Source organism: Pontibacter sp. FD36 (assembly GCF_015686655.1).
In the GTDB taxonomy this organism is placed as follows: domain Bacteria; phylum Bacteroidota; class Bacteroidia; order Cytophagales; family Hymenobacteraceae; genus Pontibacter.
Map to the genome: position 1 here is coordinate 1 of NZ_JADPMP010000010.1, position 57,671 is coordinate 57,671.

The following is a 57,671-nucleotide window of genomic DNA, read 5'->3' on the forward strand; positions in this document are numbered from 1 at the left end:
CCTTAAGGTATAAAAGCTCTACTCTTATACCTGGTAAAAGGGTGCTGCAAGTATTAGAAAAATAATATCGACTAAATCTAAAGGTTGGCAGTAAGTATAACTAAGAATACAAACGTAAAATGAACAGAATCAAAATAGGTGTTCTCATAAGCCTTTTGCTCCTCACTCTTTATTCCTGTAAGACAGCACAGACAAGTATGATTATAGCTGATAGCTATGACGAGAATAAAAACCAAACCACATTGTCTTTAATCCCAAATGGCAACATTGTAATACCAGGTAAGTGGACTAAAACAGAATATCTTCAAGCAAGCAGGCAACATTTCTTTAAAAACGGTGACTCAACTACAGTTGCAGTAACAAAGAACCCTAAGCAGAAATACCCATTTTTCAAAGCAGAACAAACAGACAAAGAATTTGTAGCAGATTTTGTGAAGTGGGATTCTGAATACTGGGCTAAGCAAGGAATTTCCACAAAAACGTTAGCTGACCAATCAAACAATGGTTACATATTATGGCAAGCTGTGAGCGAAGAAAAAAATGTAAATACAATATTTCTATTTGGCTCAAAAGATGGATTTGCCTACAACTTTTCCGGTACTTCAAAAAAATGGACTGTAGAGGAAATTCAGGACTTCTTAGTAAAATTGTTTAACGAAAACTAATCAATTAAAAATAAAAATGCCTTCTGCCAACAAGGTTTATACCCAATGCTTCGGCTGATAGCCTCGCACAAGGTATACACGAGACGTTCATATAAATTAATGAAAATCATCTTCAGCATAATATTGGTCTTCTTTTTTGTTGATGCTTGGGCAACCGACCAAGACCCTGACGTTTTGTATTACCAAGGGAGTAAATATTATCTGTATAGCAGCACAGTTGATTCCCCGCTTGAGTCTTTTACCCAACTTAAAGAGAAGTTGCAGAGTGTTAATAAGGATTGGATGGATAGCGGTTGCTGGAGGAATTTTACGGCAGAATGGACTATAGAAGGCGGGCAGTTGTACTTAACAAAAGTTAAAAACTGCAAGGATGGCAAGGAAATCAACTCATTGGTTGAGAAGACCATCAGCAAGAAGTTCGTTGACGGAAAAATGAAGGCTGACTGGGTTAACGGAGTTTATTGGGTAGGAAGCGGGGAGAGATACTGGAATGCCTTTGAAAATGAAATAAAATTCACGTTTGAAAATGGAGCCTTGGTAAGGACCAAACATTACGCCTCACCAAACTGCTCATATAACAATAGGGATACATTAGAAAACTTCATTTACTCTAACATAAATTGGGAAGAATTACCGAATAAGAGAGAGGATGTGTCCATAGATTTTGAAACGGACAGTGATGGAAAGTTAGTGCAGGCAAAAGTTCGGCACAGCGTTAGCAAAGAATTTGAAAAAGAAGCTTTGAGGGTGTTACGAAATGTACCATGTTGGAAGGTATTTACACATTTTGGAAAAGTCTTTGGGTGGCGGGATATTGATATTATATTCAGCCAAGAAAACAGAAAAAAATATGTCCGCTAACCCTGCACATAAGCTAAGCTTCGGCTACGCCTCACCCACATCATGCACGAAACGATAACAGGCATTCAGCCAATATGAAACCATACAAAACAGTAAGACTTATATGGACTTTCTACAGGAGCTTTGTGCTGGTTTCGATGGTGATTACCATTTGCAGTATCAAGCTACTCTGGGATTACGATTTCATGATATTCGGCATGCTGTTTTGGTTTAAAGTGGCCACCCTGGGTCTTGTATTCTACTTTATTAACAGCTATAAGAGCAACCACTACTATTACTATCAGAACCTGGGCGTGTCAAGGGCTATGCTCTGGGCAGCTACCTTGGGATTCGACCTTTTCCTGTTTATATTTCTCACCGTTCTTGCCTACAAAATCAGATGACCCACAAACTGGAAGCAGACAGTATACAATTGGAGTTTGATGGCAGAAGGATACTTTCCGACGTCTATGTGAAGTGCGAAACAGGGGGAATAACTGGTCTGCTAGGCAGGAACGGGCAAGGTAAATCCTGCCTGATGAAAATCATATACGGCAGTCTAAGGTGTGACAAGTCCATCAGGTTCGATAATAAGATTCAGTTTGAAGCTTTCAAGCGCCCCGACTTACTTCTTTACCTTCCCCAGTTCAACTTTATACCGCCACATATAAGTCTGAAAAGGATATTCAGTGACTTTGAAATGGACTATTCATCATTTGCGCATCGATTTCCGGAATTCATGAAAAAGTATAAGTCTTCTATCGGTAATCTGTCAGGTGGTGAGCGTAGGTTAGTGGAAATCTATTCAGTTGTGAAATCAGCCTCTCAGTTTGCTATGCTTGATGAGCCTTTTACGCATCTGAATCCGATACAGATTGATAAGGTAAAGGACTTCCTAGTCGAGGAAAAGCAAAACAAAGGGCTCATCATAACCGATCACATGTTTAGGCATGTCTTAGATATTTGTGATACTTTATACCTGTTAACGAATGGTAAGACCCACTTGGTAAGTACAACTGAAGAAATAGAGGAACTTGGTTATGCAAGGGTATAAGGCATGATAAAAACTTAGAGCACTCTTATCCAAGCCTTAGTTAAGCACGTTATCAGAATATAAAACTGTAAAACAACCCTTGTCAATCACATGGAAAACGAAAAGGCATTTGTAAGGCATTTTTTCCAGGTAGGGGTTCCCCAATCTGAGAAACTGGATATCATTGCCCAGCACTTTCATGAGAAGCTGATTGACAAACACGACCACCTCCTGAACGAAGGTAAGATCAGTCAGGAATACTTGCTGCTCGAAAGTGGATTTATGCGTGCCTATTCGCTCGATACAGAAGGCAACGAAGTAACCACCGCCTTCTATGGTGCGGGGCAACCTGTGTTTGATGTGGCTTCCTTTTTTATGCGCACGCCTGCCAAAGAGAGTATTCAGGCCCTGGCCCCCTGTAGCGGCTGGGTCATTTCTTTTGAAGAACTGAACAAGCTCTTTCATAGCATACCTGAGTTCAGAGAAGTTGGCAGAGGAATTTTAGTAAAAGGATACGCTTCCCTTAAACTGCGTATGCAATCCATGATTACGGAGACGGCCGAAACACGCTATGCCATGCTGCTGCAGACGAACCCCGAAATATTCAGGCAGGCCCCTCTCAAACACATCGCCTCTTACCTGGGCATCACCGACAGCTCGCTTAGCCGCATCCGGCGGGAGATCAGCAGGCAGCACAAGTAGAATTTTGGTGGCCTGCAGCACTTCTTGCCAAATGACAAGTGGATTAGTGTGCCTGTGCGTTTACTTTGAATTGTAATTCATTAAACGCATGGCATTATGGAAACATTACCGCTTTACATCTATGGCACCTTTGTACCCACGGTACTTGCTGCCGCTTACTTTTTTTCGAAAGCCTCCCATACCCGCTGGCTCTTTTATGTCCTGCTCGGTTGGATGGCACTGACAGCTGCATTGGCTTGGGCTGGCTTCTTTAAGGTGACAGACACCTTGCCGCCCCGCTTTCTGGTTGCCGTGGTGCCCCCACTCCTGGGTCTTATTGCCGCTTTTTGTTCACCTAAGGCAAGGGCCTGGCTCGATGCTTTCGACCTGAAAACCCTTACGCTCCTGCAGGTCATGCGCATACCTGTTGAACTGGTCCTGTTCTGGCTCTTCCTGCACCAACTCACACCCGAACTTATGACCTTTCAGGGAAGGAACCTGGATATTGTATCCGGTATCACGGCCCCGCTGGTATACTATCTGGCCTTCGTGCGGAACAAGTGGCGAGCCAAACTGCTGATAGGATGGAATATAATCGCACTCGGCCTGCTGATCTTCACGGTAAGCCATGGTGTGCTCTCTGCCCCCTCCCCGTTTCAGCAGTTTGCCTTTGAGCAACCCAATGTAGCCGTACTGCTCTTTCCTTTTATCTGGCTGCCTGCTGTAGTAGTGCCCATCGCTTATTCCGCCCATATTATCTCCATCAGACAACTGTGGAAAGCATATAGTAAGAATAGGAAATTTATATATAATTTAGGGTCAGTTAAGCAAATTTAAAAGCCACTACATGCACCCACAAGTAAACGACTACATCAACTCATCCGAAAAGCACAAGGAAACCCTTGAGGCTCTACGTCAGCTGGTACACGACACTGTATCTGGCGTAACAGAGGAGTTCAAGTGGAGCCGCCCTGTTTTCCGCTCCGACAAAGACTTTGCTTACCTTAAAACAGCCAAAGCCTATGTCACACTCGGCTTTTTCCAGTTCGATAAACTCAACGATCCAAACGGCTTGCTGGAAGGAACGGGCAAAGACATGCGCCACATTAAAATCAAAAGTGTGCAGGATATCGATCGCGAACTCCTGACTGGGTGGTTTAGAGCCGCAGCGGTATAGCTAAACCAGTCCGCTTACGTATACCCGCCTATGAAAACCGAGAAAGAGAAAATGCTGGCGGGGGGATTGTACGACCCGCTGGACAAGCAGATTTCGGACGAGCGCCTGCAGGCGCGGCTGCTCCTGAAAGAGCTCAACGACAGTCGTGAGGACCAGGTAGAAGAGCGCAGCCGCATCCTGAAAGCGCTGATCCCGCATGCAGGTAAAGGGCTTTGGCTGCAACCTCCCTTCTACTGCGATTATGGCTACAACATGATCGTGGGCGAACGGGTGTTCTTCAATTTCAACTGTGTGGTGCTCGATGTCGCAGAAGTACGCATTGGAAGTCGCACCCTGTTCGGTCCCAATGTGCAGGTATACACGGCCACCCACCCGATGGACCATCGGGAACGTGCCTCGGGCCTGGAATATGCTAAGCCCATTACCATAGGCGAAGACGTCTGGATAGGCGGAAGTGCTGTGATCTGCCCTGGCGTGACGATCGGAGACCGCAGCGTGATAGGGGCAGGCAGTGTGGTGACAAAAAACATACCTGCTGATGTGTTTGCGGCGGGCAATCCGTGCCGAGTTATAAGAAAGCTGTAGGAGGTATAACGCGACTAATCAGGTATAGCATCTCTACAATCACAAAGGGCCTCTCCGTTTCCGAAGAGGCCCTTTGCTTTGTCTATTTAAAATTACTTATACCAGTATTCTCACCGGATTCTCAAGTAGGTTCTTGAAGGTCTGCAGGAAGGCAGAGCCAACGGCGCCGTCTACTACACGGTGGTCACAACTTAGCGTCACTTTCATCACGTTACCAATTTTGATCTGACCGTCGCGCACAACCGGAGTCTGCTTAATGCCACCCACGGCCATGATGCAGGCATCCGGCGGGTTAATGATGGCAGTGAATTCTTCGATGCCGAACATACCCAGGTTGGAGATTGTGAAGGTGTTGCCTTCCCAGTCTGACGGCTGCAGCTTCTTGCTCTTCGCCTTACCGCCCAGGTCCTTCACTTCAGCAGCGATGGTTGAGAGCGACTTGTAGTCGGCGTTGCGTACTACTGGTACCAGCAGGCCTTCTTCTACCGCCACAGCCACACCAATGTTGATGTGCTTGTTGTAACGGATCTTGTCGCCCAGCCACGATGAGTTCACGGCAGGGTGCAGACGAAGTGCCGCAGCGGCCGCCTTGATCACCAGATCGTTGAACGATACTTTCACCGGAGACACCTCGTTGATCGACACACGGGCCTCCATGGCCTTGTCCATGTCGATTTCCATGGTCAGGTAGAAGTGCGGTGCAGAGAACTTGCTTTCAGCCAGACGACGGGCAATTACTTTGCGCATTTGCGACACGTTCACTTCTTCGTATGAATCGGCCGGAGCGCCAGGTATAGCTTGTGCAGCTGGTGCAGCAGCAGGAGCCTTGGCGGCTTCTTTCTGCGGAGCAGCTTCAGATGGCTTGAAGTTCTCTACGTCGCGCAGCACGATACGGCCACCTTCGCCTGATCCTTTGATCTGGCCGAGGTTAAAGCCTTTCTCTTTGGCTACTTTCTTGGCAAGCGGAGAAGCCTTGATACGGCCGTTTCCTTCAGCAGCTACTTGTTCTGTCTCACCGGCAGGTACTTTCGTATCCTGTACTTTATCTTCAGTAGTCTCTTCAGTGCGAGCTTCTATGTTTTCGTCAGACTTGGCGTTTTCTTCGCGTGAGCGTTCTTCCGTACCACCTTCTGCATCAAGTAGGGCCTGGTAGTCAGCACCTTTCTCACCAATGATCGCGATTACCGCATCGATCGCCACGGAGTCACCTTCGTTCACGCCTGTGTAAAGCAGCGTACCGTCTTCGTAAGACTCCAGCTCCATGGTCGCCTTGTCGGTTTCCACTTCGGCCAGTACATCGCCTGCACTCACTTTGTCGCCTACTTTCTTCAGCCACGATACCAGCACACCTTCTGTCATGGTGTCGCTCATCTTCGGCATGCGGATCACATTGGCCTTGATGTTGGACGTATCCACGGAGGTTTTAGCGGCAGGTGCTTCGGCTTTGGCAGGAGCGGCCTCTTTCTTTTCTTCTTTCTTCTCGGCCTTCGGCTCTTCTTTAGGCTCATCCTTCGCTGCTGGCTTCTCACCGTTTCCGGCGCCGCTCAGCAGGTCAGCGATATCTTCGCCCTCTTTGCCGATGATCGCTATTACAGCATCAACAGGTACAGAATCGCCCTTCTGCGGACCAATGTGCAACAGGGTGCCATCTTCGTAGGACTCCAGCTCCATGGTCGCCTTGTCGGTTTCCACTTCGGCCAGAATATCGCCGGCGCTTACCTTGTCACCTACTTTCTTAAGCCAAGATGCAATCACCCCCTCCGTCATCGTGTCGCTCATCTTAGGCATTCGTATCACTTCAGCCATAATTTATTGTCTTGTTTGTTCGCCTATTTCGTCTAATCAATAAGTCCCAAAATTAGACCTAAAAATATTTTATTCAAACTATACTCTCTATTTTGTTCAGGACCTGAAATTATACCTGCACATCCTGCAAATGGGCCACGTCACAGTACTTCTTCACAGTGAACATACTACCTGTGAAGTCGAGCTGGTAAAGGCACAGGTTCTGGTGCTCGAACTGGTCCATGCAACGTAGCGGGTATCGCAGCAGCTGACTCAGCAAAATGCGCATGGCACGGCCGTGCATGCAGATCAGCACGTTTTCTTCTTCCGGTCTGCTCAGGATCAGGTCTACCACAGGCTTTTGCCGGGCGGCTACCAGATCGGGGCTCTCCCCTCCTTCTATGCACAGACTGGTTTCGCCTTCGGTCCAGGTCTGCAGCATGCGGTGGTAGTAGGCATCCTCCTCCGGCGTGATGCGGGTGCCTTCGCGGGTGCCCCAGTTAATTTCGTTCAGCCCGGCATGGCGCTCGTGCGGTATACCTTTATCGATAAAGCCCTGCACCGACTGCACGGCACGCTGCAGCGTGGAGGTGTATACCTTGTCGAACGGAATGTGCTGGTACTTTTCAAAAAATGCGGCTGCCTGTTTGCGACCCAGCTCGTTGAGCGACGCATCCACGCCACTGCCTTGTACAATGCCCTGCAGGTTAAAATCGGTCTGCCCGTGGCGGATCAGGTATATTTTCTTAATACTCAAAATTGACTTACTTTTGCCTCTTTACAGATACGAGAATGCGAAGTTAGCATTCAAAGCCTATACAAAATGGATTCTACGTTAGAAAAGCTGCAAGAGTGGAGTAAAAACACGATGGTGGAGCACCTCGGCATCGAATTAACCTCTTATAAGGATGGTGTTCTGATCGCAAAGATGCCGGTTGACAAGCGCACCCACCAGCCGATGGGTCTGCTGCACGGCGGCGCTTCCGTGGCTTTGGCCGAAACGCTGGGCAGCATCGGGGCCGCACTTACAGTGGATCTTAGCAAGAAAGCCTGCGTGGGACTGGAGATAAATGCCAACCACATCCGCAGCGTGCGCGAAGGTTGGGTATACGGCGAGGCCAAAGCCCTGCACCAGGGCCGCAGCACACAGGTATGGGAAATTAAGATCACCTCCGAAGCTGGCGATCTGGTATGCCTTAGCCGCATGACCGTAGCCATAATCGATAAGAAATAAAAGATGGAGCAGGCAGCTGGTATGGGAGAGGAAAATAAGCAACATTATACCCTGGAACAGGTACTCTCGGCGGCGCTCGCGCAGCAGCAGGCGATTGCCGTCTGGCGCCTCCCCTTGCAGACCGAAGTGCAGGCCTGCATCTCTTTTGGCACGCAAACTACCTCTGCTATACCTGACCTGGAGCCTAGCCCGGCGGGCTTTCTGTTCTGCCCCTTTGTGACAGAGGGTGCGCATAGCCACATATTCCTGAAAGCCGACATCAGTTACAGCTCGCTCTCCAAGCAGCTTCGCACGGCCCCTGATGCGCCCGCTGCGCAGGTGAATTTATTTAAAGAAGCACTGACTCAGGCTGAAAACGGGCATCCAGCGAAATGGCCTATACCTGCCAGTCCGCCCCGCCACTCCGACCGCAACGAAGAAACCTTTAAAGCAGCCGTGAGCCTTGCCGTGGATGTGATCCGGGCGGAGGCGATGGAGAAGGTAGTGCTCTCGAGAAGCAGCTCCTCCCCCCTTCCTGAGGCTTTTAGTCTGCACAAGGCCTTTGAGAAAATGACTTCGGCCTATCCCAATGCCTTTGTGTCGCTGGTGGCTATACCTGGTGTGGGCACCTGGCTGGGCGCCTCTCCCGAGATACTGGTGAGCGTGGACCAGCGGCAGCTGTTCAAAACGGTGGCATTGGCTGGTACGCAGCCCCTCTGCGAAGACGGCTCCACGGCCAACGCCATCTGGCGACAAAAGGAGATCGAAGAGCAGGGTATGGTGGAGCGCTACATTCTGAGCTGTTTCAAAAAGCTGCGCCTGCGCGAATATAACGAAGTGGGCCCCCGCACGGTGATAGCTGGTAACCTGATGCACCTGCGCACCGATTTCAAGGTGGATCTGAAGGAAGTAGACTTTCCCACCCTCGGAACTGATATGCTGCGCCTGCTGCACCCAACCTCCGCTGTCTGCGGTCTGCCAAAAGAGCCAGCCTTGCGTTTTATACAGGATCACGAAGGATACGACCGCAGCTATTACAGCGGCTTTTTAGGCCCCGTGAACAGCGAAGCCGGCACGCACCTGTTCGTGAACCTCCGCTGCATGCAGCTATTGCAGCAGGAAGCCGTACTATACGCTGGAGCCGGCATCACCGGAGAGTCTTCCCCCGAAAAAGAATGGCATGAAACACAGCACAAAATGCAGACGATGTTTAAGATTCTGGCTGAGTTTTAAACATCGTCTGCATTTTGAATGAGTGAGTTAGCGATTGAGTGATTAAATAAAATTAAAAACTCGGTTTACATTCTGCTCAGCTGCAGCTACTCCCAGGCTAAATTAGATAAATTAACCACTACCAAAATCACTGACTCACTCTTTCACTCAATCACTAACTCACTGAATCAAAAATGATCCAAGCGCCTGTTGTCAATATAGCCGAGATATGTGCCCGCAAGGGGGTGGAAAATGTGGTATTGTCGCCGGGGTCGCGCTGTGCGCCGCTCACGATCGCTTTTGCCCGCCACCCGAAGCTGACAGTGCGCACCGTGAGTGATGAACGGGCAGCGGCCTTTATCGCCCTCGGCATGGCGCAGACAACAGGCAGACCGACGGTACTCATTTGTACTTCAGGTACTGCAGCATTGAACTACGCGCCCGCTGTAGCGGAAGCCTTCTTTCTGCAGGTGCCGCTGCTAGTTCTCACCGCCGACCGTCCGCCGGAGTGGATCGATCAGCTGGACGGGCAGACCATTCGCCAGCAACAGGTATACGGCCAGCACATCAAGCGCAGCTTTGATTTTCCGGTAGCCCTGGAGCACCCGGATGCGGTATGGCACACGGAGCGCATGGTGTCAGAGGCGCTGAACGAAGCTGTGGCTTATCCCGCTGGTCCGGTGCACATCAATGTACCGCTGCGGGAGCCCTTTTACCCGGCTGAAGGTGGAAAAATAGTGTTTGACGAGCAGGTGAAGGTGATCGAGGAAGATCACAACGCTTTCGATCTCAACCCGATGCAGGCCCTCAGACTGGAGCAGGAACTGCTTTATTTCAAGCGGGTGCTGATCGTAGCCGGCCAGGAGAGCCAGGATGCGAAGCTGTTGCATGCGCTCCAGACATTTATGAGCTCCACAGGTGCCGTAACAGTAGGCGATATCATCAGCAACACGCAGCAACTAGCTGGTGTTGTGCGCCATCACGACGCAGTGCTGGCTTGTCCTGATCCGGAGAAAATGCAGGCACTGCAACCGGACTTACTGATTACCTTCGGCAAGTCGGTTATCTCCAAAAGCCTGAAGCTATACCTGCGCCAGTACAAACCAAAGGCGCACTGGCACATACAACCGGCCGGACAAGTAGCCGACACTTTTCAGTCGCTTACCAAGATTATCCGCTGCACACCGGGCAGCTTTTTCCGGAGCATGGCCGGCAGCACCCGCGAAGACGCTGGCTACATTAAATCATGGGCAGGTATAGAGGGCCAGGCTGCTCAGTTCCTGAAGGATTTTACCGCAACTGCGCCCTACAGTGAGCTGACCGCCATCAGCCGCGTGCTTAACAGTCTGCCGCAGCAGAGCAACTTGCACCTCGCCAACAGCATGGCCGTGCGCTATGCCAACATACTGGCCCTGCAGCCAGAGCAGGAAGTGCAGGTATACGCCAACCGCGGCACGAGTGGCATCGACGGCAGCACCAGTACCACCGTCGGCTGTGCCCTCAGCAGCAAGCGCATCACCACGCTCCTCACCGGCGACATGGCTTTCTTCTACGACCGCAACGGACTATGGCACAACTACCTGCCAGCCAACCTACGCATTGTTATCATCAATAACCACGCTGGCGGCATATTCAGACTGATCGACGGACCGCGAAGACAGCCGGAGTTAGAAGAGTTTTTCGAAACAAGGCAACAGCTCGACGCCCGCAATACCGCTCAGGATTTCGGTTTGAGCTATACTGCCTGCGCTTCGCTGGAAGAGTTGGAGCTGGCACTTCCAGCATTTTTTGCCCGTGATGCCGGCGCAGGTATACTGGAGATCTTCACCGACAGCAAATCAAACGCAGCTGAGTTTGCCACCTATAAGCAGGCGCTGCTGAAGGCTTTGTAAGATAAGGGCAGGTATAGCTTTTTTGGCTTGTCCCCCCCCTGCCTCCTAATTTCTGAATCAGAATTGTTGCAAATGCCGGGTCAAGCTATCTCCTTGTGAAAGGCACCCCCATACGATATATCCCCTATTAGATTGTCCGTTTCGCTGTATAATTCGTTTAAATAATTGTATACCAATTTCTTAAACCTAAATTTATACAGCCATGAACTTAACGCAAGACATGCACCGGATCGAGCACTGGGCAGATGCACACCATCCGGTTTGGGTAGACTTCGTGCGCATGGCGCTGGGTATCTTTTTATTCGTGAAGGGTGTCATGTTTATTCAGGATACGGCAGCTCTGCAGAGCATCATGCGCAACAGCCAGTTTCAGTGGGTGTCGTTTGGGATGGCCCACTACGTGGCCTTCGCACACCTGGTAGGCGGACTGCTTATCGCCATGGGCCTGATCACGCGCATCGCTATTCTCTTTCAGATTCCCATTCTGCTGGGTGCTGTGTTCTTTATTAATCCGCAGCGGGGCTTTTACTCCGAAAACACTGAACTCTGGTCATCTCTTATTGTCCTGATCCTGCTCATAGTCTTTCTGGTTTTGGGCTCAGGCCGTCTATCGGTAGACAACCTGATACGCCGACCGGAAAGGGATGTGCTTTATTAAGCCTTCTAAGACTGACTTTGAGACAAACCTGTCCATTGCCCACGCCTACATAAACTGCCAACTCTAAGTGAATCGGCGTCCGGCAGCCTGAAATCAATTTATGATGAGCTCCCGCTATCCTTTCTGAGGAGAGTGGGAGCACTTTATCTTTACAAACCTGGTTGCAAAAGGTCTGGTGCCTGAGCAAAGGGCATCTTTACCAAAATTATACCCAGGCTTAGTTAGGTCTTATACCTGAATATCGTAATTTTGGGGGGCTATACCAAAGCAGTAAGTAGTAGGGTAGCCGGGCAGCACCTGGGCTATACCTGGCAGGCTTTGAAAACAAAACGATTGAACATGCGGCGAGGCATTCCTAAGGTTTTCCTTGCTTCTAACACTGAGACACCCCATGACGCAAAGGTTCCTGACCCTGAACGGTAACAAGTTCTATTACGACGAGATAGCGGCCTACTCTTTTCGCAACAGCGTACCGCTCAACGGCTACGAAGCTAAAACCCTCGAGTTTTGCCGTGACTGGCTCAATGGAGTGCAGGAATTTCCGATTCATACTTCCGGCTCAACGGGTACTCCTAAGCTGATCACACTCTCCCGCCTGCAAATGGAGATCAGCGCACGCCGCACTGTCAAGTTACTCGGTCTGAAAGCCGAAGAGCACATGCTCGTGTGCCTCAACACAGAGTACATTGCCGGCATGATGATGCTGGTGCGCGGGCTGCTGACAGATATGCAAATGACCATCGTAGAACCTGTCGGAAATCCGCTTACGCTGGCTCCTGCTGACGAAGTGTACCATTTCGCCTCTTTTGTGCCTATGCAGCTGCAGACCATTCTGCAGGAAAACCATGGTGCGACAGAGCGACTGGACAAAATGAAGGCTATCCTGGTGGGGGGTGCCCCGGTAAATTTTTCGCTGCAGCGTGAGCTTCAGCAACTGCAGGTACCGGTATACCACACGTATGGCATGACTGAAACAGCCTCGCACATTGCCCTGCGCCTGCTCAACGGACCCGATGCTGCCGATTATTACGAAACCCTTGAGGGAGTTACCATCGGACAGGACAACCGGGGCTGCCTAACCATAACGGCCGATCTGACTGAAAACGAAACGCTGGTGACCAATGACATTGTGGAGATTCTGACCCCTACCCGCTTCCGCTGGATTGGTCGCGCTGATAATACCATCAATACAGGTGGTGTGAAGGTGCAGACCGAAGTGGTGGAGGTAGCCGTGTCAGAAGCACTGGCGGAGTTAGAACAGGCGCCACGTTTCTTTGTGGCCTCACAGCCCGACGAACTGCTGGGTGAAAAAGTAATTCTGGTGCTGGAAGGCAGACAACTCACTGATGAGGAAGAGCAGCGGGTAATGGATAAAATGCGAAGCATTTTGCGCAAGTTTGAAATGCCGAAAGACATTTACTACAGCCCTGCATTCTCTGAAACACCTACCGGCAAGGTGTCCCGTTTGCGCACCATGCAGAAGCTCGGGCTCGAGACAGATTAAAACAGGCAGGGCGCTAACGCGTAGTAAGGTAAAACAACAGACCTTACTATGCGACCAATATCTTTCCTAAGCCTTCTCATACTGACTGCACTTACCCTGCAAGGCTGCAGTGGCGGACTGTTTTCCTCCAGAGCCCCTGTGACACTGACCGAAGAATGGGCCACTGACAACACCCTGCGCACGCCGGAGTCGGTGGTATTCGACCGTGAGCGCAATGTCCTCTATGTCTCCAATATTAATCAGGTCAGCAAAGACCGGAAAGACGGCGATGGCTTCATTTCACGCCTCAACCCCAATGGCGATGTAGACCAGTTGTACTGGGTATCTGGCCTGAACGACCCCAAAGGCCTGGCATTGTACAACAACATACTCTATGTGGCCGATATGGACGAGATCATTGCCATCGCTACGCAGACTGGTGCCGTACTTGCACGCCACAAAGCTGACAAAGCCCAGATGCTCAACGATGTGACGATTGACAATGCCGGCAATGTATACGTGTCCGATTCTCAGCGGGGTACCATCTACCTGTTCCGCAACGGCCGCGTGAGTCAGTGGCTCGACACAAAGCGCGAACGCCCCAATGGCTTGCTCTATGACAACAACCGCCTGATCGTAGCCTCCAACAACACCGGTAAGGTTCGCTTCCTGGATATTGAGCGGCAAGACTTCACAGACTGGACCGATAAGATTCCGTCGGCTGATGGCATAACCCGGGTTGGCGCAGATGGCACCCTGGTATCGAATTGGAACGGAGAGATTTACTATGTAGACATCAACGGGCGGAACTGGAAAATACTTGACACCAAGAATAAGAAGATCAACACCGCCGATATTTTCTATTCTGAAGAGCAGGGCCTGCTCTATGTGCCTACTTTCTATGACAACCGCGTCATTGCTTACCGGGTAGCCTTCTAAAAAAATTGCACTGATTTTTTTAGAAACATCTCAAGCCTGATAAAATCTGGCTCAGATTCTGCATATACAGCCGTATACGTAATCTGTACTGGAGATAAATTATGAAGATGAAACAAACGTATTTGCTAGCCGGTGCAGTGCTACTGGCTGGTTTTAGCGCCATGGCGCAGGAGAGCTCAACCCAGCTCCCACCGGCAGAGCAGAAACAACTAAAAGTTGCTAAACCTGACACCACCGCCCGCATGGAAACACTGTCGGGCATATTTCTGAACCCCACTAAGAAAGGCACCTTTGTGCTGGACTTCAACCAGGTGCTGACTGAAAACGCACGGCTGGAAGTAAAAAACAAAGCTGGTAAAATAGTCTACAAGAAGCCTGTGAGCGTAGCCAAAAAAGAGACTGCCTGGCGCTTCGACCTGGGCAAGCTAAGACCGGATACCTACCAGGTGGAAGTGATAACGCCTGATACGACTTATTGGACAAAATTCAAGATCGGTCGGTAATACTTTACTCTCTTACGAATGCGCCCCGCTACAGATTATGTGGCGGGGCGCATTCGTTTACTTTATAAAGTGACAGCATCTTATACCTGACTCCACTGCTGCACCACATGGTATAGCAGCGAAGCGCCGAGTTTTGCCGTTCGGTTATCGATGTCCAGCGCCGGGTTCAGTTCCACCACATCCAAAGCCAGCATTTTGCCGCTACTGATGATCTCCTGCAGCAGTATCAGCGCGATTTCCGGGTGAATACCCAGCGCGGCTGGCGCACTCACAGCTGGTGCGTAGGCAGCTGCAAACACATCCAGATCGATGCTCACATAGAGCACATCCACCAGCGCCATGAACTGCTGCAATTTCTCTCGCAGGGCTTCATAGTTGTATACCTGCATAGCGGGCGCAAACACGTAATCAGCACCATAGTCTTTGGCTGTGTTGAAGAGCTTCTGGGTGTTGCCATACTGCTGGATACCCAGGCACAGGTAATTGAACTCCCGGTTATCGGCCAGCAGGTCGTCGGCTATCTGCAGAAAAGGAGAGCCCGAGCTGGGTTGTTTTTCGTAGCTGCGCAGGTCAAAGTGAGCGTCGAAGTTGATGATTCCAAGCTGCTTATCCTGCGGCAGCAACTGCTTTATACCCAGATAATGTCCATAGGCTGTTTCGTGCCCACCGCCCAACACGATGGTTTTGTAGGTATGGGCAAGCAGGGCGTGCACCTTTTTGCCCAGCTGTTTCTGTGCTTCCTCCAGGTTCTGATTGGTGCAGTACACATCACCTGCATCAAACAGGGCAGTGTCATCCTCCAGATGCCAGGCAAATGACGCCATGGCCTGCCGCAAAGCGGCCGGACCCGCTACAGCCCCTTCTCTCCCCTGGTTACGCCGCACGCCTTCGTCGCAGGGAAAACCAAGAAAAGCGATTGCCTGATCTGACGAAGCAGACTCGACTTCACCACTCAGGTTGAGGAGTTGTATTCCCTGGTGCCAGCGCTTGCCTTCCTCACCATCTGTTGCGTCAACTCTTCCTTTCCAGGTGCCGGGTTCTGTAGGTTTATACATTCGTTAATTGCTGAATTGTTGATGGTTAATTTGTTATCAGGGACAGGGATGTGTTTTCATAGGAAGAAATTTTCACTTACCTTTTATACCTCCCTACCCTGCTTCCATACCTTGCTTGGTTTAAGTTTGCCTTGCTGGTAGAGGATTTCTCTGTAATTGTCTATTGGGAAAGCGATCAAATCAGCCTGCTTGCCTTTCTCAATTGTTCCGCGGTCAGTCAGGTTAAGTGCTTTTGCAGCCCGAACCGTGATGCCGGCCAGCGTCTCGGCACAAGTCAGTTTCTCAGCGGCTCCCAGCAGGGCAGCCTGCAACAGCAAATCACCCATCGGCGCAGAACCTGGATTCCAATCAGTGGCGATCGCCATACATAGACCGCCGTCGAGCATTTTACGGGCCGGAGCGTAGTGCATGCCCAAACCCAGCGATGCACCCGGCAGCACAGTAGCCACTACACCTGCAGCTTGCATCAGGGCGATCTCCTCATCTCCACTGGCCTCAAGATGGTCGGCGCTCAGGGCTCCTACTTCGGCGGCAATCCGGCTTCCGCCCGTGCTGAACTGGTCGGCATGCACAGTTAGGTCAAAGCCCATCTCTTTAGCGGCCAGCAGATACTCCATCGAATCCTCCTCGTTGAAAGCGGTATCCTCAATAAAAATATCGACCCGTTTCGCCAAGCCCTGCTCTTTGATCTGGGGTAGCAATTCGCTTACGACTTCCTGCAGGTAAAGCCGCGAATCCGTGTGCTCAGGCGGACGCATGTGGGCTGCCAAACAAGTAGGTATAAGCTCCAATGCATGGTGCTTATTGACCAGCTGAATCGCCTCCAGCATTTTGATCTCTTCTTCGGTAGTCAGGCCATAACCGCTCTTCACTTCACAGGTAGTCACTCCTTCTGACAAGTGGCGGTTGCAGCGCTTTTTGAGCAGTTCCACCAGTTCGACTACACTGGCTTCACGGGTTTTGCGTACGCTGTCGAGTATACCGCCTCCGCTTCGGGCTATCTCCAAATATGATTTGCCGGCCACCCGCATGGCGTAGTCATTGGCACGTGAACCGGCAAAGCAGATATGGGTATGGGAGTCGACCAGACCCGGCAAGAGCACCATGGGCTCAGTTATTTTTTGTAAGGTATAGCCCTTCTCCTGCGCAATTTTCAAAAGCTTATCGTATTGCTCTACCAGTACAATATACCCATCATACACCAACACCCCTGCATTTTCGAGCACCACTAATGCCTCATCAGCAATTGGCCCCGCTTCCGGTAGCCCAGCCATGGTCACTACCTGTTTAAAAGGCCCAATCAAGGTATGATTATGATCCTGTTTCATAGTTTTAATCTGTTGTTTATTATACCTGCTCAAGCCTTCATTTCAAACGTGATAAAGCGAATTTGAAAAGGTGGAATCGAAATTGATGCTCAAGAAAGCTTGCTCCTCAGGTATAGGAAATGATAAGAAAAAATGCCCTTACCTGTTATTAGGAGAGGGCAAGAATAGTATTACAAGTTCAAGCCAAACTTCTCCGCATTGGCCTGTGCGGTTTCGTAACCGGCGTCGGCGTGGCGGAAGATGCCCATGGCGGGGTCGTTATGCAGCACACGGCTCAGGCAGCGGTCGGCACGCTCGGTACCGTCAGCCAGAATCACCATACCGGCATGCTGCGAATAGCCTATACCTACGCCGCCACCGTGGTGGAAAGATACCCAAGTAGCACCGCCCGCCGTGTTGGACATCAGGTTGAGCAGTGGCCAGTCCGATACGGCATCGGAGCCGTCGAGCATACCTTCGGTTTCGCGGTATGGAGAGGCTACAGAGCCGCAGTCGAGGTGGTCACGACCGATCACAATTGGGGCTTTCACTTTGCCCTCGCGCACGAGTTGGTTGAACATGAGTCCGGCTTTTTCGCGCTCACCCATACCCAGCCAGCAAATGCGGCAAGGTAACCCCTGGAAAGCCACTTTCTCCTCGGCTTCGTCGAGCCACTTGATCATGTGCGTGTTCTCCGGGAAAAGTTGTTTCAGGGCCTCGTCTGTCACGCGGATATCCTCCGGATCGCCTGAAAGAGCAGCCCAACGGAAAGGTCCTTTGCCTTCGCAGAAAAGCGGACGCATATACTCCGGCACGAAGCCCGGTATATTGAAGGCATTCGGTTCACCACCCTGCTGTGCAAACTCGCGTAGGTTGTTGCCATAGTCAAAGGTACGGCTGCCGCGACGCTGCAGCTCCAACATAAAGCCTACGTGACGGGCCATACTCTTGAGTGAGCGGGCTTTGTATTCTTTTGGATCACGCTCACGCAGCTCCTTCGCTTCTTCCAGCGTCAAACCGTTCGGCACGTAGCCGTTGATCGGGTCGTGGGCAGAAGTCTGGTCGGTGAGGATTTCCGGGGTGATGTTATCCTGAATCAGTTTCTCCAGCACATCGCCGATGTCGCCTACCAGACCAATAGAGATCGCCTCGCCCTTTTCTTTGGCTTCGAGGGCCCAGCGTTTGGCCTCTTCGTAGTCGTAAGTCATTTTGTCGATGTAGCGGGTTTCGAGGCGTTTTTTGATACGCTCCGGGTCCACATCCACACCTAAGAAAGTAGCACCTGCGATGGTGGCTGCTAATGGCTGCGCACCGCCCATACCGCCAAGTCCGCCCGTTACAAGCAGTTTGTGGCGCAGGTCGTCGTTGAAGTGGATTCTGCCGCAGGCTGCGAAGGTCTCGTAGGTACCCTGCAGGATACCCTGCGTACCGATGTAGATCCAGCTACCGGCCGTCATCTGGCCGTACATCATCAGACCACGTTCACGCAGTTCGTTGAAATGCTCCCACGTTGCCCAATGCGGTACCAGGTTGGAGTTGGCGATCAGTACACGCGGCGCCTCGGCATGCGTGCGCACCTTGCCCACTGGCTTACCGGATTGTACCAGCAAACTCTCGTCTTCTTCCAGGTTCAGCAATACCTCGATGATCTTCTGAGCATCGGCCACGGTGCGAGCCGCCTGCCCGATACCACCGTATACTACCAGTCGGCTCGGGTCCTCCGCCACCTCGTCGGTGAGGTTGTTGAGGAACATGCGCAGTGCCGCTTCACTCTGCCAGTTTTTGGCATTCAGTTCCGGTCCGGTCGGCGGAGTGTAAGTCGGATGGTTGGCGTATTTCTGGATAAACTCGCTCACAGAGAGATTAGAGCGTTTCACAGATTCAGTTGCTGTGGCGTTATTCATAGTTCATTCGTTCGTAAAATCCTGTTCAATATTCTTAAAAAAAGAGCAGAAAGGATAGAAAAATCATGCTTAATTTCAGCCTCCTGACCTTTGTCACACCAATGTATCAACAATAATCAACATGTTTCATATCCCGCTCTCCTCCCTACGTCCCCACTTTGGCGACATCGACATCTACCTCTTCGACCAGTTGCTCAAAGGCCGTATCCAAAAAGGCATGCACCTGCTCGACGCCGGTTGCGGAACTGGGCGAAACATTGCCTACCTGATGCAGGCCGGCGTGGAGATATACGGGGCTGATATTTCGGCAGAAGCGATCGGGAAAACGCGAGAGCTGGCATCCGAACTGGCTCCTACCCTACCTACCCGCAACTTTGTAGTAGCTGATCTGGATGCGCTGCCGTTTGAGAATAAAAGATTTGACGTAGTGCTCTGCAGTGCCGTGCTGCACTTCGCCCGAAGCGAGGAACATTTCAAAAGCATCCTACGGGAGTTGTGGCGGGTACTCAAACCAGGCGGTATGCTCTTCGCCCGCTTCAGCACTACTATCGGGCTGGAAGGGAAGTTGCAGCAGGTGGAGGGCCGGTTTTACCGGATGTCCCACGGTCCGGTTTGGTTTCTGGCGGATGAAGAGCTGGTGATTGAAGTGGAACAGGAATTAGGAGCCGGGCGTTTGGAACCGTTAAAGACGGTGCTGGTAGAGCAGGAACGGGCGATGACAACGTGGGTGGTGCGGAAAATTGTCTGAATCAGGATTTACAGGATTTAACGTCCGCGCCATATGTATCTACAAAAAAGAGGAAGGAGTAGCGAACTCCCTCCTCTTCAGAATACTTATTAATTACCTCCCATCACTTAACAACCCCATAGACTTCACTAAATTGATAAACTCAATTCGATACCCCTCTTCATCCTTGCCTCGGGCATTCTTCGCCAATTCCAATACCATAGGGAACGAGGCATTACCTTTAAACTCTGAATCACGGAGCAGCATGCCGCAGGCAGCCACTGCGGCTGAGAAACGGAAGTTGTCGGACGTCTGAGCGGAAGGTATAGCTTGACTGCTGACCGTCGTGGTCATCAACCTGCTTGTCTCGCCATCCGGCTCTTTGTAGCGTAGCTTCATTGTGAGCATTTCGTCGGTACGTTTTGCTTTCGGATCGACAGTTGTTTTCTGATATTTCAGTTCATCCACAAGTCCCGCCTGCGATTCAGACGAAGCCCCTACCGGCACAATTTCATACAGTGCAGTTACAGTATGGCCGGAACCTATGTCACCGGCGTCTTTCTTGTCGTCGTTAAACTCCTCGTTGGCCAGTGCGCGGTTTTCATAACCGATCAGACGGTAGGCTTTTACTTTAGCAGGGTTGAACTCGAGCTGCAGTTTCACATCTTTGGCGATGGTAAAGAGGGTGCCGCCGAATTCGTTGACAAACACCTTCTGCGCTTCCCTAATGTTATCGATGTAGGCGTAATTTCCATTGCCCTTATTGGCCAATTGCTCCATGCGGGAGTCTTTCAGATTGCCGGTGCCAAAGCCCAGCACAGTCAGGAATACGCCTGTTTCGCGCTTCTTTTCGATCAGGCGTTGTAGTTCGCTGTCGCTGCTCACGCCCACGTTAAAGTCACCGTCCGATGCCAAAATCACGCGGTTGTTACCGCCTTTCACAAAGTTTTCCTCTGCTACTTTATAGGCCAGGTTTATACCTGCGCCACCGGCCGTAGAACCGCCCGCTTCGAGCTGATCCAAAGCCGTGATGATCTTCTTTTTCTCTTTTCCGGAGGTGGAAGGCAGCACCAACCCGGCAGCTCCGGCATAGACCACCATAGATACCCGATCCTGCGGACGAAGCTCTTCCACCAGCAACTTCAGACCGGCTTTCACGAGGGGCAACTTATCGGGCGAGAACATCGAACCAGACACGTCGATCAGGAACACCAGATTGGAGGGCGGCAGCTGATCCGTGGCGACACGCTTGCCTTGCAGACCGATGTGCAGCAGTTGGTTAGCCTTGTTCCATGGGCAAGCTGACAATTCAGTCGTAACAGAGAAAGGCGCATCCCCGCTTGGCTGCGGGTAATCGTAGTTGAAGTAATTGACCATCTCTTCGATGCGCACGGCGTCGGCGGGCGGACGTTGGCCCTGATTCAGGAAGCGGCGCACATTGCTGTAAGAGGCATTATCTACGTCGATGGAGAAAGTAGAAAGGGGATTTTTCTGGGCGTCCAGGAAAGAGTTCTCTTTGATGAAGTCATAGTTTTCGGTATTGTGCGAGAAAGGCTCTGCATCGAAAACAGGCGCAGCGGCATAAGACATGTTCTCGGCCCTGTTTCTTCCTGAGAAAACACCCGCTACCTTCCCTGCAATTGCCCGGGATAAGCTTTGTTCCACCACAACCACTTCATGTAATGTATGTGTATCTACCTGCAGTTTCACATCCACTACTTCCCGCTTGCCTACCTTTATTTCCTGTGTCATGTAGCCGATGTAGCGAAACACGAGCACAGCATTATCATTAGGTATAGACAGGCTATACTTCCCATGTTGGTCGGTGGATGCACCCTTGGTGGTTCCCTTGATCAGGATGCTCACACCGGGCAGTGGATTTCCAGCATTGGCGTCGGTCACGGTGCCGGTGATGGTGCGGCTTTGAGCGGTTGCAGTCAGCCCGAACAGCAGCAGGGCGAAAAGCAGGAAGAGGTTCTTTTTCATGGCTATTATGTTTTGGTTTACGTCATGATGCCACCTCCACAGGCTTTCCATAAAAATTTCAGAATATTTTTCTTTTCTTTAGAAAATCAATTCCGGTACATGCTCCCTTTCTTCATCAAGCTCTTCACCAACGCCAAGCCGCCGCCCGACGATGCGGAGCTGGTGCGCTTGTATAAGGAGACAGGTGACCTGGAGCATCTGGGGGAATTATTTCAGCGCCACTCCAAGCTGGTATACCTGGTCTGCCAGAAATACCTGCAGGACCCGGAGGAAAGCAAAGACGCCACCATGCAGCTGTTTGAGCACGTTTCAAAAGCATTGCTGCAGCACGAGGTCAGCAATTTCAAGAGTTGGCTTCACGTGACCGCCCGGAACTTTTGCCTGATGCAACTGCGGGCCAACAAACACAAAAGCACCGTGCCGCTCTCAGATAATGCCCCGCCTGTTATGGAAAACACGGAGCCACTGCATCCTAACGACGCAGAAGAGTCAGAGAAAATGGAACAGGCTTTGCACGCGGCTTTGAAAGAGTTGCCTCCGCAGCAGCGGGAGTGCGTCGAGCTGTTTTACCTGCAGCAAAAGAGTTACAAAGAGATCAGCACCCTCACGGGCTGCGATCTGAATAAAGTGAAAAGCTACATCCAGAACGGAAAGCGAAACCTGAAAATCATCATGGAGAAAAACCATGCAGCCAGATAAGCGACATATACTTTGGGACGGGGGTGACCACCCTTCCGTGGAACTGCTGGAGCAGTACCAGGAAGGCACGTTGCCCGAAGCCCTTCACCACCAGTTGGAGCGCCATCTTCTGGACTGCGACCTGTGCTCTGATGTGCTGGAGGGGCTGGCTGTGTCGGATGCTGCCCAAACCGAAAGCCATGTGCGGGACATCAACCGACGCATTGCTGCCAAAAGCCGCCGGCAGAAGCGCAAGCCAGTTCCGCTATACCTGACCGACTGGAAAGTAGCCGCTGCGGTGGCCATGGTGCTGCTCTCCACCATTGTGGTGTTTTACTACAACTACCAGCAGGTAAGCGAACAGCAAGGTATAGCCGCCCAGCAGGAGAAGGCAATTCAGGAAGCCATGGATCTGGGTGAAAAAACCGAGGTACCTGCTACACCTGAAACCATAGCAGATGCCAAACCGGACATGGTGCGTCCTAACCAGCTAGCCGCTGTCCAGCAACCGAGAACGTTCCGTACACCTCGGGCACGTAAAAGCCCACCTACCCGGGAAGAAGCTTTCGCAGTTGATGACCTGGAAGAGGTGGACGTTGAAATTGATGTGGCTGATCTGACAGAATCTATACCTGAACGCATCGTAACTGCGCAACCTGAAAAACAACTGGCTGAAGTGACGGTACCACCACCCCCGCAGCGCAACACCATGATGCCGGAAAGCACCACCGTGGCCAAGGCACTGCGAGGACAAGTAGCAGGCGTGCAGGTACAGCGCAACAAACAACTTGGCCCGAATCAGGTGCAGGGCCAAGTGATCGATCAAGATGGTAATCCCCTGCCGGGTGTATCGGTCGTAGTGAAAGGGACTACACAAGGTGTAGCGACTGATGCACAGGGTAATTTCGTGCTAACCTTGCCGGATGAAAAAGCGACACTGGTACTCCGATACATCGGTTATCAAACCAGAGAAAAGGGAGTATATGCAGGTACTGATCCGATCACGTTGGATCTACAGGTTGACAATAAAGCTTTGAGTGAGGTTGTCGTGACCCGTCAACACACGTCTAACTCAGCTCCTGTAGTGGCTGCCAAACCAGCTGCAGGGCATAAAGCCTACCGACAGTATTTAGCTGAAAACCTGCGCTATACCTCAGACATGCCAAAAGGTCGTGTGGTGGTACGGGCAACGGTAACGACAAGTGGCACGCTGGAAAATCTGGAAATAGTGCGCGGACTTTGTGAGCCCTGCGACAACGAAGCGATGCGACTCGTAGCACAGGGACCGAAATGGCAACCGGCGACGCAGGATGGGCATAAAATAGAGCAGCGGGTAAGGATCGTCGTGCGCTTCAGACCTGAAAAATCAAAAAAATGAAAGACCTGGTGAAATCAGCATGGGAAGCACTTTGCCGCAGGTATAGCTCTGACGAGGAGTTAATCAGGCAGCTGTGGGATGAACTGGAAAAGGGCTACACAGCTAAAGACAGGCACTACCACAACCTCGCCCACATCGCCTACATGCTCGAATTGGCCGACAGGTATAAGCAGGAGCCGCAGCAGCAGGACCTTTTGCTCTTCGCCATTTTTTACCACGATATCGTGTACAAGGCGACCCGCTCTGACAATGAAGAGCAGAGTGCCGTAATCGCCGCACAGCGCCTGCACCTGCTTGGTATACCTGAGGCTGACATACTGCATGTGAAAGAAATGATCATCGCTACCAAAGCACATCAGACAAATGCAGATTATCAGACCAACCTGTTACTCGACCTGGATCTTGCCATACTGGGAGCAGACCAGGAGCGCTATGACAGGTATAGCGAAGGAGTGCGGAAAGAGTACAGTATCTATCCTGACCTGATTTACAAGCCGGGCAGACGCAAGGTGCTGCAGCATTTTTTGGCGCAACCACACATCTACAAAACACCAGCTTTCCAGGAGGCATTTGAGGAAAAAGCCAGAGCCAATTTACAGCGGGAGTTGAAGGAATCATAAAGTCATAAAAAAATCCCCTTCTATAAGTTGAAGGGGATTTTTTTATGACTTTATGGCGCGAACGTCCTCGCTCGTGACTTGCTATCATGGGGCCTCTGGCCCAGTTTTATAATAAATAGCGGCCAGAGGCCTCACCATAATATTCACGAGCGAGGACGCTCGCGCTATACACTTAAGCCTTGGCTCTATTAAATTAATGCCCAAGCTAGGTTTACAAACTCGCCATATCGATCACAAAACGATACTTCACATCGCTGCGGAGCATGCGTTCATAGGCCTCATTGATGTCTTCCATTTTAATCAGCTCGATATCGGACATGATGTTGTGCTCGGCGCAGAAGTCCAGCATTTCCTGTGTCTCTGGTATACCGCCGATCATAGAGCCAGCCAGGCGTTTGCGCCGGGCGATCAGGCTGAAGCCTGCTACGGTAGAAGGCTCCGGCGGCGCTCCCAGCAGGATCATGGTGCCGTCACGTTTCAGCATAGACAGGTATAGGTTGTAGTCGTGCGGGGCCGACACCGTGTCGATGATGAAATCGAAGGAATTGCGCAGCTGCTTGAGGGTAGCCTCGTCTTTGGTGACGGCAAAGTTGTGGGCGCCCAGGTCCAGTGCATCCTGTTTCTTGTTGGGCGATGTGCTCAGCACCGTCACGTCGGCACCTTTGGCAGCGGCAATTTTCACAGCCATGTGACCGAGCCCTCCAAGGCCGACTATACCTACGCGGTGCCCCTCTCCTATCTTCCACTGCATGATAGGCGAATAGGTAGTGATACCGGCGCAAAGCAAAGGCGCAGTACGGGCCAGGTCCAGGTTTTCAGGTACCTTCAGAGTATAATTCTCGTCTACCACGATCTGGCTGGAGTAGCCACCATAGGTGATCGTCTTCCCGTCTCGCTCAAAGCTGTTGTAGGTGCCCACATTCTGCACTTCGCAGTACTGCTCCAAGCCTTCCTTGCAGCTGTGGCACTCGCGGCAAGAGTCGACGAAACAGCCGACACCGGCCAGGTCGCCTTCCTTGAATTTCTTCACAGCAGATCCTACCTTGCTCACCACTCCCACGATCTCGTGACCGGGTACCAGCGGGTACATGGCCCCGCTCCATTCGTTGCGGACCTGGTGCAGGTCAGAGTGGCACACGCCGCAGTATTTGATATCGATCAGCACGTCATGCTCCCCCACCTCGCGGCGCTCCAGGCTGAAGGGCCCAAGCGGACTGGTAGGATCGAATGCGGCATAAGCTTTAGCTGAAATCATAGTTTAATTAAGATTTAAGAATTAATAGTAAGTTTAGTTTGGCACCTCGTCCAAAGAAAATTTCGACCGTACAGGGACTGATTCATGGCACCGGAAATGTGACTTAAAGCTTACAGGCGACTCAGGAAAAAGTTTGCAGGCACCCCTTTGGCATCAGGTTTCAGGGCAAATATACCGCCGCTCTTCGGAAATTCGTGCAGCTGATCATTATCCAGGCCGTTGCGGGCGGTGGTGATGTAGAGTGTATCCAGCCGCTCACCACCGAAAGCGCAGGAAGTAGTGTGCGGTGCAGGCACTTTTACTTTGAGGAGTAACTCCCCTGTTTCCGGGTCCCAGCAGCCCACACCGCCACCGCCGTAGAGCGCAATCCAAAGCCTTCCTCTATCATCAATAGTCATCCCATCCGGCTTTCCTTCATGCTCCGGTATAGCTATCACATCCCGCTCTTTCTGAATAGTGCCTGTATCGTGGTCGTAAGAGAAAGACTGCACCTTGCGGGTCGGCGTGTCAATGAAGTACATGCGACTTTTGTCTGCCGTCCAGACCAGTCCGTTTGAAACGCTCAGATTGTCCAGCACCTGTGCGATCTGCCCGTCATGTTCCATGCGGTAAAGCACCGCAGCCCCTTCACGCGAGTCCAGTGCCATGGTGCCCACCCAAAACCTGCCAGCTGGATCACATTTTCCGTCATTGAACCGGATATCGTCCTGTTCCAGCGGATTGGCCACCAGGGTCAGCTCGCCGGTTTCAGTGTTGATAAAATGGACGCCATTCTGCAGGGCAACCAATGCGCCGCCATTTACGATCGGTACCACCGTACCAGCCCGCTCACCTACCGGCCAGACGGTGTCTTCGTCTGTAGTGGGGTCAAAGAGGTGCAGTTCGCGGCCTTCTATATCCACCCAGTAAAGTCGCTTCTCAGCCGGATGCCAGATGGCTCCCTCTCCAAGCGTGGCCTTGGCGTCGAGCACCAGTTCCGCTTCCAGTTCACTGTAATTTTTGGCTCTGCTCATGTGTGTTGGCTTGCTGTGGTTGAGGTATAAAAAAAGCTGTCCCCATACCTGTGTGGGTACCGGAGGACAGCTTTCGGGATCATGCTATTGGCGAAGTGACAGGATGTAACGAGCCATCTCCTTGGCATCGGCTTCGCTTATGTTCGGGTGCGGCGGCATTGGGATCTGTCCCCATGCTCCGGATCCGCCCTGAATGATTTTACTCGATAAATAAGTTACGTTTTTGTCATTGAATTCGTATTTCTCGGCTACTTCCTGGTATGACGGGCCTACTACTTTCTGGTCCACTTTGTGACAGGCAAGGCAGTCAGAACCAGCGATCAGCTTCTCCCCTTTGGCGTACTGTCCGGCCAGCGCTTCTTTTTGCTGGGCAGCTCCCTCCGTTGCTCCCGGACCAGTCTCGGTGCCGGCCGGTGTGGTCTGTACATCCTGGGTGGCTCCTCCTGCAGGTGGTGTGGTAGCAGGGCGTGGCGGTTGCGGACGGGAAGCCACTGCCGTGGTGTCAGGCTGGTAGTCACTGTCATAGTAGCGTTCATACTCCGATTTCTGCTCATTGCCGCAGGCTGTCAGCAGCGCAAAGGCCGAAATAGCCATCAGTATCTTTTTCATAGTGCAAGGTTTTGTTTGTTCTAAATCGTGCTCTGAGAGCGCTCAGAGAATATGTACTCTCCTGAGCGCTTAAGGTTTTCAGATTTAAAGCAGCCTCCCATTCAATTCAGTTTAAGCTATATTTTCAGGATTCTATGTTCAAAATGCGTAACTTAAGCCTGCATACCCTATCTTATTCTATACCTTAAACCATGAAATTAACTCTTAAAAACGGGCTTCTGCTCCTTCTTCTGCTTCCGCTGCTGGCCTTTGGCAGCGCCCAGGCACAGAACCTCCCCAGCATCAGTTCCAAAACTGCAGGGATGAAAAAATTCTCCGGTTTCTATACCTTCTATTGGGACGAAAACAACGGTAAGATCTGGCTCGAGATCGATAAGTTCGGACAGGATTTTCTGTACGTGAACTCGCTGCCAGGCGGACTCGGCTCTAACGACATTGGCCTCGATCGCGGTCAGTTGGGCGGCCAACGCATTGTGTCCTTCAAAAAGATCGGTCCGAAGGTACTGCTCGTGCAGCCAAACCTGCGCTACAGAGCCATTACGGATAATCAAAATGAAGCCCGCGCTGTGGAAGAGTCTTTCGCCCAGTCTGTGCTCTGGGGATTTAAGGCCGAGGCTGCGGACGGGTATCGGGTGCTGGTAGATGCCACAGACTTTCTGCTGCGCGATGCGCACGATGTGATCGGCAGCATAAAACGATCCAATCAGGGCACCTATCGCCTCGACGCCAGTCGCTCGGCGCTATACCTGCCACGCACCAAAAACTTTCCAAAGAACACTGAGTTTGAGTCAACGCTCACTTTCACAAGCGATAATGGCGGCTTTATTGTGCGCAGCGTCGCTCCCGACGAACAAGCAGTTACGCTGCGTCAGCACCACTCCTTCATCGAGCTGCCTGACAATAATTACACGCCGCGTGAAGCTGATCCGCGAGCCGGCTATTTCGGTATCTCCTATTTCGACTACGCCACACCTGTCAACGAAAAAATCGAGAAGCGCTACATTGCCCGTCATCGTCTGCAGAAGAAGAACCCTTCTGCCAAGGTATCTGAAGCTGTGAAGCCAATCGTGTATTACGTGGACAATGGGGCTCCGGAGCCGATCCGATCCGCCCTGCTGGACGGTGCCCGCTGGTGGAACCAGGCTTTTGAGGCGGCTGGTTATAAAGATGCCTTTCGGGTAGAGGTGCTGCCCGATACAGCTGACCCGATGGATGTGCGCTACAACATGATCCAGTGGGTACACCGCAGCACCCGCGGTTGGTCTTATGGCGCTTCTGTGATGGACCCGCGCACCGGTGAGATCATCAAAGGCCATGTGTCGCTGGGTTCTTTGCGCGTGCGGCAGGACTACCTGATCGCAGAAGGACTGCTGGCGCCCTACGAGGCCGGCAAGACCGAAAACAAGGCGATGATGGAAATGGCGCTCGCCCGTATCAGACAACTGTCAGCGCACGAACTGGGTCATACCCTGGGCATCATGCACAACTACGACGCCAACAACAATGCCTCCGTGATGGACTACCCACACCCGCAGGTACAGCTGAACAGAGCCGGCAACATCAACATCAGCAATGCCTATGGTACTAGTATAGGTGAGTGGGACAAACTGGCCGTGACCTTTGGCTACCAGGACTTCCCGAAGGGCACCGACGAAAAGAAAGCACTGGATGAGCTGCTGGCACAGGGCCGAGCCCGCGGACTTACCTTTATATCTGACACGGATGCCCGCGCTCCCGGTGGCGCCCACCCGACTGCCCACCTGTGGGACAACGGCACCAATGCAGCGGATGAGCTGATGCGTGTGCTTGATGTTCGCAAAAAGGCCCTGCAAAATTTCTCTGAAAAGAACATTAAACCAGGTGCTGCCATGAGTACGCTGGAAGATGTGCTGGTACCCATTTACAATTTCCACCGCTACCAGACCGAAGCGGCTGCCAAGCTGATCGGGGGCATGCGCTATACCTATGCCATGCGTGGCGATAAGCAGCTGGTAACCGAAGTGCTTGACAAAAGAGAGCAGCAAAAGGGCCTCGATGCCATGCTTCAGACGATTTCGCCAGAAGTGCTTACCCTGCCAGAGAACGTCATCGCCCTGATCCCGCCCCGTGCGCCGGGCCTGGGTAATAACCGTGAGCTCTTCTCAAAAAGAACCGGGCTCACTTTTGATCCACTGGCAGCAGCGCAGGCCTCTGCTGAATTCTCTATTTCTTTCCTGCTGCACCCGGAGCGTGCCTCCCGCCTGGTGGAGTTTGGCGCACGTCATAACACTCTCAGCCTGCAGGATGTCACCAATCAGCTGATCGGGCAAACCTGGAAAAGCAGACGCCAGAACGGACTGGCTGGCCAGGTACAACTGCAAACCGAACAAGTGGTACTGAGCCACCTGCTAGCCCTGACACAGAACGAGAACGCCTCGTACCAGGCACGTGCCGTTGCCGCCAGCGCACTGGCCGACATTAAGCAGCATGCCACCAGTCAGGCCAAACGCACACGAGACACGGGCTACAAAGCACATCTGGATTTCGCGCTGGCCCGTATGGAGAAGCCTGAGGAAGTAAAACCAACCAAACAGCTCAACCTGCCTCCTGGCGCCCCTATTGGGGACGGCGTATTTGGTTGTAAATAGCCTTAGCAGGACCAAAAGTTTGGAAAATCTGTCCGCTTTAAGATAAATTTGAAGTCGGACATTTTAGCTTGAGCAATGAAGAAAGAATTGAAGAACCCGTTTGGCCGCGTATACCTTACCATAGAGGTAAACGCCAAGAACAGATGGGTGCATGTAAACTGGATGGGTTATCTAACAGAGGAGAATATCAAGACCGGCGCTCAAGCTTACACTGATGCACTGGCCGAGGCTGGTTACAACTGCGTTCTGAATGACACACGGCTGATCATTGGCGGATGGGCCCACTCCCTCAGCTGGGTACTCAATGAATGGAGCCCTCGTGCCGCCAGGGCCGGACTGAAGTATTTTGCCATGATCACTACTCCGGAAACCTTTGCTGAATCAACTGCCGCCAGCTTTTACAATAATCTGAAAGCTTTCACGGCAAAGGTATTTGATGACAAGAATTCCGCAGAGGAATGGCTCCAACAGTATTCTCTTAAAAAATAAGCAGCCCTTGTTGACATAAAACCCCGTCTGCGGTAGGTACACCTGCTACAGACGGGGTTTTGCACTTTTATTGTCAGTAATGTCTTGCTAGGAAAGCGTGCTGATCAGCTGCCGGATATCCACTTCATCCGCATAAGGCTCCAGCACTGCCATGGCACTGGCTGTTTGCTTAAAGGTACTCACAACCTCGGCTTCTGCGCCTGTCCATACCTCCACAAATGTGTGTCCCAACGTGTACAGTAAGATCGTATACCCGTTCACCTGACGGCGTGCAATGAGGGTGCCCTCCTTTTTCAGGGCTTCGCGCTGGCTCCGGTAAGGAAGCCTTTCGAACATGGAATATTCCAGCATAATCGGATGTTGCTTCGGGTAATTGCTTATATAAGGTTGGACGGTCAAAAATGGTTTCAAACAAAAACTACTAAGGTATAGCGGCTGGTTTCTGGAAAAAAATAAAGCTCACATAATCAACCACTTCTTCATCATAATAAATTTCAAGCAAACAGGTTAGCTAAGAATTTATTACCAGTTTAATTCAATTCTCTTAATACTACTTAGATGGCTTCATAAAGCTTACCTAATGATGGTAACAGTGCCTTTCAGAGTGCCAGAGCAGTCGTGTGTGGCTACCCAATGATACACCGCCTCGGGAAGGCCATTGCCGTTCCAGTCATTGTTATAGTTACTGCTTTCGTACACTTTGCTTCCCCACCTGCTGTATACCTGTAGTTTAGCACCCGCCAATGCAGGGTCAAGCACAAAATATTCGTTTTTGCCGTCTCCGTTTGGAGTGATCACATTGTAGGTTTTGTACGCGCTGCCCGCTAAAGCACTTTTGGCACTGCAGGGATCAAACTTCATCAGAAAACCATTGATTTCTCCCTTGGCGTTCCAGGAAAGGTGTTCTGCCTTGAGAGGTCCCCAAAACTGTCCCGAGATATAGAAGGCACCGTTTGCAGCGAGCGTAATATTTGCGGCAACTCCACCAGCGTTCAGGCTAATGCGCTCTCCCGGGTTTCCCGCAGCATCAAAATACTGCACAAAAGGCTTGAAGTCCCAGGCCCCTGCCAGAACGAGTCCTCCGGAGGGCAGCAGTTTTAAGTCCCTGGCCAGGTCATGCCCCTCTCCTGCATAGCTTCTTGCCCAGATCACAGCGCCATTTTCAGTCAGACTGGCCAGAAAAATATCTGCTGGCACTCCCGGGAACTCAACCATACCTGTTTCTTCCAGCACAATACCATCGAAATCAATTCTGCCCTTAAAGTAGCCTGCCAGGTATATGTTCTTTGTTTTGGGATCAATTTCCAGACTCTCTCCGGCACTACTCAGCAGGCCGACAGCATTGTTAAAACCCTTGAGCCAGAGCGTACGTCCCTGTTTGTCAAACTTTGCAACGAAGATATCATCATGGGATTCAGGGCCTGTCGCGATACTGTGATTTGCTATTTTGTACGTGCCGATGTAAGCCCCTGTCATGTACACATTCCCAACCGCATCCAGCTTTACTTCGCGTGGATAGACACTGCCATCGTGGAAGGATCGGCTGACAAACGATACCTGGCCTTCTGAGGATAATTTGATTAGCAGCAGATCATTCCCTCTCGGATTCTGACTTTTGTATTGCAGGTTTTCAAGCTGAACTGTGCCCCAGAACTGTACCGGTAACACCACTTCTCCTTCCGGGCTGGCGGTGATGACGCCCATCAGCGTAGCCGAGGCGTAGCGCTCCCTGGTGAGCACCCCCTTGGACCATAGTAACTGTCCGTTCGTATCAAATTTGCCGATGAATGTGTTAAATACACCTTCGCCCTTCAATACGACCTTGCCATTTATAAGCAGTTCCTCTATAAATACGCCGCCCACATAGATGTTACCAAACTTATCTGTCGCCACGCCAATGGCGCCATCATTTTGCGGGCCACCCAATGTTTTCGCCCAAAGCACCTGCCCCGCTGGGTTTGCTTTGTACATAAACATGTCTGTATTCTGTATGCTGGTAAGGGTATGGTTGCCGATGGTGATGGTCCCCTCAAAATGTCCCACCGAAATGATGTTGCCGTCTTTATCAACGATGTGGTTCTCAATAGCATTCATCCCCGTTGACCCGACCTGATGTCCCCATTGGATCTGGGCCTGCAGATTTAGCGAAAAGAACAAAAATAAAAGCAGAAGTAGAGGTTTATTCATGTAAGTGTAAGAAGTATGTTGGAGGTCTGTATGTAGATGATATCGCGCCATCATATATAGCATTAGCAATATAAGCTAATATTCAGATCTCTGTCATTTTTAATGACCACAATTATAGTAAGCCCACTCTTCTGACTAAACACAAGATAAATGTAGGATTTTGGCGAGTTGGATATTTACTTGCAGTTAGATTCAATACATCCTCTCACTGAACGTAAAATATTGTGAAAGCAGGAACACTCTCTTTTAAAGAAACATTTTTCATTGGCTTAATGCTATTCGCCATCTTCTTCGGCGCGGGCAATCTCATTTTTCCTTTATCATTGGGTCAGGCCGCCGGCACTGAACTTACACCTGCTATTATCGGCTTTCTGATGACAGGCGTAGGGCTTCCGCTGCTGGGCGTTATAGCGATCGGTATGTCTAAAAATGAAGACGTGCAGTCCATTTCGGCCAAGGTACACCCCCTGTTTGGACTATTGTTTCCGGTTATCATCTACCTGACCATCGGACCGCTGTTTGCCGTGCCCCGAACCGGCACAGTATCATATGAAATAGGTATAGCACCTTTCCTGCCAGAGGGACTGAAAACAACGGGATGGGGTATGCTGCTCTATTCTGTGGTATTCTTCACTGTCACTTACTTGCTGGCTCTGAACCCGGGGAAGGTCGTGGATCGCATCGGCAAAATTCTCACGCCGGTGCTGTTGCTAATCCTGGCTGCCCTGCTGCTCCAGAATATTTTTTCACCGCTAGGTGAGATTACAGCTCCGTTGGCGGCCTACGAGGCAGCCCCTTTCTTCAAAGGCTTCCAGGAAGGTTACCTGACCATGGACACCATTGGTTCTTTTGTATTCGGTCTGATTGTGATCAATGCTATACGCTCTAAAGGAGTAGATAGCCCAAAGCAAATAGCCAAAGTCTGCACCACAGCCGGACTGATAGCGGCGGCCGGACTTGGCCTGGTGTATGTCGGACTAGCTTACTCCGGAGCAACGAGTGTGCAGGCGATCGGACATCTGGAAAACGGCGGCCTGATCATCAGCCAGATCTCCAGTCTGCAGTTTGGACTCTCCGGTAGCCTGATTCTGAGCGTAGCCATTACTTTTGCCTGCCTTACTACCAGCATCGGCCTGATCGTGGCATGCTCCAGCTATTTCAACAAGCTGCGTCCTTCCATATCGTACAAGCAGTATGTGCTGGGACTCACGCTGGTGAGCGCACTGATCTCAAACGTGGGCCTGACGCAGATCATCTCTTTCTCTATACCTGTACTGGTGGCGATCTACCCGATCGTGATCGTCCTGATTACCCTGACACTGTTTGGTCCCCTGATCCGCAACCGAAATGCGATCTATACCTGGTCGGTGCTGCTGACAGGTATCGTAAGTGTGGTAGAGGGACTGGGCGCCGCAGGATTTGAGTTGGGCATCAGCGATGTCTTCGCGCGTTACCTGCCGCTTTACAGTCTGGGTATGGGCTGGATCGTGCCTGCGCTGGTCGGCTGCGTGATCGGCTTTGTGCTTTCTATGCGCCAGTCATCTTATGCACTTGAAAACGAGTAGTCCTGTCTGTTCGGTATGGTGCTGATTCTTTCAGTTGAGGCAAAGCTTAGGTAAAGCTATATTTTCCCGTAATTTTGCTTCTTATTACAGGATTGGCGTAAAATATGGTGCTGACTTACGGCAACACGAACGCCACGAACAACATGGAACCAAAAAGACTGAATAAATTCATCAGCGACTCGGGCTTTTGCTCCCGTCGCGATGCAGACGAGCTGATAGAGCAGGGCCGCGTGACGGTGAACGGGAAAATACCGACCGACCCCGGCATGAAAGTAACGCCGAAAGACAAGGTGCGCATCGACGACGAGATGCTGCGTGTGAAACAGGAACAGCCCGTATACCTGATCTTCAACAAACCAGCCAACATGTCGGCCACCTCGGATATGGCGGTGCGCGACAATGTGGTGCGAGCCATCAATTTCCCGGCTACACTGGAGCCAACCGCCATGCTGGAGCGTGAAGCGGAGGGTATCATCTTCCTCAGCAACGACGGCGACTTTGTGCGTGGCGTGAAGCGTGCCGATAACAGGTACGAGAAGGAGTATATCGTAACCGTGGATAAGATGATCACGGCTGATTTCCTGCAGAAAATAAGCGGTGGCGGCGCTCCTGTGCCGGGCGAAGAACGGTTAAACAACTCAGTATCAAAAGAGACCCAGACGCGCTTCCGCATTACGCTGAAACCGGGTACTGACCACTACCTGAAGCGCATGTGTGAGAGCCTTGGCTATAAGGTGATGCACCTGCAGCGTGTTCGTTTCGGTGAGTTTTCGCTCGCCAAATTGCCATCCGGTCACTGGCGTGTACTTACGCCACAGGAAGTCAACAGCCTGACCAGCCTCGTACCCGGTGGCAAGGGGACAAGCAGCCGAAAAACTTCTGAAAGCAGCTACGACAGACCGGCTCGAGGTGAACGGTCCGGGGCAAGAGGTGGCGCAGGTAGTGCCTCTTCATCCAGAGACGGCGCTTCGGGCACGAATGCCAGAACAGGTGCAGGACAAGGTCCGGCAAGAGGTGGCAGACCCGTATCTTCTTCATCAAAAGGAAGTGATGGCGCCAGAAGAGCAGACGCTTCAAGAGATGGCTTCAAAAGAACAGGCACTTCCAGAGACGGCGCTGGCAGCCCGGGCAAGAGCACACGGGGTGGTAGCTTTAAAGGCTCTCCGAAATCAGCACCCGGCAGAAGCACAGCTCCACAAAGTGGTGGCAAGCGCGGAGATGCCCCGAAAGGTGGTGGCCCAAAGCGCGGCAGATAAAGATTGGACGCTAAGAAATTAGCTGATACTATACCTGAAAAGCCCTCTTCCCCGGTCGGGAAAGAGGGCTTTTTTTTGATAAGTCGTGGCTGGTAGAAATTTGGTGCACGATTGGACATGTAGCGACCCAATGCCGTCAACTTAAGAAAAAGCTCTTTCGGATTTATTAATCTGAAAGTTTTATCGAGGGCCCCTACTCCCCATTGCAGGAGATTGCCAAATCCCCGTGTGTCAGCATACGCGGGTCTCAAACTCACTAATCCCAGGTTCCCATTTTACCCATCTGGTAGTCGCGGAAGGCCTGGTGAATCTCTTCTTCGGTGTTCATCACAAATGGTCCGTGTGATACAACGGGTTCGTTGAACGGTTGAGCATGGCCGAAGAGAATATAAGCATCCTCGGTTGCCTCGACTTTCACCTCCTTGCCTTCATTGTCAAATTCAACCAGGGTAAGTTTCTCAGCCGTCTGCCCGTTTACCTTCACGGTACCACGCACTACATAGAAGAAGATGTTGCGCTCTGCAGGGATGTTGTAGATGAACTCTCCGCCTTTCTGCAGCTCAATGCTCACGATGTGAATGTCGCTCAGATTCTGGATAGGCGCCTGCACCTCCCCCCAGCTGCCTGAGATCACGTTTACCCGCACTTTGCCATTATCAAGTTCTACAACCGGAATCTTGTCTTTCTGCAGCCCAATGTACTTTGGTGCAGTCATTTTGTGCTGGGCAGGCAGGTTGAACCACAGCTGGAGAATCTCCAGTGGCCCTCCCTCCTTCTTGAATTTATCTGACGACACTTCTGCGTGGATCAAACCACTACCGGCTGTCATCCACTGCACGCCACCAGCTTCGATGATATCCTTTCCACCGCCCGTATCCTGGTGCATGATGTCGCCATCGAGTATAAAGGTCAGTGTTTCGAAACCACGGTGCGGGTGCGGACCGAAAGGCAGCCCCCTATTGCCGGGCTTGTATACCTGCGGACCGTGGTGGTTCAGGAAAAGGAAAGGATCGATGTATTCCACTTCGCGCGTAGGTATGGCCCGGTAGGTTACCAGGTCATCCATGGGCGCATATACTGCTTTATGTAACTTCTTTATCTTTCGCATAAGGTTATATCTAGATCGACTGCAAAATAATGTATATACATCAATTACCCTAACCCCTATCAGATTGTTTCGGATAGCTTGATGTTCCCTCTATGCTTAACATAAAAATCCCACCGTTTCCAAGGCTGGATTGGGTGGGATTTTCACGCTACACTGATAGTAAGGTATACGGAAACTTACCCGATTAAGCCGCTTTCTCTTTTTTCAGTAGCTTGAGCAGTGTTTCTGCCGCTGGTTCGGATGAAGCCGGATTCTGCCCCGTGATCAGCAGCCCATCGGTTACTACGTACGGCTGCCAATCGTCTGCCTTGGAGTAATCTCCGCCCAGTTCTTTCAGCCTATCCTCCACCAGGAAAGGCACAATATTCGTTAGCTGCACGGCCTCCTCTTCTGTATTGGTGAAGCCAGCTACTTTTTTGCCTTTTACCAATGGTTCGCCATTCGGCGCCTTGGCTTCGGCCAGTACGGCCGGACCATGACACACAGCCGCCACTGGTTTCTGCTGCTTCGTAAACTCCTCAATCAGACGGATGGATTCGCGGTCGTTTGCCAGATCCCACAGAGGTCCGTGCCCACCCGGGTAAAACACCGCATCGTAGTCCTCGGCACGCACTTCGCTAAGCTTCCTGGTGCGGGAGAGTTTATGTTGCAGGTCATCGTCTTCGTAAAAACGCCTAGTTGCCTCCGTCTGTGCATCAGGCTCCGTGCTTTTCGGATCGATTGGCGGCTGTCCGCCTTTCGGGGAAACCAGATTAACCTGCACGCCGGCATCAGCCAGTGTGTAATAAGGAGCGGCAAACTCCTCTATCCAGAAACCAGTTTTCTTGCCGGTGTCACCTAATTGATCGTGTGAGGTCAAAACAAATAATACTTTCATAGTTTATGCTATTTAAATGGTAATCGAGTCAAACAAATTAACCTCATTTAGCAGGGCAAGGTTTTAACTGAAAAGCTCGGAGGAAAGGTAGCGATCGCCCCGGTCACAGATAATACAGACGACCACGCCCTCCTCCAGTTCGGAGATCAGCCGGGTTGCCGCTGCCACTGCGCCGCCGCTGCTCATACCTGCAAACACGCCCTCTTCCCGGGCCAGTCGGCGGGTCATGGCAGTTGCCTCCTGCTGCGATACGTCCAGTATGCGGTCGACCCGCTCCCGTTCAAATATTTTGGGCAGGTACGCCTGTGGCCAGCGTCGGATACCGGGAATCTGGGAGCCTTCCACGGGCTGGGTACCCACAATCTGCACGGCCGGGTTTTGCTCTTTCAGGTAACGGGATACTCCCATGATGGTGCCCGTCGTACCCATGGCCGACACAAAATGCGTGACTGCCCCCTCTGTGTCGCGCCAGATCTCCGGGCCGGTGCTGCGGTAGTGAGCGCCGTAGTTGTCCGGATTGCCAAACTGGTTGAGCACAAAGTAGCCGCCTTTCGACTCTTGGTCGCGCACATAGTCAATGGCTGCCTCCATGGAGCCCTCGGCTGGGGTCAGGGTTACTTTCGCACCGTAGGCCTCCATGGTTTTTACTCGTTCGGGCGTGGCGCTGGCGGGCATCACCAACTCAATCTCTACACCGAACAACTGCGCGATCATGGCCAGTGCTATACCTGTATTCCCACTGGTGGCTTCGATCAGCTTAATTCCTTTGGTCAGTTCTCCCCTGTCCAGCGCTCCCTTGATCATACCATAGGCCGCTCGGTCCTTCACGCTGCCGCCCGGGTTATTTCCCTCCAGTTTGACTAGTAGTTTTACATTTGGGTTTGGAGATATATTCCTTAACTCCACCAAAGGGGTATTGCCAATAAAGTCCAGTAGTGTCCGTGTTGTCATTGTGTGATTTTTGGTGCATCCTGTATACCTGTACGTGTTTATTGCCGCAATGGAATTGCCCTTTAGATGAAAGGAAAATACAGCAGGTATAAAAATGCTCTTGGATTGACCTCAGGTATGCATCGGGAAGGTCACTCTACGTCTGGCATTGATGGGTGCTCCAGCAAAACGGAAATGAATGTGGATTACGATTACGAGGTTCAATAATACCCCTAACAGGTATACGAAGTCAACATGTGACGTCGCTTCAAACTTTTACTCCTCAACTCTCAAACTCCCCAACTCCTAAACTCTTATCTTTGTAACCATGCCTATCCGCAAGATCATCCACATCGACATGGACGCCTTTTTCGCTTCCGTGGAGCAACGCGACAACCCCGAGTTGCGCGGCAGGCCCGTGGCGGTGGGCGGTTCGCGGGCAAGAGGCGTAGTGGCAGCAGCCAGTTACGAGGCCCGAAAGTATGGCGTGCACTCTGCCCTTGCCTCCAAGATCGCGGCACAGCGCTGCCCGCAGCTGATCTTTGTGAAGCCCCGCTTTGAGGTATACAGCGCCGTATCGCGCCAGATACGCGAGATCTTTTATTCCTATACCGATCTGGTGGAGCCGCTCTCACTCGACGAAGCCTACCTCGACGTGACCGAAAACAAGATCGGCATGCCTTCCGCTACGATCATCGCCAATGAAATCCGAGCAAAAATTCAGGAAGAAACCGGCCTGACCGCCTCTGCCGGCGTGTCCTTCAATAAATTTCTGGCCAAGATCGCCTCCGACATGAACAAGCCCAATGGCTTCACCCTGATCACACCAGACAAGGCTGAGGACATAGTGGCGGCGCTGGCGATCGAAAAATTCTATGGCATCGGAAAAGTAACGGCTGCCAAGTTGCAGAGCATGGGCATCCTCACCGGAGCCGATTTGCGGGAGCGCTCTGAAGAAGAACTGGTGCGGCATTTTGGTAAAACAGGGCGCTACTACTACCGCATTGCCCGTGCACAGGACGAACGGGAGGTGCAGCCGCACCGCATCCGTAAGTCCATCGGCTCGGAGCGCACCTTCGAAATAGACCTGACCGAGGAGGAAGTGATGCTGCCGGAGCTCGAAAGGCTGGCAAAGGAGGTGGCGCATGACATGGAGCGTCTGCAGACCACGGCCAAGACCATCACAGTCAAGATCAAATACTTCGACTTCAACCAGACCACCCGCAGTAAGACTTTTCTGGGCGAGATCAAGTCTGCCGATGCCATCTTTACGATCGCCCGCGACTTGTTGCGGACGCCCCAGTTGCCGGCGTACCCAGTCAGGCTGTTAGGTATAACCGCATCCTCCCTCCTCTACCAGCACGACAAAATGGAGGGCTACCAGCTAACCCTGGAGTTCTAGCATGCCTTACTTTTTGGCAACGTATTTTTTGGCCAGTACCCAGCTTTCACGGTCCCCATCGGCCTCGGGGGAGATTTCCAGTAGTTCTGAATAGTAGCGTTTGGCCTTTTGCTTGTCTTTGGATTTTTCAGCAGCAAGGCCCGCACCGTAAAGACTGTTATACCTTTTGGGCGATACCTTCAGACTGGCTTCATAGGCCTGCATGGCTTCTGCTGGCTTTTTGCTAAGCAAAAGCATGTCACCCAACAGCTCTCTGGCGGGAAGAACAGCGCCTGGTGTTACCGGATGTTTGTCCAGTGCATCTTCCTTGTCAGCCGCTTCCCGCATCATGGTCAGCGCCTTTTTCTTGTCTCCTTTTTTAAACTCCAGCCATGCCTGCACCGCCAGGTGTTGTGCTTCGGCTTGTGCCGCCCAGTAAGTTTCTCCGGAGCCGCTCAGCTGTGTCCGCAGTTTATCCAGTGCCACCAGGGCCTCTTCTGCCACAGCGATATTGCCGGACCGGGCACCTCCTACACCTCTGGCAAAGTGGGTGATCGCTTCAGCGCTGGGATAATTATACCAGGTGAAGTTTTCAGGAGACCGGACAGGCAAAGCAGCAGCCTCTGCCCACTTGCCCCTTTCCAGGGCATGGCGCGCAGGTATAGCTGCCAAAGCATAAGCCGTCGCGAACGCAGGTGCATAGCCGGAAACAGCCTGCATTTTCTTTACTACTTCCTGTGCTTTTTTGTCGCGCCCCTGTTGCAGGTAGCCATAAGCCATGTAATCCAGCGCATGAGGATAATGCATGGAAACTGCCGCTCCAGAAGACTGCCGAAGCGCGGCATCTGCGGAGCGTATGTTCCAGTCCACGGCGTCTGTCCACTGCCCTAGGCGAATAAAAATATGACTCGGCATGTGCAGGGCGTGCGGTACATCCGGAGCAATACGCTCGTACTCCCGCGATACTTTTACGGCTTTGCTTGCCAGCAAGGGATTATCATAAGCATGGATGATGTAATGGAAAAGCCCCGGATGGTCTGGGTTTTTGTCATGCAGCTGCTCCAGCAATGCACCTGATTCCTTCTGTCTGGCAAAGGTATTGTCAGTCTTAGGAGTGGTACCAAGCTGACCCAGCGCATAAAAAGCGGCTGCCTCCACCTCATCCGGATACGCCTGATGTACCTGTTTATACCCATCCTCGAAGGCTTTCAGTTGATCTGCATAGCTGGTATTTTCCCAGTTTTCATAGAATCCGGTTACGGCCTTGATATAGGCTTTTTCTTTCGCGGTCAGGTTCTCTTGTTGCAGAGCTTTTTCCACGGCTGCCTGCCCTTTTTGGAGATTCTCATCAGAGGGTCGCTCACCCCAAAGGGGGTGAATATAGCTCATGGCGATGCCCCACTGCGCCATGCCACAATCAGGGGCGGCCTCAGCTGCAGCCGCAAACTCCTGTTCCGCCTGCTCATACATCATGTGGTGCATGAGTGCCAGACCAGTGTCAAAATGGAGCTGCGCCTCATCCCCACAAGAGGTTTGCAGGTTCACGGTACCGTGTTTGGTCGCATGTCCCTGCGCGGTCGTATGCTGGCTATGGGTAGTAAAAAAGAGACAACATACTATAGCTATAACAAGTGATGTTCGCATGCTGTTTATATGGAATTGAGCTAACAAAAAGACCAAAAGCAAGGACGACGAACGCCGAATTTAAGCTGCGAAACGCTTAATAGTGAGAGAGCCGGTCAAGGTATACGAGAGGTATAGCCCATCTTATTTTTTTACTCATTCTGCTGTGATATGTTTATCTTTTATAGCATTGTTCTGATGCAAACTGCCAAATTCAGATAAGCAGGCCGATGCGATTAAACCATTCTTTTCCGGAATAGTCTTTTATCAAATATCTGAAACAGGTATATTGTAAAACACTAATCCAAATCTAACCTAATCTTTCACCCCATTATGAGCAAAAATGTACGCTATGCCCGGCTGGCTACACTGCTTCTGGCTGGTGCACTTGTAGCACCTCCCGCCTTTGCCCAAAGCAAGGAAAAGAAGAAGAACAAGAAAAAAGCCAAGCAGGAAGTAACCACCACGCAGGCTACTCCGGCTGTTAAAAAAGACGATAACGGTGTAAAACCTTATGCCAGCGTCATCACCCCGAATGCCGTGACCGACGAAGGCCTTTTCAAGGTGCACCGCATCGACGAGAAGTACTTCTATGAAATTCCGGATACGCTCCTGAACCGCGACATGCTGATGGTGAGCCGTATCGCCAAAACCGCCACCAACCTGGGTTATGGTGGTGAGGAACTGAACCGCCAGATGCTGCGCTGGGAGAAGAAAGGCAACCGCATTTTGCTGCGCTTGATTTCTTACCAGAACGTGGCCAGCGACACGCTGGAGATCTTCCACTCCGTGCAAAACTCCAACCTGGCTCCTGTTATCCAGGCATTCGACATCAAAGCCTTCAACAACGGTGCTTCGGTGGTAGAGGTAACTGACTTCTTCTCGAAAGACGTGCAGGCACTCGGTCTGAACAAGCGCCAGCGTGAAACACACAAAGTAAAGAAACTGGACGATAAGCGCTCTTTTGTGGAGGGTATCAAGAGCTTCCCGCTCAACATAGAGGCCCGCTCATTGATGACCTACGAAGCGACTGATCCGCCAGCAAACTCCAATGCAGGTACGATCACGGTAGAGCTGAACCACTCCATGCTCCTGCTGCCGAAGGTGCCGATGCCGGCCCGTCGTTTTGATGAGCGTGTAGGTTACTTTACCCTGTCGCAGACCGACTACGGTACTGACGAGCAGCGTGCCGCCAAGCGCCGCTACATTGTGCGCTGGAAGCTGGAGCCGAAAGACAAAGAGGCCTATGCCCGCGGTGAGCTGGTAGAGCCGGTAAAGCCGATCGTTTATTACATTGACCCAGCCACGCCAATGAAATGGCGCCCATACCTGAAACAAGGTGTGGAGGACTGGAACAAGGCCTTCGAGGCGGCTGGTTTTAAGAATGCCATCATCGCAAAAGACGCTCCTACCCCGGAAGAAGATCCAGAGTTCAGCACCGAAGATGCGCGCTATTCTGTAATCCGCTACTTCTCTTCTGAAACGCAGAACGCCTACGGTCCGAACGTACACGACCCGCGCTCAGGCGAGATCCTGGAAAGCCACATCGGCTGGTATCACAACGTGATGAACCTGCTACGCAACTGGTATTTTGTACAGACGGCCGCCATTAACCCGGATGCCCGCAGCGTGAAGTTCAAGGACGAAGTGATGGGTGAGCTGATCCGTTTTGTGTCTGCCCACGAGGTAGGCCATACCCTGGGTCTTCCGCACAACATGGGTTCCAGCGCCGCCTATCCGGTGGAGAAGCTGCGTGATGCGAAATTTACGCAGGAAATGGGTACTGCCCCTTCTATCATGGACTATGCCCGCTTCAACTATGTGGCGCAGCCGGAAGACAAGGGTGTAGCCCTGATGCCAGGCATCGGTGTATACGACAAGCATGCGGTAAGATGGGGCTATACCTACTTCCCGGAGATGAACGGTTATGACAACGTAGCCAAGCTGTCGAAATGGATTCTTGAGAAAGAAAACGACCCGATGTACCGCTTCGGCCGTCAGCAAGGTAATCCGGTAGACCCGTCTTCACAGACCGAGGACCTGGGCGATGACGCCATGCTGGCCAGCCACTACGGCATCCTGAACCTGAAGCGCATCATGCCAAACCTGATGGAGTGGACGAAGGAGGAGAACAAGAACTACGATGACCTCCAGGAGATGTATACCCAGGTGCTTGGTCAGTGGAACCGCTACATGGGCCACGTAACGGCCAACGTCGGCGGCGTGTACGAGAACTACAAGACCTACGACCAGAAGGGCGATGTGTACGCTGCCGTACCGAAAGAGAAGCAGCAGCGTGCCATGAAGTTTATCAACGAGCAGGGCTTCTCTACTCCTACCTGGATGCTGGACCAGAACATCCTGCGTAAGATTGAATCAGCTGGTGCTGTGGAACGCATCCGTACGGCGCAGGTTAACATCCTGAACAATGTGCTGGAGCCAGGCCGTATGCAGCGCTTGCTGGAGTCACAGGCGGCATTGGGCAGCAAAACCTATACCTTGCCTGAGATGATGGCCGACCTGCGCAACGGCGTGTGGTCTGAGATCGGCAGCGGCAAAACGGTGGATATGTACCGCCGTAACCTGCAGCGCGGCTACCTGGATCGTATGGAGTACCTGATGAAGGAAGAGCAGCGCTCAGTTCCTAGCGGCGCACGTGCCTTCATGGGCTTCACGCAGGTGAACATGTCGCAGTCGGATATCCGTCCGATGGTGCGCGGCGAGCTGACTGCTCTGCGCAACCAGATCAAAGCCTCTTTGCCGAAGACGCAGGATAGCATGACGAAGTACCACTTGCAGGATGCACTGGTACGTATTGACAACATCCTGAACCCGAAAAGTTAAATTTCCTGTTTTTGTATGATACAGAAAGCCCCGGCCACTTTGGCTGGGGCTTTTTATTTATAGTATTTGTTGAATGTTAAGAAAGATATCCTATGCAATCGACAGAACAATGGGACATCGTGCCACAAAATCAAATATATCTTGTACCTTTGTAGCCCATAAAGTTTAACCTAACTTATGGCTGCTAAATATATTTTTGTTACAGGAGGCGTTACCTCCTCTCTTGGTAAAGGTATCATCTCCGCTTCTCTTGCTAAGTTGCTGCAGGCAAGGGGCTTCTCTGTAACAATCCAGAAATTCGACCCTTATATCAACATCGACCCGGGCACGCTCAACCCCTACGAGCATGGCGAATGTTTCGTGACCGAAGACGGCGCCGAGACGGACCTAGACCTGGGCCACTACGAGCGTTTCCTGAATGTGCCTACTTCGCAGGCAAACAATGTGACCACCGGCCGCATCTACTACAATGTGATCACGCAGGAGCGTGAAGGTGCCTATCTGGGCAAAACAGTACAGGTAATTCCCCACATCACAGACGAGATCAAGCGCCGCATGCTCCTTTTAGGCGAGTCCGGTGAATACGACATCGTGATCACGGAGATCGGCGGTTGCGTGGGTGATATTGAGTCGTTGCCGTTTATTGAGGCCGTGCGTCAGTTGCGCTGGGAATTGGGCGTGAACGAGACCTGCGTAATTCACCTGACGCTGGTACCCTACTTGAAGGCAGCCGGTGAACTGAAGACAAAACCAACACAGCATTCGGTGCGTGACCTCTCCGAGGCCGGTGTGCAGCCAGACATCCTGGTTTGCCGCTCAGAGCACCACATACCTACCGACCTGCGCAAAAAGATTGCCTTGTTCTGTAACGTGAAGCAAAACTCCGTGATCGAGTCAATCGACGCGGAAACGATATACGACGTGCCGCTACTGATGCGCAAGGAGAAGCTGGACGAGCGCGTGATCGCTAAACTCAAGCTGCCACACAAAAGTGAGCCGGAACTCGAAACCTGGAAAGAATTCCTGGGCCGACTCAAAAACCCTACCGCTGAAGTTAAAATAGGGCTGGTAGGCAAGTATGTAGAGCTGCCGGATGCCTACAAGTCGATTGTAGAATCATTCGTTCATGCTGGTGCCGCCAACGAGTGCAAAGTGAGCATCAAGTGGTTCCAGTCGGAGAACATCAACGATGAGAACGTAGCCGGCCTGCTGCAAGGTATGGACGGTGTGCTGGTGGCTCCTGGCTTTGGTGAGCGTGGCTTTAAAGGTAAACTGGAGGCGATCCGCTTTGTGAGGGAAGCAGGTATACCGTTCCTGGGCATCTGCCTGGGCATGCAGTGTGCTGCCGTGGAGTTCGCCCGCAACGTGCTGGGACTGGAGGGCGCCGCCTCTACTGAGATGGATCCAAACACGCCATACCCGGTGATCGACATGATGGAAGACCAGAAGCAGATCACACAAAAGGGCGGCACCATGCGACTGGGTGCTTATACCTGTGAACTAAAGAAGGGCTCAAAAGCATTTTCTATTTATGGCAAGTCCAAAATTTCGGAGCGTCACCGTCACCGTTACGAGTTCAATAATAAGTTCCTGGCCGATTACGAGCAGGCTGGTATGATGGCAACCGGTATAAACCCGGACACAGGCCTGGTAGAAGTGATCGAGCTGCAGAACCACCCGTGGTTTGTGGCGGCACAGTACCACCCGGAACTGAAGAGTACCGTCCTGAATCCGCATCCGCTTTTCGTGAAGTTTGTCAAAGCGGCTATGAATTACACTAAATCTAAATAAGCATTAACCAACACTCATTATTATTTTCATTAGATGGATAGAAATCAAGCTATTGGCTTTGGATTGATTGCCGTGCTCCTGCTGGCTTACTCCTTCTTCTTCTCGGGAACGAACGAAGAGGCCAACACTCCGGCATTTGACCAGACTGCCAAGGTAGAGCAGGTGCAGACGGGACCCGCTCCTGTAGCCGAGGACGACTCGCTGGCACAGGTGCGCCGCGCCGCCGCGCTGGGCACTTTCAGTGCAGCCGCTACCGGTGAAGCCAGTACCACCACCCTTGAGAACCAAAACATGGTGGTGACCTTCAACAGCAAAGGTGGCCAGGTAGAGGAAGTGGTCCTTAAGAATTACAAAGACTACAGAGGCAACACCCTGGTACTGTTTGACCGCGAAAGCAGCCAGACCGATGTGCAGTTCACCACAAACGATGGCAAGAACATCCGTCTGTCAGACCTGTATTTCACACCTTCTGAAGCGCAGACGGTAACCGTTGGCGAAGTTCCTGCTCAAACCATCACGTACCGTGCTGACCTGGGCAATGGCCAGACCATTGATCAGATCTATACCTTGTTCGACAATAGCTTTCAGGTAGGTTACAAACTGGATTTCAAAGGCCTTGACAACCAGATCAGCGGCGATAACGTGACCATGACCTGGAACGACAACCTGAAGCAGCTGGAGAAAGACATCACGCAAAACCGCGCCAAGTCTACCATCAATTACTACACAGCGGACGAAAGCTTCGACTACCTGTCTATCTCAGAAGGGACGGAAACAGAGACGATCACGGAGCCGATGAAGTGGGTTGCTAACAAGCAGAACTTCTTCACGGCCGGTATTATCGCTGCCAATACCTTCTCTGGTGCTAAACTGGAGGCGGTGACCAACCCGGCTGATACTTCTATAGTAAAGACCCTGAACTCTCAGATCCTGATCCCGACGGCTGACCTGCTGAGTGGTAAAGGCGAGTTTACCTATTACTTCGGCCCGAACGACTACAAGATCCTGAAGCACATGGGCAACGAGTTCAACAAGAACCTTGACCTGGGCTGGGGCATTTTCTCGTGGGTGAACAAGTGGATCATCATCCCGGCTTTTGACTTCCTCGAAAACTACATCGGCAACTACGGCATCATCATTATCCTGCTGGTGCTGTACATCAAGCTGATCCTGTTCCCGCTGACCTACAAGTCCTTCCTGTCGATGGCGAAAATGAAGGTGCTAAAGCCGGAGATCGATGCCATTAAGGAGCGTAACGACGGCGATATGCAGAAGACGCAGATGGAGACCATGAAGCTGTATGGCGAAATGGGCGTGAATCCGCTGAGCGGTTGTATCCCGATGCTCTTGCAGATTCCGATTCTGTTTGCGATGTTCAACTTCTTCCCGAACTCCATCGAGTTGCGTCAGGAGGCTTTCCTATGGGCAGATGACTTGTCAACCTATGATGTATTCGCCAGATTGCCGTTCACTATACCTTTCTATGGTGACCACGTGAGTATGTTTACCTTGCTCATGACGGCTTCGACGATCCTCTATACGTGGTCTAACAACCAGATGAACACGATGCAGGGTCCGATGAAGATGTACACTTACCTGATGCCGATCATCTTCATGTTCGTGCTGAACTCTTTCCCGGCAGGCCTTTCTTTCTACTACTTCGTATCAAACATGGTGACCTTCGGTCAGCAGGCCCTTATCCGTAAGTTTGTGGACGAAGGCAAGATCAGAGCGAAACTGGAAGAGAACCGTGACAAGCGTAAGGAGAAGAAGAAATCAGGCGGTCCGTCTTTCACAGAGCGTATGCAGGAGGCCATGCGTGCCGCAGCCGACAAAGAGCAGCAGCGCAAAAACAACCCTAAACTCAAGAAATAAGCACTCACGTGCTATACCTTACAGGAAGCCCCGAAGCAGTTCGGGGCTTTTTTGTTGACCATATTCGCTGCTTTGCGTATAGCCCTATACCTATATTAAAAACATGCGAAAGAATACACTACCCTACCTCCTACTGCCACTTTCATTTGTGGCCATACTGGGAGCTGCCTGTCAGCAACAGACAGCCGAAGAGAAGACCATTGCCAGCACACACCCGAAGCTGGAAGAGCACCTGCAACGTGACACGGTGCGCATGCCCATCACATCAGAAGAGAACCCGGAACTTTACCAGCGCTACCGCCTGCGTATGGAGGCTTACCAGAGCGACGAGGCATTTCGGGTGCAGGAGACTTACCAGGGCCGCTTGGCTCCATTAGATGAAGCTAGCCATGCCGATGCCCGGAAGTACCGCTCAGCCTTGCAGGAAGGCCTGAAACAAGGTATAAACTTTGCCGGCCAGTATACCGTGGTGACCGTTGGCTGCGGCACTACCTGCCAGGAGCACTACGTGGTGGACCGGCAGGATGGGAAAGTGCTTGACAAGGTGCAAAGCAGCACAGGCGCACAATTTAGCCCGGACAGCCGTATATTTATAGTCAACCCGCCGGACTCTTCGCACAACTATGTGGATTGCCCATACTGCGAACCAGCTGCCTATGTACTGGAACAGGGTAAGTTTCGCAAACTGCCTCAGGGGCAATAAGGATAACTAATGGCCATGCACACACTACTCTCTCTGCTGAAATTAGGTCTTGGACTGGGACTGATCCTGGTAGCAAGTTGCAGTACTGCTCAGAAAAGTAGTGCCCAGGTGCCGGATACTCCGCTGCTGCATTTCCAGAAGACACCCTGTCTTGGCACCTGCCCCTCTTATGAGGCTACCTTTCTGGCGAATGGCAGCATACGCTATACCGGGTATAGCCATGTACCCGTTACAGATACAGTTACCTTCACCCTCACGCCCCAACAACTAGACGGAATACGCCAGGACATAGCAAAGCTAAACTATGCATCGCTGCAAGACATGTACCTGACCAACTGGAGCGACATGCCCTCCACCATCACCACTTTCTATGAAGCGGGCAAAGAAATAAAGCGGGTACAACAGGAAGAAGGTGGCCCGAAGCCCTTGCTGGATTTCCAGGAGAGATTACATACCCTGCTCATGAGTCTTGCGGATGAGGAGGCGAAGCGAAGACTGCCCGTAAGATAAGACCCGATCATCCTGAATTCTACCTCTGCTTCCTTTACAAACTTCCTCTCTCCTGTTTCTAGCGAAACTGTTTCGCAATAGTGGTCTCTCCTGATACTATCCCCATTTTCTGTGCTTGCATCTGAATAACACTAGGTTTAAATATAGGATTTAGCCTTCCTGTAATTTTGAAAAACCAATAACCAATCCCAACTGAGGCCGTAAAAAAACAAAGGGCCAACACAGAGCAGGTTATTTGAAAATTAATATTTATATATAAATTATTTTGAAATTTTCGCTTAACAGGCTAGGAGAAATGTTAATTCAGATTTAACTATATTAAAAAGTATCCTCGACCTTGTGCTTCAAAACCTGGAAGCTCTTTTTGGAATATTTTGCAGGAAGAGTGCTAATTGACCGGCAGGCGTAAAGTCCTGCTGTGGCCTTGATTTTAAAGAACAGAATGGGAACAAATTTCCCACTGAGCATACTAACATAAAACATTAACCGGGTAGTCGAGTCCCCGGGCCTTCAGGAAGGCATAAGCACTCTTAATATGAAACTTAACACACACATAACTATGGAACGACAAACGGTAATAGGCATTTTTAAAGAAGGTATAGACGCACAGGCTGCGGTGCAGAAGCTGGAAAGCACGCACCATATCGGCCGTGATAAAGTAGATATAGCGAATCCTGCCTCTGCTTCAGCGAGGCAAGTAGGCAGTACCAGAGATAAAGACAATGATAATGTAAGTGGTTTCTTTGGCTCTTTGTTTGGCCAGAACGACGACGCAAACAAACATACACAGGCTGCCCGCAAAGGTTGGGTAGTAACGGTACACGCCGATTCCCGCCAGCAGGCAGAGAAAGCCGCTGAAGTACTGGACTCATGTGGCGCAGTGGATGTAGACGAGCATGTGGCACAAAACAACCCTCAGGCCGGTACAGCCAGACCACCACAGGGCACAGCCCAGACCAATACCGGGCGAACAGGCGACTCTAGCCAGTCTATTCCGATTATGGAGGAGCGTATGAACGTAGGTAAACGTGAAGTAGAGCGTGGCGGTGTGCGCATGAGAAGCCGCATTGTGGAGCGTCCGGTAGAAGAACATCTGCGTCTGCGTGAGGAACATGTTGATGTAGAGCGTAACAAAGTAAACCGCCCTGCAACAGACCGCGACTTCCAGAACTTCAAGGAAGGAGAAATCAACATTACAGAACGCGCTGAGGTGCCTGTAGTGAACAAAGAGGCCCGCGTAGTGGAAGAAGTGAAGATCAACAAGCACACAGAGCAGCGTAACGAAACTGTAAGAGGTACCGTACGCAAGACTGATGTGGACATTGACAAATTAGACAAAGACAAAGACCTTCGCAACCCGGGTAACAAGCCCGGCAACCCTCGTAATATATAGGGAAAGGTTTTGTAGATAAGGCAAGAGGCAGTCATCATGTGGCTGCCTCTTGCTGTTTTACAGAAAGGGCAGAGCTAAACAACCGCCCCAAAGCGATGAACCATCCCCTGCTCTGCCCGTACAATCTGAGACATTTGAACCGATAGAAGCGTATTCCCCTTCACACATATAGCCCATAACCATGAGCAAGAAATCAGACAAACTTAAATCAGAATTTGACGAGAAGCTACGCGAAAGTCGCACCACCCCGCTGGAAGAGCGGGACATTCAGGACGAATATGGCCGGGATGAGCGGGAGAACCTGGATGTAGACATTGAGTACAGCAAGACGATACCTGTGATTGAAGAGCAGGTGCGGGTAGACACAGAAGTCAGAGAGACAGGCAACGTGCACATTGCCAAGGAAGTGCACCGCGAGGATGTTGACCTGGACCTGCCCATCATACATGAGGAAGCGGAAATAGAACGCGTCGAAATAAACCAGTATGTCGACACACCCCCACCGCCGGTACGCTACGAGGGCGATAAGATGATCATACCTGTACTGAAGGAAGTGCTGGTAGTGGAGAAGCGCCTGCTGGTGGTAGAGGAGATACACGTTACCAAGCGGCGCACTGAAGAGCACGATAAACAGCACGTGGAGCTGCGCCGGGAAGAGATCAGGGTTGAGCGGAAAAGAAACAATCCGAACGAACCGCAAGGCTGAACCCTGCCCGGGTATGAGGTATAAAACAGGGTCTGGCCAAAATAAATAGTTCCACGGGGCGTTGTAATATAAACGAACCACCGAAGCAAGCGGGTCCGGCAGCTGATGAAGCTGCCGGACCCGCTTGCTTTTACAGCCCTAAAATGCACATATCCTAAGGCTAGCCACTTCGCAGGGACCTTGTTCCGGAATGTGGATAACCCCCGAAATCGTGGATAAAAATATACGTCACCGAGCGTGGAACATCATACGTTCTGCGCAAAAAACTGTATCTTTGTAAAAGTTCTATACCCAATTCGGGCTAACAGATTAAAAAATGCAAACTATGGAAATAACGTATTACGGACAGTCCTGCTTTCTTTTCAAAATCGGTGAGCACCGCATTCTACTCGACCCGTTCATCTCGCCAAACGAACTGGCCAAAGACATTGACGTGGACAGCATCAAGGCTGATTACATACTGCTCTCGCACGGTCATCAGGACCACGTGCATGACGCGGAGCGCATCGCAAAAAATAACGGTGCCACCATTGTAGCCAATTTTGAGATCGCGAGCTGGTATGAGGGGAAAGGTATAGAGAAGACCCACCCGATGAACACCGGCGGCAAGGTGACCCTGCCGTTTGGCACCGTGAAAATGGTGAACGCCGTGCATTCCAGCTCCCTGCCAGATGGCACTTATGCGGGAGTAGCAGCCGGGTTTGTGGTGGAAACAGAGAATCAGACATTTTATTTTGCCGGCGATACGGCCCTTACCTACGACATGAAGCTCATACCGGAGCAGTATGATGTAGACTTCGCCCTGTTACCGATTGGTGATAACTTCACGATGGACATCCACGATGCCCTGGTAGCAGCTGACTTTGTGCAGGTAGACAAGGTGATCGGCATGCATTACGACACCTTCCCTTATATCAAAATAGACCATGAGGAAGTGAAGGAAGTGGCGCAGATGGCCGGCAAGGAACTAATATTGATGGAGATAGGTCAGACTATAAACCTATAATTTTTAGATGGGAAAAATAATAGCGGTTGCAAACCAAAAAGGTGGCGTAGGCAAGACCACCACAGCCATAAACCTGGCTGCGAGCCTGGCAGCCCTCGAATTTAAGACATTACTCGTCGACGCAGACCCGCAGGCTAACGCCACATCGGGCCTCGGCTTCGACCCGGCCAGCATCAGCAGTAATATCTACGAGTGCATGGTAGGGGAAGCGAATATAGAAGACATCATCCTGAAATCGCCCAACCTGGAGACCCTGGATCTGATCCCTTCGCACATCGACCTGGTGGGCGCTGAGGTGGAGATGATCAACATTCCGAACAGGGAGGAGAGAATGCGCGAAGCACTGGCTCCGCTCAAGGAGGTGTACGACTTCATCATTATCGACTGTTCGCCTTCACTGGGCCTGATCACGGTAAACTCGCTTACGGCAGCCGACTCAGTGGTGATACCTGTTCAGTGTGAGTATTTTGCGCTGGAAGGTTTGGGCAAACTGCTCAACACGATCAAAATCATCACGACGCGCCTGAATACGGAGCTGGCCATTGAGGGCATCCTGCTGACGATGTATGATGTACGTCTGCGCCTGAGCAACCAGGTGGTGGAAGAGGTGAAAACGCACTTCCAGCAAATGGTGTTTGATACGATCATCCCAAGAAATGTGAAGTTGAGCGAGTCTCCGGGTTATGGTATACCTGCCATTCTGTACGATGCAGAAAGCAAGGGTGCCATGAGCTACCTGAACCTCGCCCGTGAGATAGCAGAGAAGAACAGCGTTGCGCTGGCGAAATAACCTTACGATTACATGTCCGATAACAAGAAACCAGTACCAACACGCAAGGGAGGCCTTGGCAGAGGCCTTGGCTCTCTCCTGGAGGGTAACAAATACACTGGCAAAACAGCCGAATCTACCACCGTTAACGAAGTCAATACCATCGCAGATATAGCTATTGATCAAATTCAGACGAACCCTTACCAGCCCCGTACGCATTTTGACCAGACGGCGCTGGAAGAACTGGCTGAGTCTATCCGGATACAGGGCATTATTCAGCCTATCACCGTTCGTCAGCTTGACCAGAACAGCTTCCAGCTGATATCGGGTGAGCGCCGCTACCAGGCCGCCAAAATGGCTGGCTTGACCGAAATCCCGGCTTACATCCGCAAAGCCGATGACCAGCAGATGCTGGAGATGGCCCTGATCGAGAACATTCAGCGCGAAAACCTGAACGCCATCGAGATTGCCCTCTCCTACCAGCGTCTGCTTACCGAGTGCAGCCTGAAGCAGGAAGAACTGGGCGACCGCGTGGGCAAGAAGCGCACGACCGTGACCAATTACCTGCGCCTGCTCAAGTTGCCGCCAGATATCCAGATCGCACTCCGCGACAACGTGATCAGCATGGGCCACGCCAGAGCGCTGATCAACATCGACACGATCGACAAGCAGTTGGAGATTTTCCGTAAGGTAGTGGCGGAGGAACTGTCGGTGCGCAAGGTGGAAGAACTGGTACGCAATGTGCAGAACGCCAGTAAAAAGCCTGATCCGCAACAAAAACTGGTCTTCAACAGGTATGATGAAGAGTTGAAGGGAGTTGAGAAAAAGCTTTCTTCGCAATTTGGCACTAAGATCCTGGTGAAAGCCAACAACGATGGCAAAGGTGAGATTAAGATCCCGTTTGTATCGGTGGACGAGCTGAACCGTATATTGGAGATTCTGAACTACTAAGAGAACAGCATGAGGTTAGCGCCTGGTATAGCATTATTTGTGGCATTACTCTTTTTGCAGCTGCTGCCGTCGCAGGCCAGGGCGCAAGTTGTCACATCCGGACCGGACTCGGTTTTGGTGCTAACTTCCGAAGCTGACACCACGCAGCAAAAGCAGTTTTTCCTGAGCGGTTTCAAAAACCTGGGCCGTCCTGGCCGTGCCGCCCTTTTCTCGGCTGTCATACCCGGGGCAGGTCAGGTATACAACGGTGCCTGGTGGAAGGTGCCCATCATTTATGCCACTGGCGGTGTGCTGGGCTACTTTATTATCGATAACAACAACAAGTACCAGGACTTCCGGACGGCACTGAATATACGCACAGGGCGTAGTAACCAATTTATTCAGGTATACGACGCCTACTACGATGACCCTATATATGGTGCTGATGTGCGAAACGGGACTCAAAACCTGCGTGTGAGCCGCGATTTTTACCGCCGCAACCGTGACCTGACCATCATCATATCGGTGCTGGCCTATGGCATGCAAATAGCAGAAGCCTACGTGCATGGCCACCTGCGCGAATTTGACGTGAGCGATAACCTGAGCCTGCGTGTGCAGCCCGATGTTTTCCGCACACCTGCCACCAACGGCGTTACGCCCGGTCTTACCCTTACTTTATATACCCGAACTAAATGAGAATCCTATTGATAGGCTATGGCAAAATGGGGAAAACCATTGAGCAGATGGCCCTTGCCAAAGGTTACCAGATAGCTGGCACCATTGACCATACCAACGCCGAAACGCTGAGCAGCTACACCCCTGATAACACGGACGTAGCCATTGAATTTACCCATCCGGAAGCAGCCTTTGGCAATATTTCTTACTGCCTGACCCAAGGTATACCGGTGGTTTCAGGCTCTACAGGCTGGCTGGACAGGTATAGTGAAGCCGTGCAGCTGTGCCAGGAAAACAATGGCGCTTTCTTCTATGCTTCGAATTATAGCGTAGGCGTTAATTTGTTTTTCCATTTTAACGAATATATTGCCAGTAAAATGCAGGCCTATAAGGAATACAGTGTCTCTATCCGGGAGATTCACCACCTCCAGAAGGTCGACAAACCAAGCGGCACCGGTATAACCACAGCCGAAGGTATACTGTCCAGTTTCACTGACCTGCAAGGCTGGGCAGCTGACGATGATTCGGATAAGTCGAAGCTGAATATTATTTCGGAGCGTGAGCCGGATGTGGTGGGTACCCACATCGTGACCTACGAATCGGAAGTAGACAAAATAGAACTGGGCCACATTGCCCATAGCCGTGCCGGATTTGCCGAAGGCGCCTTGATGGCAGCCGAGTGGCTCAAAGACCGCCAAGGTGTGTACGGCATGAAGGACATGCTCAACCTGTAGAAACAAAACGCTTTATAGATGAAAGTTAAGTTTTGGGAGAAGAAGCCCGCTAACAAGGCGCCTAAAAAGAAAAAGAGCTTTGCGCGTGAGTGGGGCGATGCCATTTTATTTGCTGTTATCGCGGCCAGTTTAATCCGCTGGGCTACTTTTGAGGCTTATACCATCCCGACACCATCCATGGAGAAGTCGCTGCTGGTAGGAGACTTCCTGTTTGTGAGCAAACTGCACTATGGTCCGCGCACCCCGATCACCCCACTGCAGGTGCCACTGACGCACCAGACCATCTGGGGTACGAACATCCCCTCCTACTCCGACGCGATTCAGCTGAAGTCATACCGCTTGCCAGGCTTTTCTGAGGTACAGCGAAACGACGTAGTTGTTTTCAACTATCCTCCAGAAGAGCATCACCCAGCTGACCTGCGTACCAATTACATCAAGCGTTGCATCGGTATTGCCGGCGACTCCATCGAGATCCGCGACATGCAGGTATACATCAACGGACAGATGGCGGAGAACCCGGACAAAATGCAGTATAAGTACTTCCTTTCTACAGAGCAGCGCCTGGCAGAGAAGTTCTTTCTGGAGCGTGACATTACCGATGTGATCCAGTGGCAGGGCGGTTATATTGTAGATACTTCTCCTGAGAAAGCCAAGGCTCTCGCTCAGCTTGATTTCATCAAAGAAGCAACGCTCCTGATGGACGAAGCAGGTAAAGGCGATGCAGAGGTATTCCCGCATGTGCCAAGCAAATACGAATGGAACAAAGACAACTTCGGTCCACTTTATATCCCGAAAGAAGGCGTAACCGTAGCTATTACAACTGAAACGCTACCTTTTTATGAAAAGGTGATTCTGGGTTACGAGCGTAACGAAAACGCTGAGGTACGTGACGGCAAGCTATACCTGGATGGTGCTGAAGCCACAACTTATACCTTCAAGCAGGACTATTACTTTATGATGGGCGACAATCGCCACAATTCCCTTGACTCCCGCTACTGGGGCTTCGTACCCGCCGACCACATTGTGGGCAAGGCTGTGATGATCTGGATGTCCACCGACCCATACGGCAGCTTCCTCAATAAAATCAGATGGAGCCGATTGTTTAAAACGATCGAGTAAGGTATAGGTATACAAGATGAAACCGCCGGTTCTGAAAAGAGCTGGCGGTTTTTTGTTTTAGGGTATAGTGAGAGGACGCAAATATTGTATATTTGATATATTGATAAAGGAGCTTCTGCATTCAGGCCTGACTAGCTCTACACATAGTGCAGCTAGTAGGAGTAGGTACTCCTTATAGCAGGTAGTTAGGGTGTATTTCGATTAAATTATAAACTAGAATGATATTTTTAGATACTCTTTATCTTGCTTGTTGTAATTTTTACAAGAGAAGAGAACCAAATGATTATAGAATCAGTGGTTTAATCTTATTAACTCTTATAGTTCTCTGTAACTTAACTTTGATACTATTTATAATTCAGGAAAACAGCCAGATTTTCGCTAAGAATCAACTTTATGAAAACCGATACTACATTATTGTTGGGACTATTCTAGTTTTTGCTGTTTTATTTTATCTCAGATATTTTAAGGTAACAGGATACGATGAAATTTATAGCAGATTAAATTCTCTAAAGGAAACACAGAAAAATAGTCTCTATTTAATAGCTATAATTTATATGCTAGCATCTGTTGTGACTTTCATTGGATATGCAGCTTGGATAGGATACAACTAAAACAAAACGCTCCCTAATCGAGTAGACGGCCCCGCCAGTATTAATTGACGGGGTGCGCCTCTCACACCACTGTACAAGCGGGTCTCGCATACAGCGGTTCGTTAAGTTGTGGAGCTACTTTCCTGTAGTAGTCAAGCAATGATTCATACCCTCTCTTAGCCAGCCTTTTCACCGTTACCGTTGTGATCAGCATCGGGCTTTGAGCCACCGCCCAGCCTCCTTTCCTGGTTCTGCTCCAGGCATAAGCCTGACCCTTCGGGACACCCAGCCGAATTAGGTTCTTCCTTTTCCGTTCGGGCTTTTTCCAGTCGTGCCAGATGCAGTGCCGGAGCCGATTTCGTATCCAGCTGTCCACTTCTTTGAGCTTGCCCTGGATACTGGCCATGCGGAAGTAGTGGACCCAGCCTCTTTGGGCCTCCTTCAGTTCCCGGATACGCTCCTCAAAAGAGCAAGGCGTGGTTTTGCGGGTGATGGCCTTCAGCTTCTGCTTGAGCCTGTCCCACCCTTTCTTTGCCACCACCAGCTGGTAGCGGCCCTTGTCGCCTTTCCTGTAGGTGGGCACAAAGCCGTGGCCCAGCATTTGGAAATCCACAGGCCTGCGGATACCCGACTTCTCCATGTTGATAGGCAGCCTGAGCCTGTCCCGCAGGAACAGGAACACGGCGTTGCCTACCTTTCGGGCAGTGTCTTCACTTTCGGTGTAGACGCTGAAGTCATCGGCATAGCGCACGTAGCGCAGCTGTTGCCGCTCCAGCTCCTTGTCC

Annotated in this window: 53 protein-coding genes (1 of these 53 running past the window's edge); 37 read left to right on the top strand and 16 right to left on the bottom strand. The window is 51.3% G+C overall.

Features of this window, described 5'->3' with window-relative positions; all coding sequences use genetic code 11:
• Positions 1 to 119: 119 nt before the first annotated feature.
• The 8 genes from I0P70_RS14680 to I0P70_RS14715 all read left to right on the top strand — a co-directional run bounded on the left by I0P70_RS14680 (position 120) and on the right by I0P70_RS14715 (position 4,981).
• Positions 120 to 665 (top strand): hypothetical protein, encoded by a 546-nt coding sequence (locus tag I0P70_RS14680; protein WP_196119398.1) that lies wholly within the window; start codon positions 120 to 122, stop codon positions 663 to 665.
• A gap of 99 nt (positions 666 to 764) precedes the next feature.
• Positions 765 to 1,526 (top strand): hypothetical protein, encoded by a 762-nt coding sequence (locus tag I0P70_RS14685; protein WP_196119400.1) that lies wholly within the window; start codon positions 765 to 767, stop codon positions 1,524 to 1,526.
• A gap of 74 nt (positions 1,527 to 1,600) precedes the next feature.
• A complete protein-coding gene (locus tag I0P70_RS14690) occupies positions 1,601 to 1,909 on the top strand; it encodes a hypothetical protein (protein ID WP_196119401.1) in 309 nt (102 codons plus the stop codon).
• Complete coding sequence (locus tag I0P70_RS14695; RefSeq protein ID WP_196119403.1) at positions 1,906 to 2,559, top strand: ABC transporter ATP-binding protein; 654 nt, start codon at positions 1,906 to 1,908, stop codon at positions 2,557 to 2,559. Before I0P70_RS14690 ends, I0P70_RS14695 begins: the two co-directional genes overlap by 4 nt.
• Positions 2,560 to 2,649: 90 nt before the next feature.
• Complete coding sequence (locus I0P70_RS14700) at positions 2,650 to 3,240, top strand: Crp/Fnr family transcriptional regulator (protein WP_230392219.1); 591 nt, start codon at positions 2,650 to 2,652, stop codon at positions 3,238 to 3,240.
• Positions 3,241 to 3,336: 96 nt separating this feature from the next.
• On the top strand, positions 3,337 to 4,056 hold the full coding sequence (locus I0P70_RS14705) for a hypothetical protein (RefSeq protein ID WP_196119405.1): 720 nt from the start codon (positions 3,337 to 3,339) through the stop codon (positions 4,054 to 4,056).
• Positions 4,057 to 4,066: 10 nt separating this feature from the next.
• On the top strand, positions 4,067 to 4,396 hold the full coding sequence (locus I0P70_RS14710) for a DUF1801 domain-containing protein (RefSeq protein WP_196119407.1): 330 nt from the start codon (positions 4,067 to 4,069) through the stop codon (positions 4,394 to 4,396).
• 30 nt (positions 4,397 to 4,426) lie between these two features.
• Positions 4,427 to 4,981 (top strand): sugar O-acetyltransferase, encoded by a 555-nt coding sequence (locus I0P70_RS14715; RefSeq protein WP_196119408.1) that lies wholly within the window; start codon positions 4,427 to 4,429, stop codon positions 4,979 to 4,981.
• Between the two features lie 96 nt (positions 4,982 to 5,077).
• Here I0P70_RS14715 and I0P70_RS14720 read toward each other — a convergent pair whose 3' ends face one another.
• Positions 5,078 to 6,787 (bottom strand): pyruvate dehydrogenase complex dihydrolipoamide acetyltransferase, encoded by a 1,710-nt coding sequence (locus I0P70_RS14720; protein ID WP_196119410.1) that lies wholly within the window; start codon positions 6,785 to 6,787, stop codon positions 5,078 to 5,080.
• Between the two features lie 109 nt (positions 6,788 to 6,896).
• Positions 6,897 to 7,523, bottom strand: a complete 627-nt coding sequence (locus tag I0P70_RS14725; protein ID WP_196119412.1) for a histidine phosphatase family protein — start codon at positions 7,521 to 7,523, stop codon at positions 6,897 to 6,899.
• Between the two features lie 66 nt (positions 7,524 to 7,589).
• Here I0P70_RS14725 and I0P70_RS14730 point away from each other — a divergent pair, with 66 nt between their 5' ends.
• The 7 genes from I0P70_RS14730 to I0P70_RS14760 all read left to right on the top strand — a co-directional run bounded on the left by I0P70_RS14730 (position 7,590) and on the right by I0P70_RS14760 (position 14,666).
• Positions 7,590 to 8,000: a hotdog fold thioesterase gene (locus tag I0P70_RS14730; protein ID WP_196119414.1), complete on the top strand. Its 411-nt coding sequence runs from the start codon at positions 7,590 to 7,592 to the stop codon at positions 7,998 to 8,000.
• Positions 8,001 to 8,003: 3 nt separating this feature from the next.
• Positions 8,004 to 9,212: an isochorismate synthase gene (locus I0P70_RS14735; RefSeq protein ID WP_196119416.1), complete on the top strand. Its 1,209-nt coding sequence runs from the start codon at positions 8,004 to 8,006 to the stop codon at positions 9,210 to 9,212.
• A gap of 173 nt (positions 9,213 to 9,385) precedes the next feature.
• Positions 9,386 to 11,083: a 2-succinyl-5-enolpyruvyl-6-hydroxy-3-cyclohexene-1-carboxylic-acid synthase gene (menD, locus tag I0P70_RS14740; RefSeq protein WP_196119418.1), complete on the top strand. Its 1,698-nt coding sequence runs from the start codon at positions 9,386 to 9,388 to the stop codon at positions 11,081 to 11,083.
• Between the two features lie 202 nt (positions 11,084 to 11,285).
• Positions 11,286 to 11,741, top strand: a complete 456-nt coding sequence (locus tag I0P70_RS14745) for a DoxX family protein (RefSeq protein ID WP_076423021.1) — start codon at positions 11,286 to 11,288, stop codon at positions 11,739 to 11,741.
• Between the two features lie 391 nt (positions 11,742 to 12,132).
• Positions 12,133 to 13,245, top strand: a complete 1,113-nt coding sequence (locus I0P70_RS14750; protein WP_196119420.1) for an AMP-binding protein — start codon at positions 12,133 to 12,135, stop codon at positions 13,243 to 13,245.
• A 48-nt stretch (positions 13,246 to 13,293) separates the two neighbouring features.
• Positions 13,294 to 14,163 (top strand): SMP-30/gluconolactonase/LRE family protein, encoded by an 870-nt coding sequence (locus tag I0P70_RS14755; RefSeq protein WP_196119422.1) that lies wholly within the window; start codon positions 13,294 to 13,296, stop codon positions 14,161 to 14,163.
• A gap of 107 nt (positions 14,164 to 14,270) precedes the next feature.
• Entirely contained in the window at positions 14,271 to 14,666 is a 396-nt protein-coding gene (locus I0P70_RS14760; protein ID WP_230392220.1) for a hypothetical protein, read from the top strand.
• A gap of 80 nt (positions 14,667 to 14,746) precedes the next feature.
• Here I0P70_RS14760 and hutG read toward each other — a convergent pair whose 3' ends face one another.
• From hutG to hutU, 3 genes are all read right to left on the bottom strand, one after another.
• Complete coding sequence (gene hutG, locus I0P70_RS14765; protein ID WP_196119423.1) at positions 14,747 to 15,721, bottom strand: formimidoylglutamase; 975 nt, start codon at positions 15,719 to 15,721, stop codon at positions 14,747 to 14,749.
• Positions 15,722 to 15,804: 83 nt separating this feature from the next.
• Positions 15,805 to 17,049, bottom strand: a complete 1,245-nt coding sequence (hutI, locus tag I0P70_RS14770) for an imidazolonepropionase (RefSeq protein WP_196119426.1) — start codon at positions 17,047 to 17,049, stop codon at positions 15,805 to 15,807.
• A gap of 170 nt (positions 17,050 to 17,219) precedes the next feature.
• Positions 17,220 to 18,932 (bottom strand): urocanate hydratase, encoded by a 1,713-nt coding sequence (gene hutU / locus I0P70_RS14775; RefSeq protein ID WP_196119428.1) that lies wholly within the window; start codon positions 18,930 to 18,932, stop codon positions 17,220 to 17,222.
• Between the two features lie 121 nt (positions 18,933 to 19,053).
• Between hutU and I0P70_RS14780 the strand changes: the two genes are divergently transcribed.
• The gene (locus tag I0P70_RS14780) at positions 19,054 to 19,680 is read left to right on the top strand and encodes a bifunctional 2-polyprenyl-6-hydroxyphenol methylase/3-demethylubiquinol 3-O-methyltransferase UbiG (protein WP_196119430.1); all 627 of its coding nucleotides are present in this window, start codon (positions 19,054 to 19,056) and stop codon (positions 19,678 to 19,680) included.
• Positions 19,681 to 19,773: 93 nt separating this feature from the next.
• Here I0P70_RS14780 and I0P70_RS14785 read toward each other — a convergent pair whose 3' ends face one another.
• Positions 19,774 to 21,645, bottom strand: coding sequence for a VWA domain-containing protein (locus tag I0P70_RS14785; RefSeq protein ID WP_196119432.1), 1,872 nt, complete (start codon positions 21,643 to 21,645; stop codon positions 19,774 to 19,776).
• Positions 21,646 to 21,744: 99 nt separating this feature from the next.
• On the opposite strand from I0P70_RS14785, the gene I0P70_RS14790 reads away from it, so the two are divergent.
• The 3 genes from I0P70_RS14790 to I0P70_RS14800 are packed head-to-tail and all read left to right on the top strand — an operon-like array spanning position 21,745 to position 24,321.
• On the top strand, positions 21,745 to 22,344 hold the full coding sequence (locus tag I0P70_RS14790; RefSeq protein ID WP_196119435.1) for an RNA polymerase sigma factor: 600 nt from the start codon (positions 21,745 to 21,747) through the stop codon (positions 22,342 to 22,344).
• Complete coding sequence (locus I0P70_RS14795; protein ID WP_196119437.1) at positions 22,331 to 23,701, top strand: TonB family protein; 1,371 nt, start codon at positions 22,331 to 22,333, stop codon at positions 23,699 to 23,701. Before I0P70_RS14790 ends, I0P70_RS14795 begins: the two co-directional genes overlap by 14 nt.
• Complete coding sequence (locus tag I0P70_RS14800) at positions 23,698 to 24,321, top strand: hypothetical protein (RefSeq protein WP_196119438.1); 624 nt, start codon at positions 23,698 to 23,700, stop codon at positions 24,319 to 24,321. The genes I0P70_RS14795 and I0P70_RS14800 overlap by 4 nt, the downstream gene beginning before the upstream one ends.
• A gap of 211 nt (positions 24,322 to 24,532) precedes the next feature.
• On the opposite strand, the gene I0P70_RS14805 is transcribed toward I0P70_RS14800, so the two are convergent.
• The 3 genes from I0P70_RS14805 to I0P70_RS14815 all read right to left on the bottom strand — a co-directional run bounded on the left by I0P70_RS14805 (position 24,533) and on the right by I0P70_RS14815 (position 27,198).
• Positions 24,533 to 25,576 (bottom strand): NAD(P)-dependent alcohol dehydrogenase, encoded by a 1,044-nt coding sequence (locus I0P70_RS14805; protein ID WP_196119441.1) that lies wholly within the window; start codon positions 25,574 to 25,576, stop codon positions 24,533 to 24,535.
• A 110-nt stretch (positions 25,577 to 25,686) separates the two neighbouring features.
• Entirely contained in the window at positions 25,687 to 26,589 is a 903-nt protein-coding gene (locus I0P70_RS14810) for an SMP-30/gluconolactonase/LRE family protein (protein ID WP_196119443.1), read from the bottom strand.
• A gap of 84 nt (positions 26,590 to 26,673) precedes the next feature.
• A complete protein-coding gene (locus tag I0P70_RS14815; protein ID WP_007660623.1) occupies positions 26,674 to 27,198 on the bottom strand; it encodes a c-type cytochrome in 525 nt (174 codons plus the stop codon).
• A 191-nt stretch (positions 27,199 to 27,389) separates the two neighbouring features.
• Between I0P70_RS14815 and I0P70_RS14820 the strand changes: the two genes are divergently transcribed.
• Together I0P70_RS14820 and I0P70_RS14825 are read left to right on the top strand one after the other, a co-directional pair.
• Positions 27,390 to 29,825 (top strand): zinc-dependent metalloprotease, encoded by a 2,436-nt coding sequence (locus I0P70_RS14820; protein ID WP_196119445.1) that lies wholly within the window; start codon positions 27,390 to 27,392, stop codon positions 29,823 to 29,825.
• A gap of 75 nt (positions 29,826 to 29,900) precedes the next feature.
• A complete protein-coding gene (locus tag I0P70_RS14825) occupies positions 29,901 to 30,314 on the top strand; it encodes an STAS/SEC14 domain-containing protein (RefSeq protein WP_196119447.1) in 414 nt (137 codons plus the stop codon).
• 87 nt (positions 30,315 to 30,401) lie between these two features.
• On the opposite strand, the gene I0P70_RS14830 is transcribed toward I0P70_RS14825, so the two are convergent.
• Together I0P70_RS14830 and I0P70_RS14835 are read right to left on the bottom strand one after the other, a co-directional pair.
• The gene (locus I0P70_RS14830; RefSeq protein WP_196119449.1) at positions 30,402 to 30,665 is read right to left on the bottom strand and encodes a hypothetical protein; all 264 of its coding nucleotides are present in this window, start codon (positions 30,663 to 30,665) and stop codon (positions 30,402 to 30,404) included.
• Positions 30,666 to 30,887: 222 nt separating this feature from the next.
• Positions 30,888 to 32,501, bottom strand: a complete 1,614-nt coding sequence (locus tag I0P70_RS14835) for a gliding motility-associated C-terminal domain-containing protein (RefSeq protein ID WP_196119451.1) — start codon at positions 32,499 to 32,501, stop codon at positions 30,888 to 30,890.
• Positions 32,502 to 32,725: 224 nt separating this feature from the next.
• Here I0P70_RS14835 and brnQ point away from each other — a divergent pair, with 224 nt between their 5' ends.
• Both brnQ and I0P70_RS14845 read left to right on the top strand, forming a co-directional pair.
• On the top strand, positions 32,726 to 34,066 hold the full coding sequence (gene brnQ, locus I0P70_RS14840) for a branched-chain amino acid transport system II carrier protein (protein ID WP_196119453.1): 1,341 nt from the start codon (positions 32,726 to 32,728) through the stop codon (positions 34,064 to 34,066).
• Positions 34,067 to 34,170: 104 nt separating this feature from the next.
• Complete coding sequence (locus tag I0P70_RS14845; RefSeq protein WP_196119455.1) at positions 34,171 to 35,322, top strand: S4 domain-containing protein; 1,152 nt, start codon at positions 34,171 to 34,173, stop codon at positions 35,320 to 35,322.
• A 256-nt stretch (positions 35,323 to 35,578) separates the two neighbouring features.
• On the opposite strand, the gene I0P70_RS14850 is transcribed toward I0P70_RS14845, so the two are convergent.
• The 3 genes from I0P70_RS14850 to cysM all read right to left on the bottom strand — a co-directional run bounded on the left by I0P70_RS14850 (position 35,579) and on the right by cysM (position 38,258).
• Positions 35,579 to 36,430, bottom strand: a complete 852-nt coding sequence (locus I0P70_RS14850; protein ID WP_196119457.1) for a pirin family protein — start codon at positions 36,428 to 36,430, stop codon at positions 35,579 to 35,581.
• Between the two features lie 184 nt (positions 36,431 to 36,614).
• On the bottom strand, positions 36,615 to 37,307 hold the full coding sequence (locus I0P70_RS14855; RefSeq protein WP_196119460.1) for a type 1 glutamine amidotransferase domain-containing protein: 693 nt from the start codon (positions 37,305 to 37,307) through the stop codon (positions 36,615 to 36,617).
• A 63-nt stretch (positions 37,308 to 37,370) separates the two neighbouring features.
• A complete protein-coding gene (gene cysM, locus I0P70_RS14860; protein WP_196119462.1) occupies positions 37,371 to 38,258 on the bottom strand; it encodes a cysteine synthase CysM in 888 nt (295 codons plus the stop codon).
• A gap of 307 nt (positions 38,259 to 38,565) precedes the next feature.
• Between cysM and dinB the strand changes: the two genes are divergently transcribed.
• Positions 38,566 to 39,639 carry a DNA polymerase IV gene (gene dinB, locus I0P70_RS14865; protein WP_196119470.1) on the top strand — a complete coding sequence of 358 codons (1,074 nt, stop codon included), beginning with the start codon at positions 38,566 to 38,568 and terminating at the stop codon, positions 39,637 to 39,639.
• Positions 39,640 to 39,645: 6 nt separating this feature from the next.
• On the opposite strand, the gene I0P70_RS14870 is transcribed toward dinB, so the two are convergent.
• Positions 39,646 to 41,262 (bottom strand): lipopolysaccharide assembly protein LapB, encoded by a 1,617-nt coding sequence (locus I0P70_RS14870; RefSeq protein WP_196119472.1) that lies wholly within the window; start codon positions 41,260 to 41,262, stop codon positions 39,646 to 39,648.
• A 312-nt stretch (positions 41,263 to 41,574) separates the two neighbouring features.
• On the opposite strand from I0P70_RS14870, the gene I0P70_RS14875 reads away from it, so the two are divergent.
• The 13 genes from I0P70_RS14875 (at position 41,575) to lepB (ending at position 56,296) form a co-directional block, all read left to right on the top strand.
• On the top strand, positions 41,575 to 44,085 hold the full coding sequence (locus I0P70_RS14875) for a zinc-dependent metalloprotease (RefSeq protein ID WP_196119474.1): 2,511 nt from the start codon (positions 41,575 to 41,577) through the stop codon (positions 44,083 to 44,085).
• Positions 44,086 to 44,262: 177 nt separating this feature from the next.
• Positions 44,263 to 45,876 (top strand): CTP synthase, encoded by a 1,614-nt coding sequence (locus I0P70_RS14880; protein ID WP_196119476.1) that lies wholly within the window; start codon positions 44,263 to 44,265, stop codon positions 45,874 to 45,876.
• Between the two features lie 33 nt (positions 45,877 to 45,909).
• Positions 45,910 to 47,751 carry a membrane protein insertase YidC gene (yidC, locus tag I0P70_RS14885; protein WP_196119478.1) on the top strand — a complete coding sequence of 614 codons (1,842 nt, stop codon included), beginning with the start codon at positions 45,910 to 45,912 and terminating at the stop codon, positions 47,749 to 47,751.
• A 103-nt stretch (positions 47,752 to 47,854) separates the two neighbouring features.
• Positions 47,855 to 48,454 carry a hypothetical protein gene (locus I0P70_RS14890; protein ID WP_196119480.1) on the top strand — a complete coding sequence of 200 codons (600 nt, stop codon included), beginning with the start codon at positions 47,855 to 47,857 and terminating at the stop codon, positions 48,452 to 48,454.
• A 15-nt stretch (positions 48,455 to 48,469) separates the two neighbouring features.
• Complete coding sequence (locus I0P70_RS14895; protein WP_196119482.1) at positions 48,470 to 48,964, top strand: DUF6438 domain-containing protein; 495 nt, start codon at positions 48,470 to 48,472, stop codon at positions 48,962 to 48,964.
• 559 nt (positions 48,965 to 49,523) lie between these two features.
• On the top strand, positions 49,524 to 50,357 hold the full coding sequence (locus I0P70_RS14900; protein ID WP_196119484.1) for a YsnF/AvaK domain-containing protein: 834 nt from the start codon (positions 49,524 to 49,526) through the stop codon (positions 50,355 to 50,357).
• 181 nt (positions 50,358 to 50,538) lie between these two features.
• Complete coding sequence (locus tag I0P70_RS14905) at positions 50,539 to 51,063, top strand: YsnF/AvaK domain-containing protein (RefSeq protein ID WP_196119486.1); 525 nt, start codon at positions 50,539 to 50,541, stop codon at positions 51,061 to 51,063.
• Positions 51,064 to 51,388: 325 nt separating this feature from the next.
• On the top strand, positions 51,389 to 52,069 hold the full coding sequence (locus I0P70_RS14910; protein ID WP_196119488.1) for a metal-dependent hydrolase: 681 nt from the start codon (positions 51,389 to 51,391) through the stop codon (positions 52,067 to 52,069).
• 7 nt (positions 52,070 to 52,076) lie between these two features.
• A complete protein-coding gene (locus I0P70_RS14915) occupies positions 52,077 to 52,859 on the top strand; it encodes a ParA family protein (protein WP_007654714.1) in 783 nt (260 codons plus the stop codon).
• A gap of 12 nt (positions 52,860 to 52,871) precedes the next feature.
• Complete coding sequence (locus I0P70_RS14920; RefSeq protein WP_196119490.1) at positions 52,872 to 53,789, top strand: ParB/RepB/Spo0J family partition protein; 918 nt, start codon at positions 52,872 to 52,874, stop codon at positions 53,787 to 53,789.
• A gap of 9 nt (positions 53,790 to 53,798) precedes the next feature.
• Entirely contained in the window at positions 53,799 to 54,464 is a 666-nt protein-coding gene (locus I0P70_RS14925; RefSeq protein ID WP_230392221.1) for a DUF5683 domain-containing protein, read from the top strand.
• Positions 54,461 to 55,177 (top strand): 4-hydroxy-tetrahydrodipicolinate reductase, encoded by a 717-nt coding sequence (gene dapB, locus I0P70_RS14930; protein WP_196119493.1) that lies wholly within the window; start codon positions 54,461 to 54,463, stop codon positions 55,175 to 55,177. Before I0P70_RS14925 ends, dapB begins: the two co-directional genes overlap by 4 nt.
• Positions 55,178 to 55,195: 18 nt before the next feature.
• Positions 55,196 to 56,296 carry a signal peptidase I gene (gene lepB / locus I0P70_RS14935; RefSeq protein WP_196119495.1) on the top strand — a complete coding sequence of 367 codons (1,101 nt, stop codon included), beginning with the start codon at positions 55,196 to 55,198 and terminating at the stop codon, positions 56,294 to 56,296.
• Positions 56,297 to 56,968: 672 nt separating this feature from the next.
• On the opposite strand, the gene ltrA is transcribed toward lepB, so the two are convergent.
• Positions 56,969 to 57,671, bottom strand: the 3' portion of a protein-coding gene (ltrA, locus tag I0P70_RS14940) for a group II intron reverse transcriptase/maturase (protein ID WP_040574094.1). Its footprint extends 614 nt past the window's final position; only the last 703 of its 1,317 coding nucleotides appear in the window; its start codon lies beyond the right edge, outside the window; its stop codon occupies positions 56,969 to 56,971.

Coding starts and splice junctions, on each gene's coding strand:
- I0P70_RS14680 (WP_196119398.1), top strand. CDS start 120: ATGAACAGAATCAAAATAGGTGTTCTCATAAGCCTTTTGCTCCTCACT.
- I0P70_RS14685 (WP_196119400.1), top strand. CDS start 765: ATGAAAATCATCTTCAGCATAATATTGGTCTTCTTTTTTGTTGATGCT.
- I0P70_RS14690 (WP_196119401.1), top strand. CDS start 1,601: ATGAAACCATACAAAACAGTAAGACTTATATGGACTTTCTACAGGAGC.
- I0P70_RS14695 (WP_196119403.1), top strand. CDS start 1,906: ATGACCCACAAACTGGAAGCAGACAGTATACAATTGGAGTTTGATGGC.
- I0P70_RS14700 (WP_230392219.1), top strand. CDS start 2,650: ATGGAAAACGAAAAGGCATTTGTAAGGCATTTTTTCCAGGTAGGGGTT.
- I0P70_RS14705 (WP_196119405.1), top strand. CDS start 3,337: ATGGAAACATTACCGCTTTACATCTATGGCACCTTTGTACCCACGGTA.
- I0P70_RS14710 (WP_196119407.1), top strand. CDS start 4,067: ATGCACCCACAAGTAAACGACTACATCAACTCATCCGAAAAGCACAAG.
- I0P70_RS14715 (WP_196119408.1), top strand. CDS start 4,427: ATGAAAACCGAGAAAGAGAAAATGCTGGCGGGGGGATTGTACGACCCG.
- I0P70_RS14720 (WP_196119410.1), bottom strand. CDS start 6,787: ATGGCTGAAGTGATACGAATGCCTAAGATGAGCGACACGATGACGGAG.
- I0P70_RS14730 (WP_196119414.1), top strand. CDS start 7,590: ATGGATTCTACGTTAGAAAAGCTGCAAGAGTGGAGTAAAAACACGATG.
- I0P70_RS14735 (WP_196119416.1), top strand. CDS start 8,004: ATGGAGCAGGCAGCTGGTATGGGAGAGGAAAATAAGCAACATTATACC.
- menD (WP_196119418.1), top strand. CDS start 9,386: ATGATCCAAGCGCCTGTTGTCAATATAGCCGAGATATGTGCCCGCAAG.
- I0P70_RS14745 (WP_076423021.1), top strand. CDS start 11,286: ATGAACTTAACGCAAGACATGCACCGGATCGAGCACTGGGCAGATGCA.
- I0P70_RS14750 (WP_196119420.1), top strand. CDS start 12,133: ATGACGCAAAGGTTCCTGACCCTGAACGGTAACAAGTTCTATTACGAC.
- I0P70_RS14755 (WP_196119422.1), top strand. CDS start 13,294: ATGCGACCAATATCTTTCCTAAGCCTTCTCATACTGACTGCACTTACC.
- I0P70_RS14760 (WP_230392220.1), top strand. CDS start 14,271: ATGAAACAAACGTATTTGCTAGCCGGTGCAGTGCTACTGGCTGGTTTT.
- hutG (WP_196119423.1), bottom strand. CDS start 15,721: ATGTATAAACCTACAGAACCCGGCACCTGGAAAGGAAGAGTTGACGCA.
- hutI (WP_196119426.1), bottom strand. CDS start 17,049: ATGAAACAGGATCATAATCATACCTTGATTGGGCCTTTTAAACAGGTA.
- hutU (WP_196119428.1), bottom strand. CDS start 18,932: ATGAATAACGCCACAGCAACTGAATCTGTGAAACGCTCTAATCTCTCT.
- I0P70_RS14780 (WP_196119430.1), top strand. CDS start 19,054: ATGTTTCATATCCCGCTCTCCTCCCTACGTCCCCACTTTGGCGACATC.
- I0P70_RS14785 (WP_196119432.1), bottom strand. CDS start 21,645: ATGAAAAAGAACCTCTTCCTGCTTTTCGCCCTGCTGCTGTTCGGGCTG.
- I0P70_RS14790 (WP_196119435.1), top strand. CDS start 21,745: ATGCTCCCTTTCTTCATCAAGCTCTTCACCAACGCCAAGCCGCCGCCC.
- I0P70_RS14795 (WP_196119437.1), top strand. CDS start 22,331: ATGCAGCCAGATAAGCGACATATACTTTGGGACGGGGGTGACCACCCT.
- I0P70_RS14800 (WP_196119438.1), top strand. CDS start 23,698: ATGAAAGACCTGGTGAAATCAGCATGGGAAGCACTTTGCCGCAGGTAT.
- I0P70_RS14805 (WP_196119441.1), bottom strand. CDS start 25,576: ATGATTTCAGCTAAAGCTTATGCCGCATTCGATCCTACCAGTCCGCTT.
- I0P70_RS14810 (WP_196119443.1), bottom strand. CDS start 26,589: ATGAGCAGAGCCAAAAATTACAGTGAACTGGAAGCGGAACTGGTGCTC.
- I0P70_RS14815 (WP_007660623.1), bottom strand. CDS start 27,198: ATGAAAAAGATACTGATGGCTATTTCGGCCTTTGCGCTGCTGACAGCC.
- I0P70_RS14820 (WP_196119445.1), top strand. CDS start 27,390: ATGAAATTAACTCTTAAAAACGGGCTTCTGCTCCTTCTTCTGCTTCCG.
- I0P70_RS14825 (WP_196119447.1), top strand. CDS start 29,901: ATGAAGAAAGAATTGAAGAACCCGTTTGGCCGCGTATACCTTACCATA.
- I0P70_RS14830 (WP_196119449.1), bottom strand. CDS start 30,665: ATGCTGGAATATTCCATGTTCGAAAGGCTTCCTTACCGGAGCCAGCGC.
- I0P70_RS14835 (WP_196119451.1), bottom strand. CDS start 32,501: ATGAATAAACCTCTACTTCTGCTTTTATTTTTGTTCTTTTCGCTAAAT.
- I0P70_RS14845 (WP_196119455.1), top strand. CDS start 34,171: ATGGTGCTGACTTACGGCAACACGAACGCCACGAACAACATGGAACCA.
- I0P70_RS14850 (WP_196119457.1), bottom strand. CDS start 36,430: ATGCGAAAGATAAAGAAGTTACATAAAGCAGTATATGCGCCCATGGAT.
- I0P70_RS14855 (WP_196119460.1), bottom strand. CDS start 37,307: ATGAAAGTATTATTTGTTTTGACCTCACACGATCAATTAGGTGACACC.
- cysM (WP_196119462.1), bottom strand. CDS start 38,258: ATGACAACACGGACACTACTGGACTTTATTGGCAATACCCCTTTGGTG.
- dinB (WP_196119470.1), top strand. CDS start 38,566: ATGCCTATCCGCAAGATCATCCACATCGACATGGACGCCTTTTTCGCT.
- I0P70_RS14870 (WP_196119472.1), bottom strand. CDS start 41,262: ATGCGAACATCACTTGTTATAGCTATAGTATGTTGTCTCTTTTTTACT.
- I0P70_RS14875 (WP_196119474.1), top strand. CDS start 41,575: ATGAGCAAAAATGTACGCTATGCCCGGCTGGCTACACTGCTTCTGGCT.
- I0P70_RS14880 (WP_196119476.1), top strand. CDS start 44,263: ATGGCTGCTAAATATATTTTTGTTACAGGAGGCGTTACCTCCTCTCTT.
- yidC (WP_196119478.1), top strand. CDS start 45,910: ATGGATAGAAATCAAGCTATTGGCTTTGGATTGATTGCCGTGCTCCTG.
- I0P70_RS14890 (WP_196119480.1), top strand. CDS start 47,855: ATGCGAAAGAATACACTACCCTACCTCCTACTGCCACTTTCATTTGTG.
- I0P70_RS14895 (WP_196119482.1), top strand. CDS start 48,470: ATGCACACACTACTCTCTCTGCTGAAATTAGGTCTTGGACTGGGACTG.
- I0P70_RS14900 (WP_196119484.1), top strand. CDS start 49,524: ATGGAACGACAAACGGTAATAGGCATTTTTAAAGAAGGTATAGACGCA.
- I0P70_RS14905 (WP_196119486.1), top strand. CDS start 50,539: ATGAGCAAGAAATCAGACAAACTTAAATCAGAATTTGACGAGAAGCTA.
- I0P70_RS14910 (WP_196119488.1), top strand. CDS start 51,389: ATGGAAATAACGTATTACGGACAGTCCTGCTTTCTTTTCAAAATCGGT.
- I0P70_RS14915 (WP_007654714.1), top strand. CDS start 52,077: ATGGGAAAAATAATAGCGGTTGCAAACCAAAAAGGTGGCGTAGGCAAG.
- I0P70_RS14920 (WP_196119490.1), top strand. CDS start 52,872: ATGTCCGATAACAAGAAACCAGTACCAACACGCAAGGGAGGCCTTGGC.
- I0P70_RS14925 (WP_230392221.1), top strand. CDS start 53,799: ATGAGGTTAGCGCCTGGTATAGCATTATTTGTGGCATTACTCTTTTTG.
- dapB (WP_196119493.1), top strand. CDS start 54,461: ATGAGAATCCTATTGATAGGCTATGGCAAAATGGGGAAAACCATTGAG.
- lepB (WP_196119495.1), top strand. CDS start 55,196: ATGAAAGTTAAGTTTTGGGAGAAGAAGCCCGCTAACAAGGCGCCTAAA.